Annotated in this window: 58 protein-coding genes and 1 pseudogene (2 of these 59 cut by a window edge); 20 read left to right on the top strand and 39 right to left on the bottom strand. The window is 64.0% G+C overall.

Annotated features, from left to right (window positions below; translation table 11 throughout):
* From HU230_RS10085 to HU230_RS10065, 5 genes are all read right to left on the bottom strand, one after another.
* A protein-coding gene (locus HU230_RS10085) for a hypothetical protein (protein WP_176531800.1) crosses the window boundary here: on the bottom strand, window positions 1-106 show its 5' end (the start). Its footprint begins 452 nt before the window's first position; only the first 106 of its 558 coding nucleotides appear in the window; its start codon is at window positions 104-106; its stop codon lies off the left edge, out of view.
* Between the two features lie 38 nt (window positions 107-144).
* Window positions 145-801, bottom strand: a complete 657-nt coding sequence (locus HU230_RS10080; RefSeq protein WP_176531801.1) for a tetratricopeptide repeat protein — start codon at window positions 799-801, stop codon at window positions 145-147.
* Window positions 802-958: 157 nt separating this feature from the next.
* Entirely contained in the window at window positions 959-2,554 is a 1,596-nt protein-coding gene (locus HU230_RS10075) for a class I adenylate-forming enzyme family protein (RefSeq protein WP_176531802.1), read from the bottom strand.
* Window positions 2,555-2,564: 10 nt separating this feature from the next.
* On the bottom strand, window positions 2,565-3,386 hold the full coding sequence (gene panB / locus HU230_RS10070) for a 3-methyl-2-oxobutanoate hydroxymethyltransferase (RefSeq protein ID WP_176531803.1): 822 nt from the start codon (window positions 3,384-3,386) through the stop codon (window positions 2,565-2,567).
* Window positions 3,387-3,388: 2 nt separating this feature from the next.
* Complete coding sequence (locus tag HU230_RS10065; RefSeq protein ID WP_176531804.1) at window positions 3,389-3,973, bottom strand: NnrU family protein; 585 nt, start codon at window positions 3,971-3,973, stop codon at window positions 3,389-3,391.
* Window positions 3,974-4,453: 480 nt separating this feature from the next.
* On the opposite strand from HU230_RS10065, the gene HU230_RS10060 reads away from it, so the two are divergent.
* Both HU230_RS10060 and HU230_RS10055 read left to right on the top strand, forming a co-directional pair.
* On the top strand, window positions 4,454-5,062 hold the full coding sequence (locus HU230_RS10060; protein ID WP_176531805.1) for a hypothetical protein: 609 nt from the start codon (window positions 4,454-4,456) through the stop codon (window positions 5,060-5,062).
* Between the two features lie 218 nt (window positions 5,063-5,280).
* Window positions 5,281-5,835, top strand: a complete 555-nt coding sequence (locus HU230_RS10055; RefSeq protein WP_176531806.1) for a hypothetical protein — start codon at window positions 5,281-5,283, stop codon at window positions 5,833-5,835.
* 167 nt (window positions 5,836-6,002) lie between these two features.
* On the opposite strand, the gene HU230_RS10050 is transcribed toward HU230_RS10055, so the two are convergent.
* From HU230_RS10050 to HU230_RS10040, 3 genes are all read right to left on the bottom strand, one after another.
* Window positions 6,003-6,488: a hypothetical protein gene (locus tag HU230_RS10050; RefSeq protein WP_176531807.1), complete on the bottom strand. Its 486-nt coding sequence runs from the start codon at window positions 6,486-6,488 to the stop codon at window positions 6,003-6,005.
* A gap of 594 nt (window positions 6,489-7,082) precedes the next feature.
* On the bottom strand, window positions 7,083-7,688 hold the full coding sequence (locus HU230_RS10045) for a hypothetical protein (protein WP_176531808.1): 606 nt from the start codon (window positions 7,686-7,688) through the stop codon (window positions 7,083-7,085).
* 233 nt (window positions 7,689-7,921) lie between these two features.
* Window positions 7,922-9,541, bottom strand: coding sequence for a peptide chain release factor 3 (locus HU230_RS10040; RefSeq protein ID WP_176531809.1), 1,620 nt, complete (start codon window positions 9,539-9,541; stop codon window positions 7,922-7,924).
* Window positions 9,542-9,696: 155 nt separating this feature from the next.
* Between HU230_RS10040 and sugE the strand changes: the two genes are divergently transcribed.
* Complete coding sequence (gene sugE, locus HU230_RS10035) at window positions 9,697-10,011, top strand: quaternary ammonium compound efflux SMR transporter SugE (protein ID WP_092113374.1); 315 nt, start codon at window positions 9,697-9,699, stop codon at window positions 10,009-10,011.
* Between the two features lie 58 nt (window positions 10,012-10,069).
* On the opposite strand, the gene HU230_RS10030 is transcribed toward sugE, so the two are convergent.
* From HU230_RS10030 to HU230_RS10000, 7 genes are all read right to left on the bottom strand, one after another.
* Window positions 10,070-11,074 (bottom strand): inorganic phosphate transporter, encoded by a 1,005-nt coding sequence (locus HU230_RS10030; RefSeq protein ID WP_176531810.1) that lies wholly within the window; start codon window positions 11,072-11,074, stop codon window positions 10,070-10,072.
* A 14-nt stretch (window positions 11,075-11,088) separates the two neighbouring features.
* Window positions 11,089-11,733, bottom strand: coding sequence for a DUF47 domain-containing protein (locus HU230_RS10025; RefSeq protein ID WP_176531811.1), 645 nt, complete (start codon window positions 11,731-11,733; stop codon window positions 11,089-11,091).
* Window positions 11,734-11,877: 144 nt separating this feature from the next.
* Window positions 11,878-12,846: a branched-chain amino acid ABC transporter permease gene (locus tag HU230_RS10020; protein ID WP_176531812.1), complete on the bottom strand. Its 969-nt coding sequence runs from the start codon at window positions 12,844-12,846 to the stop codon at window positions 11,878-11,880.
* Window position 12,847: 1 nt separating this feature from the next.
* On the bottom strand, window positions 12,848-13,711 hold the full coding sequence (locus HU230_RS10015; RefSeq protein WP_176531813.1) for a branched-chain amino acid ABC transporter permease: 864 nt from the start codon (window positions 13,709-13,711) through the stop codon (window positions 12,848-12,850).
* Window positions 13,712-13,775: 64 nt separating this feature from the next.
* Window positions 13,776-14,996, bottom strand: a complete 1,221-nt coding sequence (locus tag HU230_RS10010) for an ABC transporter substrate-binding protein (RefSeq protein WP_176531814.1) — start codon at window positions 14,994-14,996, stop codon at window positions 13,776-13,778.
* 42 nt (window positions 14,997-15,038) lie between these two features.
* Window positions 15,039-15,782: an ABC transporter ATP-binding protein gene (locus tag HU230_RS10005; protein WP_176531815.1), complete on the bottom strand. Its 744-nt coding sequence runs from the start codon at window positions 15,780-15,782 to the stop codon at window positions 15,039-15,041.
* The gene (locus HU230_RS10000) at window positions 15,775-16,530 is read right to left on the bottom strand and encodes an ABC transporter ATP-binding protein (RefSeq protein ID WP_173637121.1); all 756 of its coding nucleotides are present in this window, start codon (window positions 16,528-16,530) and stop codon (window positions 15,775-15,777) included. The genes HU230_RS10005 and HU230_RS10000 overlap by 8 nt, the downstream gene beginning before the upstream one ends.
* Before the next feature lie 339 nt (window positions 16,531-16,869).
* On the opposite strand from HU230_RS10000, the gene HU230_RS09995 reads away from it, so the two are divergent.
* Window positions 16,870-17,322, top strand: a complete 453-nt coding sequence (locus HU230_RS09995; RefSeq protein ID WP_176531816.1) for a PAS domain-containing protein — start codon at window positions 16,870-16,872, stop codon at window positions 17,320-17,322.
* Between the two features lie 126 nt (window positions 17,323-17,448).
* Entirely contained in the window at window positions 17,449-17,670 is a 222-nt protein-coding gene (locus tag HU230_RS09990; RefSeq protein WP_224943163.1) for a hypothetical protein, read from the top strand.
* A 130-nt stretch (window positions 17,671-17,800) separates the two neighbouring features.
* Here the strand turns inward: HU230_RS09990 and HU230_RS09985 are convergent, their stop codons facing one another.
* The 4 genes from HU230_RS09985 to HU230_RS09970 all read right to left on the bottom strand — a co-directional run bounded on the left by HU230_RS09985 (window position 17,801) and on the right by HU230_RS09970 (window position 20,699).
* Window positions 17,801-18,361 (bottom strand): hypothetical protein, encoded by a 561-nt coding sequence (locus HU230_RS09985; protein ID WP_176531817.1) that lies wholly within the window; start codon window positions 18,359-18,361, stop codon window positions 17,801-17,803.
* 136 nt (window positions 18,362-18,497) lie between these two features.
* The gene (locus HU230_RS09980) at window positions 18,498-18,866 is read right to left on the bottom strand and encodes an ArsC family reductase (protein ID WP_176531818.1); all 369 of its coding nucleotides are present in this window, start codon (window positions 18,864-18,866) and stop codon (window positions 18,498-18,500) included.
* A gap of 262 nt (window positions 18,867-19,128) precedes the next feature.
* Window positions 19,129-19,638, bottom strand: coding sequence for a cytochrome P460 family protein (locus tag HU230_RS09975; RefSeq protein WP_176531819.1), 510 nt, complete (start codon window positions 19,636-19,638; stop codon window positions 19,129-19,131).
* A gap of 20 nt (window positions 19,639-19,658) precedes the next feature.
* Entirely contained in the window at window positions 19,659-20,699 is a 1,041-nt protein-coding gene (locus HU230_RS09970) for an alpha/beta fold hydrolase (RefSeq protein ID WP_176531820.1), read from the bottom strand.
* Window positions 20,700-20,862: 163 nt separating this feature from the next.
* On the opposite strand from HU230_RS09970, the gene HU230_RS09965 reads away from it, so the two are divergent.
* Both HU230_RS09965 and HU230_RS09960 read left to right on the top strand, forming a co-directional pair.
* Window positions 20,863-22,395: a winged helix-turn-helix domain-containing tetratricopeptide repeat protein gene (locus HU230_RS09965; RefSeq protein ID WP_176531821.1), complete on the top strand. Its 1,533-nt coding sequence runs from the start codon at window positions 20,863-20,865 to the stop codon at window positions 22,393-22,395.
* Between the two features lie 298 nt (window positions 22,396-22,693).
* A complete protein-coding gene (locus tag HU230_RS09960; RefSeq protein ID WP_176531822.1) occupies window positions 22,694-23,299 on the top strand; it encodes a hypothetical protein in 606 nt (201 codons plus the stop codon).
* A 120-nt stretch (window positions 23,300-23,419) separates the two neighbouring features.
* On the opposite strand, the gene HU230_RS09955 is transcribed toward HU230_RS09960, so the two are convergent.
* A protein-coding gene (locus tag HU230_RS09955) for an IS5 family transposase (RefSeq protein ID WP_224943160.1) occupies window positions 23,420-24,233 on the bottom strand; the annotation gives its coding sequence in 2 pieces (ribosomal slippage) (window positions 23,420-23,476 and window positions 23,478-24,233; 813 coding nt in all).
* A 104-nt stretch (window positions 24,234-24,337) separates the two neighbouring features.
* On the opposite strand from HU230_RS09955, the gene HU230_RS09950 reads away from it, so the two are divergent.
* On the top strand, window positions 24,338-27,679 hold the full coding sequence (locus tag HU230_RS09950; protein WP_176531823.1) for an AAA family ATPase: 3,342 nt from the start codon (window positions 24,338-24,340) through the stop codon (window positions 27,677-27,679).
* Between the two features lie 185 nt (window positions 27,680-27,864).
* Here the strand turns inward: HU230_RS09950 and HU230_RS09945 are convergent, their stop codons facing one another.
* From HU230_RS09945 to HU230_RS09935, 3 genes are all read right to left on the bottom strand, one after another.
* Window positions 27,865-28,326 carry a cache domain-containing protein gene (locus tag HU230_RS09945; RefSeq protein ID WP_176531824.1) on the bottom strand — a complete coding sequence of 154 codons (462 nt, stop codon included), beginning with the start codon at window positions 28,324-28,326 and terminating at the stop codon, window positions 27,865-27,867.
* A gap of 293 nt (window positions 28,327-28,619) precedes the next feature.
* The gene (locus HU230_RS09940; protein ID WP_176531825.1) at window positions 28,620-29,261 is read right to left on the bottom strand and encodes a glutathione S-transferase family protein; all 642 of its coding nucleotides are present in this window, start codon (window positions 29,259-29,261) and stop codon (window positions 28,620-28,622) included.
* Window positions 29,262-29,537: 276 nt separating this feature from the next.
* Window positions 29,538-30,866 (bottom strand): dicarboxylate/amino acid:cation symporter, encoded by a 1,329-nt coding sequence (locus HU230_RS09935; protein ID WP_176531826.1) that lies wholly within the window; start codon window positions 30,864-30,866, stop codon window positions 29,538-29,540.
* A gap of 141 nt (window positions 30,867-31,007) precedes the next feature.
* Here HU230_RS09935 and HU230_RS09930 point away from each other — a divergent pair, with 141 nt between their 5' ends.
* Window positions 31,008-31,166 (top strand): DUF5993 family protein, encoded by a 159-nt coding sequence (locus tag HU230_RS09930; RefSeq protein ID WP_176531827.1) that lies wholly within the window; start codon window positions 31,008-31,010, stop codon window positions 31,164-31,166.
* A gap of 8 nt (window positions 31,167-31,174) precedes the next feature.
* A complete protein-coding gene (locus tag HU230_RS09925; protein ID WP_176531828.1) occupies window positions 31,175-31,729 on the top strand; it encodes a disulfide bond formation protein B in 555 nt (184 codons plus the stop codon).
* Here the strand turns inward: HU230_RS09925 and HU230_RS09920 are convergent.
* Complete coding sequence (locus HU230_RS09920) at window positions 31,726-32,430, bottom strand: glutathione S-transferase family protein (protein ID WP_176531829.1); 705 nt, start codon at window positions 32,428-32,430, stop codon at window positions 31,726-31,728. The genes HU230_RS09925 and HU230_RS09920 overlap by 4 nt on opposite strands.
* 78 nt (window positions 32,431-32,508) lie before the next feature.
* On the opposite strand from HU230_RS09920, the gene HU230_RS09915 reads away from it, so the two are divergent.
* A complete protein-coding gene (locus tag HU230_RS09915; RefSeq protein ID WP_176531830.1) occupies window positions 32,509-33,378 on the top strand; it encodes an SDR family oxidoreductase in 870 nt (289 codons plus the stop codon).
* 30 nt (window positions 33,379-33,408) lie between these two features.
* Here the strand turns inward: HU230_RS09915 and HU230_RS09910 are convergent, their stop codons facing one another.
* From HU230_RS09910 to HU230_RS09900, 3 genes are all read right to left on the bottom strand, one after another.
* Window positions 33,409-33,753: a Lin0512 family protein gene (locus tag HU230_RS09910; RefSeq protein ID WP_176531831.1), complete on the bottom strand. Its 345-nt coding sequence runs from the start codon at window positions 33,751-33,753 to the stop codon at window positions 33,409-33,411.
* 63 nt (window positions 33,754-33,816) lie between these two features.
* On the bottom strand, window positions 33,817-35,040 hold the full coding sequence (locus HU230_RS09905) for an MFS transporter (protein ID WP_176531832.1): 1,224 nt from the start codon (window positions 35,038-35,040) through the stop codon (window positions 33,817-33,819).
* Window positions 35,037-35,255 (bottom strand): hypothetical protein, encoded by a 219-nt coding sequence (locus HU230_RS09900; RefSeq protein WP_224943158.1) that lies wholly within the window; start codon window positions 35,253-35,255, stop codon window positions 35,037-35,039. The genes HU230_RS09905 and HU230_RS09900 overlap by 4 nt, the downstream gene beginning before the upstream one ends.
* On the opposite strand from HU230_RS09900, the gene HU230_RS09895 reads away from it, so the two are divergent.
* The 3 genes from HU230_RS09895 (at window position 35,164) to HU230_RS09885 (ending at window position 39,001) form a co-directional block, all read left to right on the top strand.
* On the top strand, window positions 35,164-36,078 hold the full coding sequence (locus tag HU230_RS09895) for a LysR family transcriptional regulator (RefSeq protein WP_224944136.1): 915 nt from the start codon (window positions 35,164-35,166) through the stop codon (window positions 36,076-36,078). The genes HU230_RS09900 and HU230_RS09895 overlap by 92 nt on opposite strands.
* 24 nt (window positions 36,079-36,102) lie before the next feature.
* A complete protein-coding gene (locus HU230_RS09890) occupies window positions 36,103-36,876 on the top strand; it encodes a vWA domain-containing protein (protein WP_224943155.1) in 774 nt (257 codons plus the stop codon).
* 211 nt (window positions 36,877-37,087) lie between these two features.
* Window positions 37,088-39,001, top strand: coding sequence for a right-handed parallel beta-helix repeat-containing protein (locus tag HU230_RS09885; protein WP_176531833.1), 1,914 nt, complete (start codon window positions 37,088-37,090; stop codon window positions 38,999-39,001).
* A 42-nt stretch (window positions 39,002-39,043) separates the two neighbouring features.
* On the opposite strand, the gene HU230_RS09880 is transcribed toward HU230_RS09885, so the two are convergent.
* From HU230_RS09880 to HU230_RS09865, 4 genes are all read right to left on the bottom strand, one after another.
* Window positions 39,044-39,739: a GNAT family N-acetyltransferase gene (locus HU230_RS09880; protein WP_176531834.1), complete on the bottom strand. Its 696-nt coding sequence runs from the start codon at window positions 39,737-39,739 to the stop codon at window positions 39,044-39,046.
* A gap of 121 nt (window positions 39,740-39,860) precedes the next feature.
* Complete coding sequence (locus tag HU230_RS09875; protein ID WP_234633864.1) at window positions 39,861-40,238, bottom strand: O-methyltransferase; 378 nt, start codon at window positions 40,236-40,238, stop codon at window positions 39,861-39,863.
* Window positions 40,211-40,510, bottom strand: a complete 300-nt coding sequence (locus HU230_RS09870) for a hypothetical protein (RefSeq protein ID WP_224943153.1) — start codon at window positions 40,508-40,510, stop codon at window positions 40,211-40,213. Before HU230_RS09870 ends, HU230_RS09875 begins: the two co-directional genes overlap by 28 nt.
* 23 nt (window positions 40,511-40,533) lie before the next feature.
* A complete protein-coding gene (locus HU230_RS09865) occupies window positions 40,534-41,166 on the bottom strand; it encodes a PadR family transcriptional regulator (protein WP_224943151.1) in 633 nt (210 codons plus the stop codon).
* A gap of 186 nt (window positions 41,167-41,352) precedes the next feature.
* Here HU230_RS09865 and HU230_RS09860 point away from each other — a divergent pair, with 186 nt between their 5' ends.
* Window positions 41,353-41,706, top strand: coding sequence for an MmcQ/YjbR family DNA-binding protein (locus tag HU230_RS09860; RefSeq protein WP_176531835.1), 354 nt, complete (start codon window positions 41,353-41,355; stop codon window positions 41,704-41,706).
* Between the two features lie 21 nt (window positions 41,707-41,727).
* On the opposite strand, the gene HU230_RS09855 is transcribed toward HU230_RS09860, so the two are convergent.
* Together HU230_RS09855 and HU230_RS09850 are read right to left on the bottom strand one after the other, a co-directional pair.
* Complete coding sequence (locus HU230_RS09855; protein ID WP_176531836.1) at window positions 41,728-42,294, bottom strand: histidine phosphatase family protein; 567 nt, start codon at window positions 42,292-42,294, stop codon at window positions 41,728-41,730.
* Window positions 42,295-42,377: 83 nt separating this feature from the next.
* Window positions 42,378-43,343 carry a GlxA family transcriptional regulator gene (locus tag HU230_RS09850; protein WP_176531837.1) on the bottom strand — a complete coding sequence of 322 codons (966 nt, stop codon included), beginning with the start codon at window positions 43,341-43,343 and terminating at the stop codon, window positions 42,378-42,380.
* 225 nt (window positions 43,344-43,568) lie between these two features.
* On the opposite strand from HU230_RS09850, the gene HU230_RS09845 reads away from it, so the two are divergent.
* A complete protein-coding gene (locus HU230_RS09845) occupies window positions 43,569-44,210 on the top strand; it encodes an HD domain-containing protein (protein ID WP_176531838.1) in 642 nt (213 codons plus the stop codon).
* 47 nt (window positions 44,211-44,257) lie between these two features.
* On the opposite strand, the gene HU230_RS09840 is transcribed toward HU230_RS09845, so the two are convergent.
* Together HU230_RS09840 and HU230_RS09835 are read right to left on the bottom strand one after the other, a co-directional pair.
* Complete coding sequence (locus HU230_RS09840) at window positions 44,258-47,599, bottom strand: DEAD/DEAH box helicase (protein ID WP_176531839.1); 3,342 nt, start codon at window positions 47,597-47,599, stop codon at window positions 44,258-44,260.
* Window positions 47,600-47,756: 157 nt separating this feature from the next.
* Window positions 47,757-48,215, bottom strand: a complete 459-nt coding sequence (locus HU230_RS09835) for an SRPBCC family protein (protein WP_176531840.1) — start codon at window positions 48,213-48,215, stop codon at window positions 47,757-47,759.
* A 77-nt stretch (window positions 48,216-48,292) separates the two neighbouring features.
* Here HU230_RS09835 and HU230_RS09830 point away from each other — a divergent pair.
* The 3 genes and pseudogenes from HU230_RS09830 to HU230_RS09820 all read left to right on the top strand — a co-directional run.
* A pseudogene (locus tag HU230_RS09830) lies at window positions 48,293-48,667 on the top strand (adenylate/guanylate cyclase domain-containing protein); the annotation flags it as partial.
* A 358-nt stretch (window positions 48,668-49,025) separates the two neighbouring features.
* Window positions 49,026-50,246 (top strand): helix-turn-helix domain-containing protein, encoded by a 1,221-nt coding sequence (locus HU230_RS09825; protein WP_176531841.1) that lies wholly within the window; start codon window positions 49,026-49,028, stop codon window positions 50,244-50,246.
* 88 nt (window positions 50,247-50,334) lie between these two features.
* Window positions 50,335-50,979: a Vgb family protein gene (locus HU230_RS09820; protein WP_176531842.1), complete on the top strand. Its 645-nt coding sequence runs from the start codon at window positions 50,335-50,337 to the stop codon at window positions 50,977-50,979.
* 28 nt (window positions 50,980-51,007) lie between these two features.
* Here HU230_RS09820 and HU230_RS09815 read toward each other — a convergent pair whose 3' ends face one another.
* The 3 genes from HU230_RS09815 to HU230_RS09805 form a co-directional block, all read right to left on the bottom strand.
* Window positions 51,008-52,225 carry an MFS transporter gene (locus tag HU230_RS09815; RefSeq protein ID WP_176531843.1) on the bottom strand — a complete coding sequence of 406 codons (1,218 nt, stop codon included), beginning with the start codon at window positions 52,223-52,225 and terminating at the stop codon, window positions 51,008-51,010.
* A 132-nt stretch (window positions 52,226-52,357) separates the two neighbouring features.
* Window positions 52,358-53,524 (bottom strand): substrate-binding protein, encoded by a 1,167-nt coding sequence (locus tag HU230_RS09810; protein ID WP_176531844.1) that lies wholly within the window; start codon window positions 53,522-53,524, stop codon window positions 52,358-52,360.
* 90 nt (window positions 53,525-53,614) lie between these two features.
* Window positions 53,615-54,247: an HNH endonuclease gene (locus HU230_RS09805; RefSeq protein ID WP_224943148.1), complete on the bottom strand. Its 633-nt coding sequence runs from the start codon at window positions 54,245-54,247 to the stop codon at window positions 53,615-53,617.
* 210 nt (window positions 54,248-54,457) lie between these two features.
* On the opposite strand from HU230_RS09805, the gene HU230_RS09800 reads away from it, so the two are divergent.
* The gene (locus HU230_RS09800; RefSeq protein ID WP_224943145.1) at window positions 54,458-55,009 is read left to right on the top strand and encodes an AAA family ATPase; all 552 of its coding nucleotides are present in this window, start codon (window positions 54,458-54,460) and stop codon (window positions 55,007-55,009) included.
* A 48-nt stretch (window positions 55,010-55,057) separates the two neighbouring features.
* Here HU230_RS09800 and bamA read toward each other — a convergent pair whose 3' ends face one another.
* On the bottom strand, window positions 55,058-55,804 hold the final stretch of the coding sequence (gene bamA, locus HU230_RS09795) for an outer membrane protein assembly factor BamA (protein WP_176531846.1). Its footprint extends 1,791 nt past the window's final position; 747 of the gene's 2,538 nt are visible here — the last part of the coding sequence; its start codon lies off the right edge, out of view; the stop codon is at window positions 55,058-55,060.

Below are 55,804 nucleotides of genomic sequence, written 5' to 3'. Positions count from 1 at the left end.
GGTCGCTCGGATCGAAATTGGACATGCCGCCACCGCCGCAGCCGGCCAGCACGCTGCAAAGCGCTGTCAGAACTGCGGCTGCGATCAGGCGTTGCGAGCGGCGCATGGTCGATCTCTCACTCAACTCGGGTTTCGCGCGCCAAGTCAGCTCTTCGCGACCGGCGGCAACAATGCCTGCAGCGCTTCGGCGCGCGAACGCAGGCTCGGCGGTGTCTCGCCGTCATTGGCTATCTGGTCGAGCCACTGCCGCGCGGCGGTGGCATCGTTGGCGCGCCAGGCCGACAGCGCCAGCAGCTCGCGCGCGGAGTGGCGGAACGTCGAGTCCTTCGACGTCGCCATCGCCTCGAGCCGTTGCACCATGTTCGGATAGGTCGTGGTGTCCATCACCATCTGCGCGGCACGGATCCGCGCCAGATCCCGATCGGGGCCACCGACGCTGCGGTCGGCCGCGATCTCGTCATAGAGTTTCGCAGCGGCCGGCTGATCGCGGGTCGCGAGCTCGGCGGCCATGCGCAGCCTCGCCAGATTGCGGTAGCCGGACGGCGCCTTGTTGATCAGGTCGGCAAACGCGACCTCGGCCTCGGCGTGCTTGTTCTGGTCCGACAGCTCAACGGCGCGGTCGAACGCCGCGCCGGCCTCGGCGGCCTTCTTACCCTCGAGATATTGGTAGCCACGCCAGCCACCGACGCCCGCGACCACCAGGATCGCCAGCGCGATGATGAAAAGCGAGTACTTGTCCCACAGCTTCTTGAGCTGATCGCGACGGACTTCCTCGTCGACTTCGTCAAATAATTCAGACACTTAAGGCTATCCCATCCCCTCGGGACCGCGAATCTGGGCGGAGCGCAGCCCCTACCCGATCCCCACATCGCGGCGGCGTTACCCTAACGGTGTGGCGGAGGCAAGGCAAAGCGAGGCGGATCAAAGCGTTAACCGGGGAAGTTTGTCCTACGCCGGCCTATGCCCCTGTCGAGATGCTTTCCCGCAGCTGGCGCTTGATCACCTTGCCGTTGGCGTTGCGCGGCAGCGGGTCCGATGTCAGCACCATCGTCTCCGGCACCTTGTAGTCGGAGAGACGCTCGGCGCACCAGGTGCGCAGGCTCTCGGCACTCACGTCGGTGCGGGTCACGATCACGGCGTGGACACGCTCGCCGAGCACCGGGCACGGCTTTGCGATGATCGCGCTCTCGACCACGGCCGGATGGCCTGAAAGCACGGACTCGACCTCTGCGGAATAGATCTTCAGGCCGCGGCGGTTGATCATGTCCTTCTGGCGATCGAACACGCGGACGAAGTTTTCGCCATCGACCGAGCCGAGATCGCCGGAATGCCAGAAGCCGGCCGTGAAGCTTTCGGCGGTCGCCTTCGGATTATTCCAGTAGCCCTTGATGACGGAAGCGCTGCGGATCCAGAGCTCGCCGATCGCGCCGCGCGGCACCTCGCGGCCATCGGCGCCCATTACGACGATCTCGGCGCCGGGACACGGCAGACCGACGCTGTCGATATGCGCCGCGGTCAGTTCACCCGGCATCAAGGTCGAGGGTGACGTGGTCTCGGTCGCGCCGTAGCAATTCGCGAGCTTGAGCCCGGGAATCTTGGCGTCGAGCTTTTCGATGGTCGCAACCGGCATCGGCGCGCCGCCGAAGCCGCCGATGCGCCAGCTCGACAGATCGTAGCTGTCGAAATCCGGCTGCATCAGGCAGAGATTGTACATCGCCGGCACCATCACCGTGTAGCTGACCCGCTCGCGCGCCGCGACCTTCAGATACTCCGACGCCTTGAACTCCGGCATGATGATCAGCGCGCCGGCAGAGCGCGCCATGGTGGTGACGTTGGCGACCGCGCCGGTGACATGCGCGAGCGGCACCGCGGCGATCGAGCGATCGGCCTTGGTCAGCTTCAGGCAGGACGCGAACACCATCGACGAGTGGATAATGTTGCAATGGGCGAGCATCGCGCCCTTCGGCCGGCCCGTGGTGCCTGAGGTGTAGAGGATCATCGCGGTGTCCTCTTCCCTCACCTCCGCCGGCGCCTGCGCCGGAGCATTGTCGCGCAGGCCGGCGAATTGCGACGCGCTGTCGTCGCTGACCGAGATGCGATGCTCGAGGCCGGGAATGTCGGCGGCGTCGGGGATGCGATCGGCAAGCGCGGCCTCATGGACCAGAACCTTCGCGCCGCAATCGTTCAACACATAGGCGATCTCGGGCTTCTGCTGGCGCGTCGAGAGCAGCACCGTGACGAGGCCAGCATGGGCGGCGGCGAACATCGTCAGCACGAACTCGATGCGGTTGCCGAGCAGGATCGCGACGCGGTCGCCGGGCGCGAGGCCAAGCTTTGCAAAGCCGGCTGCGACCTTCGCCGATTGCTCGGCAACCTCGCGCCAGGAGAGGCGCCGCTCGCCGCAGACCAGCGCCTCGCCGTCGCCATTCTGCGCGACGGCGTCTGCGATCATCGCCCAAAGGCTGGCCGGCCGCTCGGCAAACGCCGGCACGACGCGGTCGCCGAAGCGCGGCTCGAGCCGCATCAGCGGAAGTGCGTGTTGCGACCAGTCCATGCGCGCCTCGTCAGCTCTTCTTCATGCCGTAAACGTGCTCCGGCCCGGGAAAGGCGCGGCTCTTCACGTCGCGCGCATAGCCCGCGATCGCTTCCTCGATCATCGGCCCGAGATTGCCGTAGCGACGGACGAATTTCGGCGCGCGCGGCGACAGGCCGAGCATGTCCTCCAGCACCAGCACCTGCCCGTCGCAGGCAGCACTGGCGCCGATGCCGATGGTGGGAACAGTGATCGATTGCGTGATCTTGCGCGCCAGCGGCTCGGCGACCGCCTCGACCACGATCGAGAAGGCGCCCGCTTCCGCGATCGCCTTGGCGTCGTTCTCGATCGGCGCCCAGGTCTCCTCCTCGCGGCCCTGCGCGCGGAACGAGCCGAGCGTGTTGATCGATTGCGGCGTCAGGCCGATATGGCCCATCACGGGAATGCCGCGCTCGGACAGGAACGCCACCGTCTCCGCCATCCGCGCGCCGCCCTCGAGCTTGACCGCGCCGCACAGCGTCTCCTTCATGATCCGCACCGCGGATTGAAACGCCTGCTCCTTGGAGCCCTCATAGGAGCCGAACGGCATGTCGACCACGACCAGCGCAGCTTGCGAGCCGCGCATCACCGCGCGGCCCTGCAGGATCATCATGTCGAGGGTGACCGGCACCGTGGTCTCGAAGCCATGCATCACGTTGCCGAGGGAATCGCCGACCAGGATGGCGTCGCAGTGCCGGTCGACCAGCGCTGCGGTATGCGCGTGGTACGATGTCAGCATCACGATCGGCTCGCCATTCTTGCGGGCGCGCAGATCGGGCGCGGTCTTGCGCTTGATGGCGGATTGAACAGACATAGTCAGGCTCCCATGACAGGCACGCCGATCACGACCGGGTGGAACGCAAACGCCAGCGCCAGATAGACGATGACACCGACCGCGATCTCGATCAGGTCGTTGGTCGGGCCGCCTACCGGGATCGGCGGCCCGCCGGCATCCGCGCGGCGCTTCAGCGAGATGCGGTCATAGACCGCCCAGCCGAGAAACGAGCCGAACAGGATGATCGAGCCGAGATCGCCATTGGCGAGCAGATGCGCGAACGCCCACAGCTTCACGCCCGCCAGCATCGGATGCTTCAGCGTGGTGTAGATGCGGCCGCGGATATAGGCGGCCACCACCAGGATCACGGCCGGCAGCATCAGCGCCACCGTGATGTGCTTCAACGCGGTCGGCGGCGTCCAGACGTCGATCCAGCCGGTCGCGCGGTAGTGGCCGAAGCCCCAGATGATCAGCGCGAGGCCGGCGAACGACACCAGCGAATAGACGCCCTTGTAGGCCCCCTCGCCCATCGCATTGACGATGCCGGCGCGCAGCTCGCGCAGGCTGGTCAGCACATGGATGCCGAGGAACAGCACGAGACCCAGGATCATGACGAGCAGTCCCACGATGTTCCTCCCCTGATTGATTGCTGCCTTCGCGTAACATCTTCGCCGGGCGGGTGGCAATGCTGCCCTTCTTTTTTGGCAATAGGCTAGCTGTCGCCATCGTCAGGAGTTGTCGGGACGAGGGCCGCCACCTCCCGCTGTAGCTATCCTTTCAAGAGGATAGAAACGCTTTCGGGGAGCAAACACCAATGTCTGGGGACGGGCCTGGTCGTCCCAAATTTGCAATCGAACTTAAGTCCAAGAAGACGTCGTTCAAGATCACTTCTGATGATCTCGAAGCATGCGGATCAGGCGCTGGCGAGTCCTTGTGATCGGTGTGTGGCCCATCATGCCATTGACCATTTTGGCGCTGCGCCTCGAACCATCAACGTGGGCATCAACGTTGATTCTCTATCTTCATTCCTGGATGCAGCACCACATCTGCAAATTGTATCGGCCGAACTAAGCGTGTATGCCTATAGGCGGGGATAGGAGACGCCAATGGACTGGCTACAGTTTATTGCTGCCTTGGTGGGACATATCGCATGGCCGTCCGTCATCATCGTCTTGTTTATCATTTTGCGGAAGCACATGGGCGCGCTCGCCGACCGAATGCTGGAATTTAGCTTCGGTGGCGCGAAGATACTGTTCGACAAAGAACTAAAGAAGGGCGCCGAGATTATCGAGCACTCGCCGTTGCCAAGGCCCGAACAGAGGTTGGAGCCGCCACACGTCGACGACGATGACCAGTTTCACACCTCAAATTTGAATAGGAGCCTGCTTGCGGGTCGGGCTGGAACGTCAAAGTCCGCGGTCCAGATCCTCGCTGCGTTAGAGCAGATTGACGACCTGCTCTATAAGATCGGTGACGAAATGGGCATCGATGCTGCCCTGGCATCCTCCGTCATTTTTTCCCTTGCTGCGCAAAAGAAGGTCCCACAATCAGTGGTCAAACTGTATGGGGCGTTGCGCGATGCGCGGAACGTAATTGCTCACACGCAGGCGCTACCGGATAAAACCGAGGCACAAGAATTTCTGCGACAAGCGGGGTACGTAATGGCGTTTTTGACTGAGGTGTGGGAAAGCCTGAAAAAGAGACCCCGCGGCTAGGCGAGGTCCAAGATTGCTTCGTGTGTGCGTTCGATGTAGCGCGATATCTTCTTCTTGGCCGCTTGGGTTCTTGCTTTGCTCTTGCAGCTTCTGCAAGTCCGCAAGACTCTGCTCCATGAGAGTGGGATTGGGCATTGGCATGCTCCTAAAGAGCTACGCGCCGTATTGTACCGCGAAAAGAAAACCTGCCCGCTTGGGCGGTTGGGATGGAAAGACCGATGGTTAAGAAAGTCAAATATCCGGAGAAGCAAGTCGAACGTTTTAAGCAGATGGTGAGGGCACGGTCGCGCATCCAACCTGAGCTAATCTCGCTACTGGAATTTGTGCGTGAATACCGGACGCAACTTGAGCCGTCCCTCTTCCTTCGGGTGTGCGGACTTTTAGCTAGCGCCGGTTTTTCCCTTTGGCGCGCAGCGTTTCTATTTGAACAGGAAGACGGCAAACACGAGATATACCTAGACAACGTTGAGACTTTCGTCGCGAAAATCATATCGGACAACACGATCGGTTTCGTGGACGATAGAAACACGTGGTCCCTATGGCACTATGTAGGTGTTGCCCGCAGCAGCCTTCTTGAGGCTATGACCCTCCTGTTTAGCGGTGTCGTACAAGACGCAAAAAGCAGCAGCATACAAGCAAAGCTCTCAGATCCACCCCTGCTCGCCGCAAGCGCAGCAGATCAGTGGGACGAGCTTTTTGAAGTAATGCAGCATATACGTAGAACGCTAACATCTCGATTTGAGTTCGTCAGGACATCTCACAAACTCAAGTAACGGACTGCAGCGAGTTGAACGGCGATCGTTCCAGCAAAGTCACCAGACGTGATGCGCCGAGTTTCGCGGCTCGCTGAATCGAACTCGCGCTCCCGCGGTTGCTTCGAACGATTATTTGAAAGCAACGATGTGCCCGCCAATCCCTGTCGATAGTTTACCGCCGATTTTTAAGCTCCGGCATGTGATTTAGCCCACCATTCAATCGTTGCTTTTACGAGCGGGTTATCTACGACTTTCTTCAGAAGTGATTTTGCTTCTTCCTTTTCCTGCAGAGATCCGACTCCGCCATCGATGGCGTTTATGAGCTTGCTGATTTCCATCGTGACGGTCTGCGTGTTGCCTTGACCGATCTGGACGTTTTGGGAGGCGCGTACGCTTATGCTGTTGTCAAACGTGATTGAGATTGGCGGAACGGTGTTTCCTTCCACCACATCAATGCCCTCCGCTGATATCCGCGCACTTGATATTGTACCCGCATATACCGAAGTGTATTTCGCTAAGCCTTTTTCTGTAAGCTGAATGATGATATTTCGCAAAGTATCGCGATCCACAGCAGGCAAACCGGGAGTCGTGTCAAAGTTGGCATACGTATGCGTGTGTCTCACATCGTACAGGGCTTTCAAAACAAGCCCGCGCAATTCAGCATCTTTCATCGTTCGCCCTCCTCCTTCTCCCCAGCTAGCTCGACTACCATAAGGCGCAAGTCAGGAAGTCACTATCAGGACGCGATTTTAGAAAGGCACGTTGTCTGAGCCTTCCTTGGTCGGGTACTCAAAAGATTGGCGCAGAAGGAACTGACCCTCTTCTAACTATGAAACTCCCACAGTGCGCCAACGCGAAATGCAAGAAGCGTGTCAAACGTTGGCAGCGTACTTTTGCTCAACAGCTTGCTTCCGAAAGGCAAGCGATTACAGTTTGGGGCCAGCTTCACCGCAAGATAAAGATCGATAAGCTTCTCTCCATCACCGCGTCTCTCGCCCTAATCGGCGCACCAGAGCCATGGCTGCCACGAACGCCGACAATGTCGCCGCATCGATCGTGAGGTGAAGGTTATTGAGCAAGTTGATCGTCAGCATTCTTTTCTCCCCGTGATATCGGAGAGTAGAATGCTGCTGCTCGACTTAAAACTTTCTTCAGTATGTGCCCTGAGGGCAATCACGATTTCGTGATAGTGCAAGACATTTTTAACCGACGCTCCGGTAGCGCCGCCGACTCTTTCAAAAGAAATTTGATAAATTCTTGATACATCAGTGACTTAGATCTTGTACATCCCGATTGTCGACATAGCGGATCATGATCGGGCGGCCGGCCAGCGCGCCGCCGAGCCCGCCGGTGAATTTCAGCGGCAGGCAGGCGCCGAGCGAGGCGTTGATCGCGTTGAGGTAGGTCGTGCGGGTATCCGGCGGGATGCCCCGGGTCGCGAACGTCAGCCGCGGCGTACCGATCATCTCCCCGGTCCGCTTGAAGCTGAAGCGCACCGACATCTGCATGCCCTCGCGCGCATCATCCGCCGGCGGCGGCGCCCAGCAGGAACGTAGCGCGGCGAACAGATCGCCGATGGTATTGAGATCATGATCCGGTTTGCGGTATTTCGCGGCCTGGTCCTCGGGCGGCACCGTCAGGATCGTGAGCTGGAGATTTTCGCCGTACGGATAATCCATCTCGGGAAAGCACGGCCCGTGATTGAACACGCTGCAATAGGACGGGATGCAAGGCCCTTCGTCGAGCACACTGCAAGGCGTGTGTGCGAACGGCGCCGGATTGGTCTGCTGCCGCTGCTGCGCAGAGGCAGCGTTCGCGAGCACAACGGCCAGCACGGCAAAAGCGAGGCAGATGACGACGCGTCGGAGCATGCAGACGGACCCGGATTGCGCTCCGGGGAAAATGGTACCGCGGCCGGACCGCATCAAGCGGGGCCGCGTTCAATTCCTTGCGCGCGCCGTAACCACAATTGTCATCGCCCGGCGCGACCGGGCGATCCGGTATTCCAGAGACGGCAGTGATCGAACGGATAAGCCACGGCGTACTGGGTCCCCCGGTCGAGCCGGGGGACGACACTGAGTATGTGGCGCTATCGTATTCGGCGCTACGCCTTCTTCTTCACGTCCTTGACGTTGGAGAAGATGATGCCTTCGGCGCGCTCGCGGGTGTAGCCGAGATAGAACTCGTTCTTGGCCATGAACACGGGATCGCCATCGACGTCGTCGGCGATGCCGGAATTGTTGGCGGCGACGAAGGCCTCTAACTTCTTGCGGTCGTCGGACGAGATCCAGCGCGCCAGCGAGAATTCGCTGACCTCGAACTCGACCGGCAGAGAATATTCCGCATCGAGCCGCGCCTTCAGCACGTCGAGCTGCAGCGGACCGACCACGCCGACCAGCGCCGGCGCGCCGTCGCGCGGACGGAACACCTGCACGACGCCCTCCTCCGACATCTGCTGCAAGGCTTCCTTCAGCTTCTTCGCCTTCATCGCATCCGTCAGCCGAACGCGGCGGACGATTTCCGGCGCGAAGCTCGGCACGCCGACGAAGGTCAGATCCTCGCCCTCGGTCAGGGTGTCGCCGATCCGCAAGGTGCCGTGGTTCGGAATGCCGACGACGTCGCCGGCGAAGGCTTCATCCGCCACCGAGCGGTCCTGGGCGAAGAAGAATTGCGGGCTCGACAGGCTCATGTTCTTGCCGGTGCGCACCAGCTTGGCCTTCATGCCGCGGACGAGCTTGCCGGAGCACAGCCGCGCGAACGCGATGCGGTCGCGGTGGTTCGGATCCATGTTGGCCTGGATCTTGAACACGAACGCGCTCATGCGCGGCTCCGCCGCCTCGACCTTGCGCAGATCGGAATCCTGCGCGCGCGGCGCCGGCGCGAACTTGCCGAGCCCCTCCAGCAAATCGCCGACGCCGAAATTGCGCAGCGCGCTGCCGAAATAGACCGGCGTCAGATGCCCCTCGCGGAATGCCGCAAGCTCGAACGGCTTGCAGGCTTCCGAGGCCAGCGCCAGCTCATCCCTGACCTCGGCGACGTCGAGATTGGGATTGCGCTTGCCGAGATCGGCGATGTCGATCTGCTCGGTGGCGCCGGTCTTGGCGCCGCCACCCTCGAGCAGCCGCACGCCGCCATTGACGACGTCGTAGGTGCCGAGGAAATCGCGGCCACGGCCGACCGGCCAGGTCATCGGCGTGGTGTCGAGCGCCAGCGTCTTCTCGATCTCGTCCAGAAGCTCGAACGTGTCGCGGCTCTCGCGGTCCATCTTGTTGATGAAGGTGATGATCGGGATGTCGCGCAGGCGGCACACCTCGAACAGTTTTCGCGTGCGCGCCTCGATGCCTTTGGCGGCGTCGATCACCATCACCGCGGAGTCGACCGCGGTCAGCGTGCGATAGGTGTCTTCCGAAAAGTCCTCGTGGCCCGGCGTATCCAGCAGGTTGAACACGAGGTCGTTGAACTCGAAGGTCATCACCGAGGTGACCACCGAGATGCCGCGCTCGCGCTCGATCTTCATCCAGTCCGAGCGCGTGTTGCGGCGCTCGCCCTTGGCCTTGACCTGGCCCGCGAGGTTGATGGCGCCGCCGAACAGCAGCAGCTTTTCCGTCAGCGTGGTCTTGCCGGCGTCCGGGTGCGAGATGATCGCAAAGGTGCGCCGTCGCGCCACTTCCTCTGAAAGCGGCGAGCGGGACGGCGATTCGGTTGAAACAGCGGTATCAGACATGGCGGGCAGCGTTTGGCAGGGAAAACGGGCGCAATCAAGGGCGTTTTGTCGCAATGCGGGATGGCCGCACCACCCACATATAGGAACCGGAAGGACGACCTTCTCCTCACCATACCATCCGCGGGGACGACCCTGCCTTATCCGGAGGGTTCGTTATGGCTTGGGCCATTCTGTTCACCGCAGGCCTGCTCGAGATCGGCTGGGCGATCGGGCTGAAATATACCGAGGGCTTTTCGCGGCTGGTGCCATCGGTACTGACGCTCGCGGCGATGGCCGGCAGCGTGATCCTGCTCGGCATCGCGCTGAAGACGCTGCCGATTGGAACCGCCTATGCGGTCTGGACCGGGATCGGCGCGGTCGGCACCGCGGCGCTCGGCATCATCCTGCTCGGCGAACCCGCGACCGCGATGCGGCTTGCCAGCATCGGGCTGATCGTGTCCGGCATCGTCGGGCTGAAGCTGGTCGGTTGATTGCTTGTTTTGGACGCGTTTTCTTGACGCGAACCGGCTTCCACTTCGCTCGAAAACGCTACTTCAGAGCCTGCACCGCCCAATAGGTCGCGGCTGCAACCGCAGCCGAGGCCGGGATCGTGATCACCCAGGCGTAGACAATCGAGCTTGCCACGTTCCAGCGCACGGCGGACAGCCGGCGCGCGGCGCCGACGCCGACGATGGCGCCCGTGATGGTGTGGGTGGTCGATACGGGAACCCCGAGATAGGTCGCGATGAACAGGGTCGCGGCGCCGCCGGTCTCGGCGCAGAAGCCCTGCATCGGCGTCAGCTTGGTGATCCGCAGCCCCATGGTGCGCACGATGCGCCAGCCGCCCATCAGGGTGCCCAGCGCCATCGCGCTCTGGCAGGCCAGCACGACCCAGAACGGAATCTCGAACTTGTCGCCGAGATGGCCCTGCGAGTAGAGCAGCACGGCGATGATGCCCATGGTCTTCTGCGCGTCATTGCCGCCATGGCCGAGCGAATAGAGCGACGCCGAGGCGAACTGCAGGATGCGGAAGGCGCGATCGACCGCGAACGGCGTCGAGCGCACCGAGAGCCAGGACACGATCGCAACCAGCACCAGCGCCAGCAGGAAGCCGACCAGCGGCGACAGCACGATGGCGAGCAAGGTCTTGGTGAGCCCGCTCCACACCGCCGCCGAGATGCCTGCCTTGGCCATGCCGGCGCCGACCAGGCCGCCGATCAGCGCGTGCGAGCTCGACGAGGGAATGCCGAGCGCCCAGGTGATCACATTCCAGGCGATCGCGCCGACCAGCGCGGCGAAGATCACGGTCGCGTCCACCACCGAAGGATCGATGATCCCGGTGCCGATCGTGTTGGCGACGTGCAGGCCGAACACCGCGAAGGCGACAAAGTTGAAGAACGCCGCCCAGAACACCGCATATTGCGGCCGCAGCACGCGGGTCGAGACGATGGTCGCGATCGAGTTCGCGGCATCGTGCAGGCCGTTCAGGAAATCGAACAGCAGCGCGACCGCGATCAGGATGGTCAGGACCGGAAGACCCAGCGTGGCGTCCACGTGATGTCCCTGCCCTAAACCTGTTCAATCACGATCGAGTTGATCTCGTTGGCGACGTCGTCGAAGCGGTCGGCCACCTTCTCGAGGTGATCGTAGATTTCCGCGCCGACGATGAAGTCCATCGCGTTGGCGTTGCGGTGCTTCAAGAACAATTCCTTGAGCCCGATATCATGGAGATCGTCGACCCGGCCCTCGAGCTTGGTCAGCTCCTCGGTGATTTGGGTCAGCATCGAGACGTTCTGGCCGATCGCCTGCAACAGAGGCAGCGCGCGGACGACCAGATTGGCGGATTCGACGATCAGGGTGCCGATCTCGCGCATCGGCGGCTCGAACTCCCGCACCTCGAACAGCATCACCGCCTTTGCGGTCGACTGCATCTGGTCGACCGCGTCATCCATCGCGGTGATCAGGTTCTTGATGTCGCCGCGGTCGAACGGGGTGATGAAGGTACGGCGAACCGCGGTCAGGACCTCGCGAGTGACGCTATCGGCGTCGTTCTCGAACTGGTTGACGCGCTGGCAGAAGACCGGAGTCTCCTCGCCGCCCTTCAGCATGTCCTGCAGCGCCAGCGAGCACTGCACAGAGGTCTGGGCGTGGCGGGCGAACAGGTCGAAAAATCGCTCTTCCTTGGGCAGAAAGGCGCGAAACCAGCGCAGCATGTCTCAGTTCCATCGTTCCGGGACAGCCCTTTTAGCGACTGTCACAGAACTGTCATAGAGCATCTGGCGGGGAAAATACCCGGACCGACCGCCCGAACCGGCGGTCGTCCACCGCTAAGTCGGCAGCAAATCGCGTGCCCTGCCCTACAGCGATCGCCGCAGCAGGTGGGCCAGCTCGCCGACCAGGCCGCGCCGGAACAGCAGCACGCAGGCCACGAAGATCACGCCCTGGATCACCGTCACCCACTGGCCGAAACCGGCGAGATATTGCTGCATGGCGATGATCACGAACGCGCCGACCACCGGGCCGAAGATGGTACCTAGACCGCCGACCAGCGTCATCAGCACGATTTCGCCGGACATCGACCAGTGCACGTCGGTGAGCGAGGCGTTCTGCGCCACGAACACCTTCAGCGAGCCGGCAAAGCCCGCCAGCGTGCCCGACAGGATGTAGGCCAGCATCTTGTACTGGTCGGTCTTGTAACCGAGCGAGATCGCGCGCGGCTCGTTCTCGCGGATCGACTTCAGCACCTCCCCGAACGGCGAGTTGATGGTGCGGTAGATCAGCAGGAAGCCGGCAAGGAATCCGACCAGCACGACGTAGTAGAGCACCGTCGGCTTCGACAGGTCGAAGATCCCGAACAGGTGCCCCTGCGGGATGCCCTGGATGCCGTCTTCACCATGGGTGAACGGCGCCTGCAGATAGATGAAATAGAGCAGCTGAGACAGCGCCAGCGTGATCATCGAGAAGTAGATGCCCTGGCGGCGGATCGAGATGAAGCCGGTGACGAGGCCGAGCAAGGCCGCCGCGGCGGTACCGGCCACGATGCCGAGCTCCGGCGGCAGCCCCCACACCTTCAGCGCATGCGCCGAAACGTAGCCGGCGGTGCCGAGGAACATGGCGTGGCCGAACGACAGCAGGCCGCCATAGCCGATCAACAGGTTGAAGGCGCAGGCGAGCAGCGCAAAGCACAGCGCCTGCATCACGAAGAAGGGATAGATCCCCGTGAACGGCACCACTGCGAGCAGCGCCGCCATCACGGCGAACACGATCATCTCGTCGCGCATCGCGCGCGGCGTCATCGGAAGTGTATCGTCGGTCAATGCTGACATATCAGGCCGCCCGTCCCGTCAGTCCCGTTGGCTTCACCAGCAACACCACCACCATCAGGACAAACACCACGGTGTTGGAGGCCTCGGGATAAAAATACTTGGTCAGTCCCTCGATCACGCCGAGCGCGAAGCCGGTGATGATCGAGCCCATGATCGAACCCATGCCGCCGATCACGACCACCGCGAACACCACGATGATGAGATCGGCGCCCATCAGCGGGCGGACCTGGTTGATCGGCGCCGACAGCACGCCGGCGAGCGCGGCGAGACCGACGCCGAGCCCGTAGGTCAGCGTGATCATGCGCGGCACGTTGATGCCGAAAGCCCGCACCAGCGTCGGGTTCTCGGTGGCGGCGCGCAGATAGGCGCCGAGCTGCGTCTTCTCGATCAGGAACCAGGTGGCAAGACACACCACCAGCGAGAAGATCACGACCCAGCCGCGATAGACGGGCAGGAACATGAAGCCGAGATTGACGCCGCCCTTGAGCTGATCCGGGATCGAGTAAGGCAGGCCGGAGGAGCCGAAATAGTTCTGGAACACGCCCTGCACGATCAGCGCGATGCCGAACGTCAGCAGCAGTCCGTAGAGGTGATCGAGCCCGGCGAGCCATTGCAGCATGGTCCGCTCGAGGATCATGCCGAAGATGCCGACGATGACAGGGACGATGAGCAGCGCCCACCAGTAGTTGATGCCGCCCAGATTGAGCAGGAAATACGCCACGAAGGCGCCCATCATGTAGAGTGCGCCATGCGCGAAATTGATGATGTTGAGCATGCCGAAGATGACGGCGAGCCCCAGACTGAGCAGCGCGTAGAACGAGCCGTTGATCAGTCCCACCAGAAGCTGTGCGTAGAGAGCCTGCATCGAATGAGCTTTCGCTAGATAGATGAAGCCCGCCGGCCACGCCCATGGCCGGCGGGCATGATCGTCACTTCTTCAGAAGCGCACAGGTGCTCTTGTCGAGCGGCGTGAAGGCCTGGTTGCCCGGCACGGTGCCGACCAGCTTGTAGAAGTCCCACGGACCCTTGGACTCCGAGGGCTTCTTCACTTCGAATAGATAGGCGTCGTGGGTGACGCGGCCGTTGGCCTCGACCTCGCCCTTGCCGAACAGCGGATCGTCGGTCGGGATGGTCTTCATCTTCGCGACCACCTTGGCGCCGTCATGCGGATTGCCGCCGAGCGCTTCCAGCGCCTTGAAGTAATGCAGCAGGCCCGCATAGACGCCGGCCTGCACCATGGTCGGGGGAGCGCCGCTCTTCATCTTCTCCGAGAAGCGCTTCGAGAACGCACGGGTCTTGTCGTTGAGGTCCCAGTAGAACGTCTCGGTGAAGTTGAGGCCCTGCGCGGTCTCGAGCCCGATCGCCTTGACGTCGGTGAGGAACAGCAGCAGCGCGGCGAGCTTCTGGCCGCCCTTGACGATGCCGAACTCGGCAGCCTGCTTGATCGAGTTGGTGGTGTCGCCGCCGGCATTGGCGAGACCGATGATCTTGGCCTTGGAGGCCTGCGCCTGCAGCAGGAACGAGGAGAAGTCAGCGGTGTTGAGCGGGTGCTTGACGCCGCCGACCACCTTGCCGCCATTGGCGGTGATGACGGCGGTGGTGTCGCGCTCCAGCGCCGCACCGAACGCGTAGTCCGCGGTCAGGAAGAACCAGGTGTCCCCGCCCGCCTTCACCAGCGCCTGGCCGGTGGCATGCGCCAGCATGTAGGTGTCGTAGGTCCAGTGCACCGTGTTCGGCGTGCACTGCGCGTTGGAGAGGTCCGAAGTCGCAGCGCCCGAATTGATGTAGACGCCGTTCTTCTCCTTCACGACGTTGTTGACCGCGAGCGCGACGCCGGAATTCGGCACGTCGACGATGGTGTCGACCTTGTCGACGTCGAACCACTGGCGCGCGATGGTGGTACCGATATCGGGCTTGTTCTGGTGATCGCCGGAGATCAGGTCGATGGTCCAGCCCTTGGCCTTGAGGCCGGAGTCCTCGATCGCCATTTGCGCCGCCAGCGTCGAGCCGGGACCGGCGAGGTCGGCATAGAGGCCGGACTGATCCGACAACACGCCGATCTTGACTGTCTTGTCGTCAGCGGAGGCGACGCCCGCGACGGAGAGCACCATCGCCGTGCCGAGCAGAAGCGCTGAAATCGTATTCCTCATGGCGTATTCCCTCAGTTCTTAAATTTTCTGGCTCCGGCGACTTCAAACGCCGAGATAGGTATGCAGCTTGTCCATGTTGGCCGACAGCTCCGAATTGGCGAAGCCGTCGATCACCTTGCCGTGCTCGACGATGTAGTAGCGGTCGGCAACGGTCGAGGCGAAGCGGAAATTCTGTTCGACCAGCAGGATGGTGAATCCCTCCGACTTCAGGCGCGCAATGGTGTGCCCGATCTGCTGAATGATGACCGGCGCCAACCCTTCGGTCGGCTCGTCAAGCATCAGGAAGCGCGCGCCGGTGCGCAGGATGCGCGCAATCGCCAGCATCTGCTGCTCGCCGCCCGAGAGCTTGGTGCCCTGGCTGTTGAGCCGCTCCTTCAGGTTGGGAAACAGCGTGAAGATCTGGTCGAGCGGCAGGCCGCCCGGGCGCACCACCGGCGGCAGCAGCAAATTCTCGCGCACGTCGAGGCTGGCGAAAATGCCGCGCTCCTCGGGGCAGAATGCGATGCCGAGCCGCGCGATGCGGTCGGAGGTGGTGCGGATGATCTCCTTGTTGTCGAAACGGATCGAGCCGGTGCGCTTGCCGATGACGCCCATGATCGACTTCAGCGTCGTGGTCTTGCCGGCGCCGTTGCGGCCGAGCAGCGTCACCACCTCGCCGGCCTTCACGTTGAAATTGATCCCGTGAAGAATGTGGGATTCGCCGTACCAGGCCTGCAGATCGTTGACCGTCAGCACCTCGGCGCCGGCCGCAGCCACGGGCCTCTCCGCCAGTTTTGCCTCAGCCATGACCCGCTCCCAGATAGGCTTCCTTCACGCGCTCGTCCTTGGAGAGGTCGGCGTAGTTGCCCTCCGCCAGCACCTGCCCGCGCGTCAGCACGGTGATGATGTCGGAGAGGTTGGCCACCACCGACAGGTTATGTTCGACCATCAGGATGGTGTATTTGGCGGAGATCCGCTTGATCAGCGCCGCGATCTTGTCGATGTCCTCGTGGCCCATGCCGGCCATCGGTTCGTCGAGCAGCATCATCTCGGGGTCGAGCGCGAGCGTCGTTGCAATTTCAAGTGCGCGCTTGCGGCCGTACGGCATCTCGACCGCCGGGGTGTTGGCGAATTCGCTCAAGCCGACGTCGTTCAGCAGTTCATGGGCGCGCGGATTGAAGCGGTCGAGCACGGTCTTCGACCGCCAGAAATCGAATGACGACCCGTGCTGGCGCTGCAGCGCCACGCGGACGTTTTCGAGCGCCGTCATATGCGGAAATACCGCCGAGATCTGGAACGAACGGACCAGCCCGAGCCGCGCCACGTCGGCCGGCGGCATCGCGGTGATGTCCTGGCCCTTGTAGCGAATCTGCCCGCCCGTCGGCTTCAGGAATTTGGTGAGCAGATTGAAACAGGTCGTCTTGCCGGCGCCGTTCGGCCCGATCAACGCATGGATACTGCCGCGACGCACCTTCAGCGCAACGTCGCGAACGGCAAAGAAACCCGCGAATTCCTTGGTCAATCCGCTGGTTTCGAGAATGAACTCATCGGCCAAATAGATTCCCCCATACGCCATCGCCGCGAAGCCCGTCGCCCGCGTGGCCAGCTTTTTTCGTGTCCGACAGGTTGTCCGTACGCCTTGGAAACCGTCCGGGGGCCTGTCGCCTCCGGGCCGGAATATGCCGTCATCTGTGGCGGTTACGCAAGGTGGAAAGCTGTGCAGTGCAGTATTCGCACGACCAGTTCCGGTTGATCCTTAGTCGAATGGCCTCTGAGCGCGCTTTGCGCCTCGGAAAGCCGCCGTTAAGGGTGTTTTGCTCCGGTCTTTCCTTTTCATAGAATATTTCCGCCTCTCGCCGAAGCTCCCGCCATTGTGTTAAGGGCGGTCAGAGCCTTGCATTTCGAGAGCGCCAATTCCTCGGTCATCAAGTCGATCCGGCAACGTGATTTTCTGAACACGTGGCTGCGACTTTATGCCCGTGGCCAAACCATCCCGCGGATCGATGAATTCCGGCCGGAGCGGATCGAGGAAGATCTGCCGGACACCGTGTTCTTCACCGTCGACGCGGCAGTCGAGCCGCCGCAACTGACGATCGAGAGCGACGGCGCGCGGATGGCAACCGCCTACGGACACAGCGGCAAGGGACGCCTGCTCGACGACTATCTCGGACCGCGGCTCGCGCCGGTCGTGATGCCGGTCTACCACGAATGCATCGCGCGGCGGCTGCCGGCCTACACCATCACCGATATCGACGACATCTACGGTCACGTCGTGGCCTATGAGCGGCTGCTGCTGCCGTTCTCCGACGGCGGCGCCGTCACGCATCTTGTCGCCTCGCGTCGGTGACCTCGGCAACCGTGTAGGTCGGCCGCTTGCGCGCCAGGCAGGCGCGATAGGACAGGATGACGCCGGCATAGCGCTCCGGGCCGATCGCATCATCGAGATAGCGGTTGGTGCGCCGACGGCAAGGATGTGTCCTATGAAAGGCTGCTGCTGCCGTTCGGGCGCGGCGACACCGTCGAGCACATCATCGGCTCCTACAAAGCGATCAGCATCGAGGGCGGATTTCGGCTGCACAATCTGATGGGCGTCAAGGCGAAGGCGGTGCCTGTCGTCACGGTTCGCGCCGTGATCGACCGCAGGTTCGTGCCCGCAGATCGTCCGGCAAGCCAGGATTCAGTCGAACTGATCTAGCGCGTACTCATGAATCCGGTACGCACGTGCGCGGGATGCGATGTCCGAGTTGCCCTCAAAAGCAGACATCGACGATGCCCAAGTGTTATGTCAGCAAAGGGCCCATGTGCGGAAATTGGCTGTGAAGGTGCTAATCTCGATCAGTGCAAACCACACCTCGAAGGGCGAGTGTCCTGCAGAGCTTTTCCAGCGAACCGTTCGTCTCAAGGCGAGAGATAAAGTATTGGCCGTTCTTCAGCGCAACTAGGCCGCTTGGGAAGGCGCGTATCGGACCCCAATTCTGGGCTGATCCCTCAAGATAATAGTCAAACTGGTGCACGCCCGCCGGATGATGATCGTAGATTAAGGGGCATTTCTCAAACCATCGCAGAAAGGACCTACGCAGGCGCTCAAGTTCGGGAAATTGGCTTAAAGGCACAGAGCAGAAGCGGACTTCGCCGACGGTCCACAATACTCCTCGACGCACCTGCGGAATGTGCACTGTGACGACCGGTGAGCGCTCAGAGTCGATGCTGCCATCAGAGTTGTGATGCAATTGGCCGAAGCTCGAGAAATGGAGGGCCGCGCCCCAATCAAACAGGTGCTCATTGGGAGCTAAGTGCTGATCGCGAAACCACTGCAGCGGGCTGCAAAGTGCCTCCGGAGCTTCGACAAACATGGAATAGGCCGGGACCGTTTTCACCATGGTCATGGATACTGCAAAAAACGCTAAGTCCGCTAGGGGTCACAAGGCGACATCCCTGCGGTCGAGGCCGCGTGTCCGCTTACCCCTCGAAAGCGGACGATCCCGGATTTATGAGTCCGCGTCCTAGTTCGCGCGGAATGCGTCAGCCGTTCTTGCGTGCCTTTGCCGGCACTTCCTTGGCGTAAATGTCCGGCTTGAAACCGACGACGCGCTTCGGCCCGAGGTCGAGCACCGGACGCTTGATCATCGACGGCTGCTCGGCCATCAGCGCCAGCGCCTTACGCTCGTTCAACCCTTCCTTGTCGGCATCGGGTAGCTTCTTGAAGGTCGTGCCGGCGCGGTTGAGCAGCGTCTCCCAGCCGACCTCGTCGCTCCACTGCTTGAGCTTGTCCTTGGCGATCCCGGCGGTCTTGTAGTCGTGGAAGTCATAGGCGACGCCGTGATCGTCGAGCCAGGCGCGCGCCTTCTTCATGGTGTCGCAGTTCTTGATGCCGTAGATGGTGATGGTCAAAGCCGTTCCCCGCATGCGATTGCTGCGGGGAAACTAGCCTCACTGCAACGGCAGCGCCAGATCAGACCGCGCCGCGAGGGCGTGAAGAAGGCGTAGTGCCCATACTCGGTGTCGTCCCCCGGCTCGACCGGGGGACCCAGTACGCCGCGGCATCTCCGTGTCTCACAGCCGCCTCTGGAATACTGGATCGCCCGGTCAAGCCGGGCGATGACAGCCGGGGTATGACGAGAAGAAGCGGTCTCCACACCGATATTGGCGGCGCTCAATGCGCATCATGCGTGAAGACGAAATCGTGATCGCTGGCATGGGCCTCGTGGCAGGCGAAACACGTTTCGTGCTGGGCGGCATCGACCGGCTTGCCGTCGATGAAGCGGCCAAAACCCCAACCACCGGTCGAAGCATATCTGGCGGAGTCCTTGACCATGACCTGGACGGTGGTCGCCTGCCCCGTGATGAACGCACCGTTGAGGCCTGCAACCGGCTTGCGCTTCCAGGCGAGCTTCACCAGCACGGTGCCGTCGGGGAATCGCGCGGCACCGTCCTGATAGGCCTTCACGGCGGTCGCATTGCCAAGCACGCTGCGCAGTTCGTCGAGCCCGGTCTCCTCGCCGACTGCGACCAGCTTCCAGTCGCGATAGCCTGCGGGAATTTTCACGCCGAAGATCGGCGATGCCAATGCCGCATCATCGGCGTGCCCGACGGCAAACGGCAATGACGCGCTGATGCAGGCTGCCGCGATCGCGGCAGCTGCCCATTTCACAACCTGTCTCATGATCCGTTGTCCGCGCTCGCTCAGGCCTTGCTGATGTCGATGATGGCCTGGGTGAACGCCTGCGGCGCTTCTTGCGGCAGATTGTGGCCGATGCCGCCGGTCAGGGTCCGATGCTCGTAATGCCCGGAGAACTTCTTGGCATAGGCCGCGGGCTCCGGATGCGGCGCGCCGTTGGCATCGCCCTCCATCGTGATGGTCGGGATCGCGATGACCGGCGCCTGGGCCAGCGTCTTCTCGAACGCGTCGTACTTCGCCTCGCCTTCGGCGAGACCCAGCCGCCAGCGGTAATTATGGATCACGATATCGACATGATCAGGATTTTCGAACGCCGTGGCGCTGCGGTCGTAGGTGGCGTCGTCGAACTTCCACTGCGGCGAAGCGAGCTGCCAGATCAGCTTGGCAAAATCGTGCCGGTTCTTGGCATAGCCCTCGCGGCCGCGCTCGGTCGCGAAATAGAACTGGTACCACCATTGCAGCTCGGCCTTCGGCGGCAGCGGCGCCTTGCCGGCCGCCTGGCTGCCGATCAGATAGCCACTGACCGACACCATCGCCTTGCAGCGCTCGGGCCAGAGCACCGCCATGATGTTGGCGGTGCGCGCGCCCCAGTCATAGCCGCCGAGCACGGCCTTCTCGATCTTCAACGCGTCCATCAGCGCGATGATGTCGGCGGCGACCGCGACCGGCTGGCCGCTCCGCTTGGTGTCGCTGGCGAGGAAGCGCGTCGTGCCGTAGCCGCGCAGATGCGGCACGATCACGCGATAACCGGCCTCGGCCAGCGCCGGCGCGACGTCGGCGTAGCTGTGGATATCGTACGGCCAGCCGTGCAGCAGGATCACCGCGGGACCCGACGCCGGGCCCATTTCGACATACCCGGTATCGAGCATGCCGGCATTGATCTGCCTGACCGGACCGATCGTGGTGTGGCTACCGGCCTTGACCGCTGATAACGCCGGCTTCGACTGGGCCTCGGCCGATCCGATGAAGCCGAGCCTGGAAACGGCGAGGATCCCGCCGGCGATGCCAAGGAAGCGGCGGCGTTGCTCATTGATGGATTGGGACATGGCGATCTCCTGCGTCTGGTGTCGGCATTGAATATTGCAGAGACCGACCCCGCCTGCTTTCAGAGGACGTGGATTTGTCCTTCAGACCGTCGTGATTTTGGCCCCACGCCGCCTGTGCTAGGTTCCGCCCCGCATTCAGCCGCCGGCCGCCGGATCATCGAATTTGACCTACCATTTCAACGACTTGACCCTCGACTCCGAGCGCCGGGAGTTGCGCCGCGGCGATGCGTTGGTGGCCATCGAGCCGCAGGTCTTCGATCTGCTCGAGTTCCTGATCCGCGCCCGCGACCGCGTGGTCAGCCGCGACGAGGTGCTGGCCGCGGTCTGGCACGGGCGGATCGTCTCGGAAGCGACGCTGAGCAGCCGGGTCAATGCGGCGCGGACCGCGATCGGCGACAATGGCGAGGAGCAGCGGCTGATCCGCACCTTGCCCCGCAAAGGCCTGCGCTTCGTCGGCGATGTCAGGGAGCACAGCGCGCCCGATCATCCGGTCGCGGCCAACGGCACCCCGCCGCGGCCGAGCGAGGGTCCGTCGATCGCGGTGCTGCCCTTCACCAATATGAGCGGCGACCCCGAGCAGGATTACTTCGCCGACGGGATCGCGGAGGACATCACCACCGCGCTGGCGCGCTGCAGCCGCCTCACCGTGATCGCGCGCAACTCCGCCTTCACCTACAAGGGCAAGGCGGTCGATATCCGCCAGGTCGGGCGCGATCTCGGCGTCGGCTATGTGCTCGAAGGCAGCGTCCGCCGCGGCGGTGACCGCCTGCGCATCACCGGCCAGTTGATCGACGCGGTCTCCGGCGCGCATCTGTGGGCCGACCGCTTTGACGGCGCGGCGACCGACGTGTTCGACCTGCAGGACCGCATCACCGAGAACGTGGTCGGCGCGATCGAGCCGACCTTGCTGGTCGCGGAGGCCGAGCGGGTAAGGGCGGCGCCGCCCGGCAAGCTCGACGCCTACGACCTGCTGCTGCGCGCGTACAGTCTGAGGTATGAGTTCACGCCCGAGAGCATGGAAGCCGCGCTCGATTGCCTCGACCGGGCGCTGGCGCTCGATCCGGCTTACGCGCCGGCGCTGGCGGCGTCGGCCTATTGCCATGCGATGCGCCATGTCCAGGGTTGGTTGAAGCCTGATGACTCCTACCGGGAGCGCGCGGTCGAGCTCGCGCCCGGCGACCCGCAGGTGCTGTGGATGGCGGCGTTCGCGATCTGGAACATGGCCGACGAGATCGAGCCCGCGCGCGAATTGTTCGAGCGGTCGCTTGCGATCAACCCGAACTCGGCGATGGCGCTCGTCCTCTGCGGCTGGATCGAGGCAATGCGCGGCAACCAGCAGGCCGGCCGTGCCATGATCGAGCGCGCGCAGCGGCTGAACCCGCGCGACCCGCGCGGCTGGTTCGCCTCCGCGGCGCTGGCGATCTGCGCGGTGCTCGACCAGAATTTTGCCGAAGCGGTGATGTGGGCCGACAAGGCGCTGGCGCAGAACCGCCGCTTCGCGGTGGCACTCCGCGTCTTGATCGTCGCGCTGGTCAAGACCGGCGACAACGAGCGCGCGACCCAGATCGCGCGCGAATTGCTCAAGGTCGATCCAGAGTTCACGATATCCGGGTTCCTGGCGCGCATCCCCTTCCCGGTGCAAGCGATGTCCGCGACCTATCGTGAAACCCTCAGGGCGGCCGGCGTCCCGGACTGACGCCGCTCTGAGGACGCCACGACCATTCACCCGTGGTACGCCGCGCGGCTTGTTTGGCAGCATCGGCCTGAGGGCAGTCCTTTCCTCGTCTTAGGGTTCGTAGCGCATGATTCGGCCCGCTTCGGTCAAAGATTTGAATCATCGCTCGGCAGCCAGGCTCGATGAGCCCGTGCCGACGGGGGTGGTCGCGATGTGCCCGGAAGCGGACGCACTATGCTCACCTTGAGTTTTGTCGAGTTTGACCCGTTTCGGACGTTGGCTCCCACTGGTAGATTGCCGCGTAAGTTGGGTGGTGAAGATGCTAAAGACCGTTGATGAGGCGTGTGACTTCATTGCTGAGTGGTGCCAAGAAGCGGGCACCCACGCGGGCCAGCCACTGGCTTGTGATTTTGCCGTGCCCGACTGTGTCGTGCGTCTCAACGAACGGGTTGGTGATCTGTGGCGCAGCGCAGAGCGCCTGCCCGGCCCAATACTCGGGTATGCGACTCCGTTTCTCGGCTTGCTTGGCGGGCAAGATGAGATCCTGAACCCCAACGATTACGCCCGTGACGAGAATGGCGTAGTACCGGTTGTGTGGGAAAATCAGGGTGTGTGGGGCTATGGGTTCGATCCCGATGATGCGGATCAGCTCCTCGTCAAAGGCGATTGGTGCGATGGCCTTAGAGGAAATTTCGAGACCGTGTGGCGTCGCGTCGCGGCCAAACCCGAAGACGCGTTGGTATGCACTCTTCTCATCAACCTGTGCATGCAAAGTGTGGCCAACTGGGACGACAACGCGCCTAAACCAAAGGCTGCGCACATAGCCCTTTGGCAGCATCCGGCGTGGAGCGATTTCGATGGCTTTTGGATCAATGAGGAGCGGACGTTGATTTACTTCAGCGGTTGGCAAGTTACTCGCAGATAGCGGTATGTCTCGCCTTTGGCCCTCTTGAGACATGCCGAGCGGCCGGGACGATGTCCGCTTCTTAACAAAGACTGGAAGTGCCGACCCGCCGGTGCGAGGTCTCAGAGTCGGTTTCGAAAGTCACGAAGCATGAGCGATCCGACGCACGAGCAACATGACGGATGCGGCGTAGAGGAAAGGCGCGTGCGGAACCGATGGTGGCTTCGAAGTCCTTTGCCAGCCTTCGATTGCGCCCGATCCAGGCGAAGAACCGCTCGACGACCCAGCGCCGCGGGTTAACAGCGAAGCCAACCTGACCGGGGTTCTTGCGCACGATCTCGACCGCGATCAAGGTGGCCTTGGCAACCTTCTCGCCCGCATAACCGCTGTCGGCGAAGACCCGCTGGATGAACGGAAAGATGCGGCGCGAAGCCTGCAGAAGCGGTCCGCCGCCGTCGCGATCCTGGATACTGGCCGGATGGGGCTCGATGACGAGGCCGCGCCCGTCGGTGTCAACCAGCGCGTGGCGCTTGCGCCCGTTGACCTTCTTGCCCGCATCGTAACCGCGCGGGCCACCGGCCTCGGTGGTCTTGACGCTCTGGCTGTCAATAATCGCGGCCGACGGGCTGGCGTCGCGCCCGCCCCGTTCACGATCTGCTATCACGAGCGCGTGGTTCATCCGTTCAAAACGCCCGTCGTCGCGCCAGACGGCAAACCAGCGGTAAATCGTTTCCCATGGCGGTAAGTCGTTCGGTAGCAGGCGCCACGGGCAGCCCGCCCACAGGACATAGAAGATGCCGTTCAAGATCTCGCGCATCGGCCACTCGCGCGGCCGACCCGTCGCGCAGGGCATCGGCAAGTGCGGCGCGATCACGCGCCACTCCGCATCGGTCAGATCGGTCTGATATCGCTTGACTGGGCGGCTATGCTGCTGTCGAGTGGTCGGCGTCCACATGGCGAAATCCAAGGTTGTTTCAAGAAACCCCTTGGAATCACAGCGGGCGCCATGACTCAACCTTGTTCAAAAACTGCCGCTGACAGGAGCGCAGGAGATTGAACTTGGACATCGACGGTTGGCTTCGAAGGATCGGTCTGGAGCAGTACGCGCAGACGTTTCGCGACAATGCGATCGATGCCGACGTGCTTCGTGATCTTACCGATGATCACCTGCGTGAACTTGGCCTACCGCTTGGGGCGCGGCTCAAGCTATTGAGGGCCGTTGCTACGCTCGGTACCAGTGAACAACCGCCCGCTTCTCCGGAGATCACGCCTACAGCTCCACGGACCGACGCCGAGCGCCGCCAGCTCACGATCATGTTCTGCGACCTCGTTGGCTCGACCGCGCTTTCGGCTCGCCTCGACCCCGAGGACATGCGCGAGATCGTTGGCGCGTACCACCGTTGCTGCGCCGATCTCATCACCACGGCCGGCGGTTTCGTCGCCAAGTACATGGGCGACGGGGTGCTGGCCTATTTCGGCTATCCCCAAGCTCACGAGCATGACGCCGAGCGAGCCGTGCGGGCCGGGCTTGCGCTGGTCGAGGCGGTGCCGAAGCTCGCGACCGCCGCCGGCGTTCCCTTGCAGGTGCGCGTCGGCATCGCCACCGGGCTTGTCGTGGTCGGCGACCTCCTCGGCGCCGGAGCTGCGCAGGAGCATGCGGTGGTCGGCGAGACGCCGAACTTGGCCGCCCGGCTGCAAGCGCTGGCCGAGCCGGGCGCGGTGGTGATCTCATTGAGCACGCGCAGGCTGGCCGGCGGCCTGTTCGACTACCGCGATCTCGGGACAGTCGCGCTCAAAGGCTTCGCCGAGACCGTCCCGGCATGGCAGGTGCTGGGCGCGAGCGTCGCCGAGAGCCGATTCGAGGCGCTGCGCGCGAGCACGACGCCGCTCGTCGGGCGGGGCGAGGAGATCGATCTGCTCCTGCGCCGCTGGGACCAGGCGAAGGGCGGCGAGGGCTCGGTCGTCCTGCTCTCGGGCGAGCCAGGCATCGGCAAGTCACGGATCGCCGAGACCATCGTCGAGCGCCTGAGTGGCGAGCCGCACACGCGCCTGCGCCAGTTCTGCTCGCCCCACCACCAAGACACGGCGCTCTACCCGAGCATCACGCAACTCGAACGGGCAGCCGGGTTCCGGCGCGACGACACGGACGAGCAGCGGCTAACTAAACTGGAGGCGGTGCTCGCCTTGGCGGCCGATGACCTCAGGGAGGCCGTGCCCCTGCTGGCGGGTTTGCTGTCGGTCCCGACCGGCGACCGCTATCCCACGCTCGACTTCACCCCGCAGAGGCGCAAGGAGAAGACATTGCAGGCGCTGGTGGCGCAGGTCGAGGGGCTGGCGGCGCGTCAACCGGTTCTGCTGGTGGTCGAGGACGCGCATTGGGCCGATCCCACATCGCTCGAGCTGTTCGACCTGATTGTCGAGTGGGTGCCGAGCCTGCCGCTCCTGGCGATCGTCACTTTCCGGCCGGAATTCGCGCCACCCTGGGTCGGCCGTCCGCAGGTGACGCTGATCAGTCTCAATCGCCTGCCGCGCCGGCTCCGCGCCGAGATGATCGCGCACGTCACCGGCGGCAAGGTCTTGCCCCAGGAGATCGCCGATCAGATCACCGATCGGACCGATGGCGTGCCGCTGTTCATCGAGGAACTGACCAAGGCCGTGGTCGAGAGCGGCCTGCTCGTGGAAGCCGGCGATCGGTATGTGACGAAGGGTCCGGTTACTCCGCTGGCGATCCCGACATCGCTGCAGGCGTCGCTCCTGGCGCGGCTCGATCGCCTTGCGCCGACGCGCGACGTGGCGCAGATCGCCGCCGCTCTCGGACGACAATTCTCGCACGAACTGATCAGCGCCGTGGCGGCGATGCCGCGGCAGCAGCTGGATGACACATTGAAGCAGCTCGTGAACGCCGAATTGATCTTCCGGCGCGGGACGCCCCCCGATGCGCAATACACCTTCAAGCACGCGCTGGTGCAGGACGCCGCCTACGGCACGTTGCTGCGCAGCCGCCGGCAGCAGATACACGCCCACATTGCCGCAACGCTCGAAGACCAGTTCCCGGACATCGCGGTGGCCCAACCTGCGCTGCTTGCCCGGCACTGCACGGAAGCCGGGCTGGCGGAGAAGGCGGTCGTTTATTGGCACAAGGCCGGTCAGCAGGCGTTGGCGCGCTCGGCGATGACCGAAGCGGCCGCCCAGTTCCGGAAGGGGCTGGACGCGCTGGACGGCCTGCCGGACGGACCCGGGCGCCGGAAACAGGAGCTGAACCTGCAACTCGCGCTTGGATGGGCACTGAGTGTCAAGGAAGGCTTTTCGGCACCCGAGGTGGGCGAGACCTTCGCCCGAGCGCGTGCGCTGGCCGAGCAGATTGATCGACCCGAGTACCTCGCGCCGCTATTCTTAGGCCAATGGTTGTTTCATTTGTGCCGGGGCGAGTACAAGCTGGCGCTGTCACTGGCCGAGCAGCTGGAAAAAATCGGCGAGGCGCGGAACCATGTTGTGTCGCAATTGGGGGGGCGCCGCGCAAATGGGCTGACCCGCCTCGTCCTCGGGGACTTCGTTGCTGCCCGTGCGCTCCTGGAACGGTGTCATGGCCTCGCTGATCCGGCGCTTCGCAGCGGCGGCGGGATGCTGACGCCCGCATTCCTCTACGCTTTGATGCTCGCGGACCTCGCCGTGACCTTGGCGTATCTGGGCTACATCGATCAAGCACGGTCGCGGCTGAACGAGGCATTGTCGGTGGCGCGCCGGCTCAGGCATGCCGAAACGCTAGCTGAAGTGCTCTTTCGTGCGAGCTGGATCGCGGCGATCACCGGGTCACCAGAGATGCAACGGCACGCCGAGGAATTTCTGGCTCTCTCGACCGAGTACGGCTTTTCGTTTTTCTTTGGTTGGGCAACAGCATTCCACGGAGCGTCGTTGACCGCGGTCGGGCAAGCACACAAAGGCCTCACGCTGCTCACACAGGCGCTGGAAGGATTACGTGCTAACGGAACTGTTGCAAATACGTCGCTTGCGCTTATGTGGCTCGCCGAGGCCTACGCTATGGTCGGGCAGCCGGCCGATGGACTGAATTGCCTCGCCGAGGCTGCGCGGATAATCGAGACGACCGAAGAGCGGGACGGCGAGGCTGAGTTGCATCGGTTGCGCGGCGATTTGCTGAATGCCACAGGCGATTCATCCGCAGCCGAGCGGAGCTATCATCAGGCACTCGCGGTGGCCAGGCTGCAGAGCGCAAAGGTGTTCGAATTGCGGGCTTCGATCAGCTTGGCGCGCCTCTGGCGCAAACAGGACAGGCGCGGCGAAGCCCGTGATCTTCTCGCGCCGATCTACGGCTGGTTCACCGAAGGCTTCGACACGCTTGATTTGAAGGAGGCCAAGGTGCTGCTCGATGAGCTGCGCGCCTGACAGCCGATTTCGAAACGGCCTCTCAGTTTGACCCGAGGCGGATATCAAAACTGACCAGCCTCGATGGCAAACTGCGCATGCGGAGTGAAGGGCATCGGAACTGACCAGTCACGCGAGAAAATAGCATCGTGTGGGCGTCGGAGTTCGGCAGTTCGGCGCCCATATGACGATTGGTTTGGAACGGACTACTTGTAGTAACCGACGCCGCATCCCAGGCCGGCGACCGCGGTAACCAAGCTCACCTTCGGCACCCACGTCTTGTCAGGGCCGGCCTTGGGAGACATGTAGCTGACCTCATTGACCTGGCCCTCTTTTGCCGCGTCATAGAGCCTTGGGCCATACACGTCGCCTGTAGGGTCCTTAAATGTCCTCGCATCCTTGCCGAGCAACCCCTTAACGTTGGGATTGCCGACCGCGACGAGGAGTCCGTCGCTCAGATTGAAGCAGAACGGATAGATGTCGCCCTGGACGAAGCCATTTTCACCCTTGTTGATCTCGTCGAGCGTCTTGGTCTTATCGGCTTTGATGGCCGCAACCGTCTTTTCAATCATGGCCTTAGCGTCCGCCGCAGTACCTTGCGCGAATGCCGTAGTCGAGAACAAGACAGCCATGGCGCCTAGCGCGCCAATCATGATTCTACGAAACATGAATATTCCTCCCTGCCTCTTCGAGCAATTTGCAATTGTCATGCACCGTGTACGCAGGCCCGCAAGGATCATATCCCAGACATTGCGCCAATCACCAGTCTGCTCGCGCCCGCCGACGAGCTGATAAATAGAGACGAGGTGGCCATTTCCGGGTTTGGCCCTTCGGCGATCTCGGGAGATGTCCGCTTTTCGCCGCTGTTGCGCTCAAGCGGACATCGGGCGCCGGCCGCTCAATGAGTACACGGCTTACGCGGGACTGCTCCAGTCGCTTGGCCGCTCCGATGAAGCGAGCACTACAATCCCGGTGATCTCGCCGCCCAGGCCTTGGTGGCCTGGCAGCTTTCCATCGCTCGGACGTAGGCTGGGCGTGCCGTCGTGCGGGCGAGATAGTCTCGCTCGATAAGACCGGGGACGTAGTTGCCGGTTCGCAGGCCGAGCAGGAGGGCGTAGCTCACCGAGATATCGGCAGCAGTGAATCGATCGCCGGCGAGATAGGGGCAATCCGCGAGGCGGCGGATAACCAACCCCAGCCGGCTCTCGAAGGTCTCGCGTGCCCAGCAGGTCACCCTGGCATCTCGCTCGGCTGCGGGCGCCAGTTCGCGACCGACAATGACGGCGTTCATCGGCCCGGCGAGCCCGGCCTCGCCCAGGTGGAGAAATTGCAGATAGGAAGCGAAGGCGGGATCATCAGGGGCGACGGCAAGCGAACCTGAGCCGTGGCGGGCGAGCAGGTACTCAAGAATGGCGATCGATTCGACCATGATCGTCTCGCCGTCCTGCAGTGCGGGAATGAAGCCGGCGGGGTTGATCGCGAGGAAATCGCGATCATTCTCGACTGCGAGCAGATCGACCGGGCGCAGCCGATAAGCCAATCCTAATTCCTCAAGCAGCCAGACAACACGGAAGCCGCGACCTTCGCCATAGACGGTGAGCATAGTTGAGCGCTCCTGGATTGGGCTGGATGAGGCGCATTCCCTCTTCCCACCTGCGCTATGGAAGCATCAGTTGCAAAAGCCGCAACTGCCATAGGGCAAAAGCCTTGGGGCGAGCGGACGCTAGCGCAATTTCGGAATATTAGAAATATATTCCTGATTTGCCCGACGTGTCAAGTTGCCTGGCCAAGCGCCGGCCGCCGCCGGCTACTTTGCATGGGGTTGTTTTCGATATTTTGGCAGCGCCCCCCTGCGACGGCCCCATAACTTCATATTGCTCTAACCGGAGCCGCCCGGCTCGAGCGCTTCGCCGAGCTCGAGCGGATGCGCCATGGTCTCGTGCAGCGCGTCCTTGTCGAGCTCGCCCTCGGAGAGGCTGATCACGACGCAGGCGACGCCGTTGCCGATCAGATTGGTGAGCGCGCGGCACTCGCTCATGAACTTGTCGATGCCGACCAGGATGGCGATCGACTGGATCGGAATGTCGGGCACGATCGACAGCGTCGCGGCGAGCGTGATGAAGCCGGCGCCGGTGACGCCGGAGGCGCCCTTCGAGGTGATCATGGCGATGCCGAGGATGCCGAGCTCCTGCCAGATCGTCAGATGGGTGTTGGTGGCCTGCGCCAGGAACAGCGTCGCCAGCGTCATGTAGATGTTGGTGCCGTCGAGATTGAAGCTGTAGCCGGTCGGCACCACGAGGCCGACCACCGAGCGCGAGGCGCCGAGATGCTCCATCTTCTGGATCATCTGCGGCAGCACCGTCTCCGACGACGAGGTGCCGAGCACGATCAGGAGCTCGTCCTTGATGTAGGCGATGAAGCGGATGATCGAAAAGCCCGCCAGCCGCGCGATCGCGCCCAGCACGATCAGCACGAACAGCACACTAGTGAGATAGAACGTGCCGATCAGCGCCGCCAGATTCACCAGCGAGCCGAGGCCGTAGGCGCCGACGGTGAAGGCCATCGCGCCGAACGCGCCGAGCGGCGCGACGCGGACGATCATCCGGATGATGCCGAAGAACATCTTGGACGCCTTGTCGATTGCCTCGGCGATCGGTTCGCCGGGCTTGCCCATCAAGGCAATGGCAAACCCCGAGAGGATCGAGATCAGCAGCACCTGCAGCAGGTCGCCGCGCGCGAGCGCGCCGAAGAAGCTGTCGGGGATGATCGCCATCAAATGGGCAACGATGCCCTGCTCCTTTGCCTGCGTCACGTAGGTGGAAACCGATTTCGGATCGATCGTGGCGGGATCAATGTTGAAGCCGCGGCCGGGCTGCAACAGCTCCCCGATCAGAAGGCCGACAGCGAGCGCGACCGTCGACACCGCCTCGAAATAGATCAGCGCCTTCAGCCCGACCCGGCCGACGCGCTTGAGGTCGCCCATCGAGGAGATGCCGTGCACCACGGTGCAGAAGATCACCGGGGCAATCATCATCTTGATCAGCGCGATGAAGCCGTCGCCGAGCGGCTTCAACTGCTTGCCGAGGCCCGGATAGAAATGACCGATCAAGACGCCGGCGGCGATCGCGATCAACACCTGGATGTAGAGGATCTTGTACCAGGGCTGATGTTTGTGATGGACGGCGGGCTTGATCGCGTCTGTGGTCATGAGGTGCCCCGGGCTGGAATGAACTCAACTGGTGATGCCATCTTGGCGGAGCCGCGCGCAAGCGACAATGGCCATTCGCGCCCGCCGCGCGCGCACACGAATCTGTCATAGACTACGGCCGGCTCGCATCCGGAGGCTGAGATGGAATTCACCGCACTGTTTCTCGCCATCACCATCGCCATGCTGGTGGCCTGGCGTGGCCCGCGTCCGGTCGCGATTGGATTGTTCGCGGTGATCCTGGTCGCCTGCGTCGCGACCTTGCTGCACCACGCCACCGACCGCCTCACGCTGTCGTTCTGAGGCCAGCCATGACCGACACGCAGGCAGTGACGCTGAATGCCCTCGCGCTCTATGGCCTCGCGCTGTTACTGGCCGCAGCTTTTGCGGCCCAGCTGTTGCTGCACGAGCTGCCCTGCCCGCTGTGTTTGTTGCAGCGCATCCTTTTCGCCCTGCTGGCGATCGGACCGATCCTGAACGTCCGCTTCGGACCGCGGCCGAGCCATTATGCCCTGTCGCTGCTGACGGCTGTGCTCGGCGCATCGGTGTCGACCCGGCAGGTCCTGCTGCACATCCTCCCCGGCGAGGCCGGCTATGGGTCGGCGCTGCTCGGCTACCATTATTATACATGGGCGCTGATCGCCTTCATCGCCGCGATCGTCCTGCTCGCCGCCATGCTGCTGTTCGACCGCCAGTTCGACCACCGCACGGCGCCGGGTGCGGCGGCTCGCAAATTCGCACAAGGTGCGGTCTGGCTGGTGGTCGGGCTGACGGCGTTGAACGTGCTGTCCACCCTGCTCGAATGCGGCTTTGCCGCCTGCGCCGACAATCCGACAGTTTATGAGTTGCTGAAGCAGGCTGCTTAGGGCCGCTTCGGAATGTTCAACCCACGTTCCACGGCCGGCCGCTTGAGACCGCGCTCCAGCCAGGCCGCGACGTCCTTGAACCGGTCGAACTCGACCAGCTCGCGCGCGCCGTAGAAGCCGATCAGATTGCGCACCCAGCCGAGCATCGAGATGTCGGCGATGCTGTATTCATCGTCCATGAACCATTGCCGCCCGGCGAGATGCGTTTCCATCACGCCGAGCAGGCGAGCGGATTCGGCGACATAGCGCTGCAGCGGCCGCTTGTCCTCATAATCCTTGCCGGCGAATTTGTGGAAGAACCCGACCTGCCCGAACATCGGCCCTATGCCTCCCATCTGGAAATGCACCCACTGGATCGCCTGGTAGCGGCGCGCGGCATCCGCCGGCAACAGCTTGCCGGTCTTCTCGGCGAGATATTGCAGGATCGCCCCGGACTCGAACAACGGCAGCGGCTTGCCGCCGGGACCGTCGGGATCGAGGATCGCCGGGATCTTGCCGTTGGGGTTCAGCGACAGGAACTCCGCGGTCTTCTGATCATCCTTGTTGAAGTCGACGAGATGGACCTCGTAGGGCAACCCGATCTCCTCGAGCATGATCGAGACCTTCACGCCGTTCGGCGTCGGCAGCGAATAGAGCTGCAGGCGGTCCGGATGCCGGGCGGGCCAGCGTCTTGTGATGGGAAAGGCTGACAGGTCGGTCATGTCGACATTCTTTGCACGGTTGTTGTTGGGTGGCTAATGTACGGAGCTCATTGAAAGCCGCAAGGTCTGCAACCGGCCATGAACGATCAACAGACAGAGGCAACGCTCGGCCTTTCCGACGACGAACTCGCGGCACATCCGACCGTGTTTGCGGCAGACGCGTTGGCCGGTCAGGTGGTTGTCGTATCCGGCGGCGCCGGCGGCATCGGCCGCGCCATCACGTGGCTGTTCGCCCGGCTCGGCGCGCATGTCGTGATCGTGGGACGCAATGCCGACAAGCTCGATGCGCTGGTCGATCATCTCGGCCATAGCGGCCTGAGGGCGTCGGCGCACGTTGCCGATATCAGGGATCCCGACGCGGTCAACGCGATGTTCGACGCGCTGTGGACCGAGCATGGCCATATCGACCACCTCGTCAACAGCGCCGGCGGCCAATTCCCGCAAGCGGCGATCGATTTCTCGATCAAGGGCTGGAACGCGGTCATCAACACCAATCTCAACGGCACCTGGTATATGATGCAGGCCGCGGCGCAGCGCTGGCGCGACCGCAAACATCCCGGCAGCATCGTCAATATCGTCGTGGTCACGACGCACGGCCTCTACGGCATCGCGCACACGATCGCGGCGCGCTCCGGCGTGATCGGCCTGTCGCGCGCGCTCGCGGTCGAATGGGCGCCGCTGAACATCCGCATCAATTGCATCGCGCCCGGTGCGATCGAGACCGAGGGCTGGAACGTCTACAGCGAGGCGGCGCGCGCCGCCTATCCGCGCTCCAACCCGATGATGCGTCCGGGCACGCCCTGGGACATCGCGGAGGCTGCGGTCTATCTCGCTGCGCCCTCCGGCAAGTTCATCACCGGCGAGACGCTGACCGTCGACGGCGGCGGCCAGCATTGGGGCGAGACCTGGACCACCGGCAAGCCCGACTACTTCAAGGGCGACGAATAACGCACGCATACGCCGCCCGCCGTTCCTCGATTATTTGCCGTCGTCGAAGCTGACGATGACGGCGGCGTTCGCGATCAGGATCGGGTCGTTGCCCACATCGGACGGAATCTCGAGCCCGCCCGCGATCGCCTTCACCGTCTTGGTGCCATAGGGCAGTTCCCTGGCAACGGCGTCGGTATCGACCGCTTCGGGATTCGGCACGGCGATCGTGACGTCGACGAACATGTCGTTGGCGGTCTTGCCGAACATGCGGAAGAAGCCGAGGCTGGAATGGCGGATCGCATCCGAGACCGCACGCTTGGCGGCCTTGGTCGCGTCACGGCCGTGGACGTCGACGCCCATGCCCATTTCGGTGATGCAGCGCACGCGTGTCATGAAACTTTCCTGTTGTCGTTGGCGTGAGAGACCTTCACTCCTTCGCCCCCTGCGCTCGCTGCGTCAAGCCAGGCCCCTCGCCTCGCTGACGCCGTTGTGATCGCCGCGCGCCAGCATCCATGCCGCAAGGCCGGCAAGGATCGCCGCCGCAACCACCATGACGCAGGCCGCGCTCCAGCCCCATGCCGAGACGACCGCGCCGACCGCGATCGGTCCAGTCACCTGGCCGAAATTGCTGCCCGTCATCAGGAGGCCCATCATGACCGGCACCATCGCCGCCGAACGCGTCGCCGCGGGTGCGGTCGCGAGCAACGTCGCCGGGATCAGGCCGCCGGTCGCGGAGAACAGCAGGCACAGAATGAATGCGCCCCAGCCGCCCAGCACCGGCAGGAAGATGCCGAGCGCGGACGCGCCCATCACGACGGCCGCAACTGCAATCAACCCAGTCCGGCTCACCCCGCGCGCGAGCAGATTGCCGGCGGCGAGATTGCCGACGACATTGGCGGCCGCCGCCAACGCACTGAGCCCGCCGGCGCTCTCGCTGGAGACGCCGAGCCGCTCGGTCAAAAGGATCGGCAGGAAGCTGAACACCGCAAAGAACATCAGGCTGTAGAGCCCGAACAGCACCATCAGAAGCGCCGGGGTGCGGCGCCGCGCCAGCGCGGTTGCCTCCTGCATCAAGCCGGTACGCGCCGGGCCGGTCCGCGATGCCACTTCAGGCACACTGACGCTGGCAAGGACGAACAGCAGGGCGGCAAAGGCGGCACTGGCCCACCAGATCGCGCGCCAGCCATCGAACATCGGACCCGCGACCAGCGCCAGCGCGATCCCGAACGGGATCACGCAACTCCACACCGCCATGGTGATGTCACGCGCACCGACATCGACCACGCGATTGAGCAATGCAGGAGCAGAAACCATCACCAGCAGGAAGCCAAGCCCTTCCAGCAGGCGCGATCCCAGCAGCACCGCAAGCTGCGGCGCGAGCGCGCCCGACGCCGCGCCGAGCGTGATGGCCGCAAGCCCGCACAGCAACACCCTGCGCGCGCCGACCGCGGCGATCACCACGCCCGCTGGAACGCTGCCGACAAGCCCCAGCACCGCAAAGATGCCGGCGATTGCTCCGACCGCAGCGAGGTCGATGCCGAGGCTTTGTTGCAGCATCGTTGCGGCAATCGGCACCTTCCCGACCTGGAGCGCGGCGCCGATCCCGCAACCGGTCACGACGGCAACCGTCGCCCATCGCCTTGCCTCGCTCTGCTGCACCACGGCCGTCTCGATCGTCATGCGTCCACCCGTCCAGTTCGAGCCACTACAGATAGCGTTTCCAGATCATCGACAGGAGTGATATGTTTTACATCCAATTGATCGATTTCATAGATCACGCTCGATAACCTCACGCTCGACCAGATCCGGGTCTTTGTCACCATCGCCGAGAGCGGCAGCTTTCGCGCCGCCGCGACCAAGCTCGCGCGGGTGCAGTCCGCGGTCAGCCATGCCATCGCCAACCTCGAGTCCGAGCTTGGTCTCATGCTGTTCGACCGCTCCGGCCATCGCCCGGCGCTGACGGCGGAAGGCAAGGCACTGCTCGGCAACGCCCGCGATCTGCTGCTCCGCGTCGACGCGATGCGGGCGCGCGCGCACGGCCTTGGTGACGGGGTGGAGCCGGAACTCTCGCTGGTGGTCGACACGCTGTTTCCGATCGCCGCGGTCGGCGCAGCGCTGACGGAAATGCGCTCAGCCTATCCGTCGGTGAGCGTGCGGCTCGCAGTCGAACCGATGGGCGGGCCGATCGCCGCCCTGACCGAACGACGCAGTGCGCTCGCCGTCACGGTCGGCGAGGATTTTCGCGATCCCCGCCTCGCGCTCGACGCGATCTGCGCCGTGCAAATCGTCGCCGTCGCCTCCGCAAGCCATCCGCTCGCGCGCCGCGGCCGCAAGAGCGTCGCCGACCTCGCCGATCATCTGCAGATCGTGCTCTCGGATCCGACGCCGCTGTCGGAAGGCCGCAGCTTCGGCGTGCTCTCGCCGCAGATTTGCCGGGTGAGCAATCAGGACACCAAGCACGCCCTGATCCTGGCCGGGCTCGGCTGGGGCCGCCTGCCGCTCTGGCAGGTCGCGCGCGACCTCCGGGATCACCGCCTGGTGCGGGTCGAAACCGGCGCACTCGGCCGCAACGCTGCGCTTGCGATGGAGGCCTATCTCGCCCACCGGTTCGACGAACCGCTCGGCCCCGCCGCACGTGCATTCGCGGATGCGCTGACGCGGATCGTCGCACGCAGCAGCGCGCCGGCGAGCAAGACGAAGTCACGCAAGCAGCGCTAGCCGAAGGACGCTACGCAGGAAAAGGTGTGGAAGCAGCTCGTCGACGGCGAGCTGGCCTCGCCCGACACCTGGGAGGTCTCGCTCTCGTCCGGCAAGGACAAGCGTGAGACCTTCGAGCGGTTGATCGCCGAGAAGCGGCTCGGCGGGCTGGCGCTGCTCCGCAACCTGCGCCTGATGCAGAAGGCGGAGGTGCCGCGCCGGACCATTGCGGAGGCGATCGACGCGATGCGAACCGACCGCATCCTTCCCTACCGCTTCATCACGGCCGCGCATTATGCGCCGGACTTCGAGCCGGAGCTGGAGGCCGCGATGTTGAAGTCGGTCAAGGAATACGCACGGCTTGACGGCCGCACGCGGCTCCTGATCGACGTGTCGGGATCGATGTTCACTCCGCTCTCGGCCCAGTCTGAAATGACGCGGGCGGAAGCGGCCTGCGGACTTGCGATCCTCGCCCGCGAGGTCTGCGACGAGGTGGAGATCTTCACGTTCAGCAATGAGGTCGTGAAGCTGCCGCCGCGCCGCGGCTTCGCGCTCCGCGATGCGATCATCGGCTCGCAGCCGCATGGCGGGACGTATCTCGGCAAGGCGGTGACGGAGATCGACCGCAAGGGCGATCGCCTGGTCGTCTTCACCGACAAGCAGAGCCACGACCAGGTGCCCGCACCCCAGGGACGCGGATACATGGTCAACGTGGCGTCCTACCGGCACGGGGTCGGACACGGCCCGTGGACGCGGGTTGACGGCTTCTCCGAGGCCGTGATCGCCTGGATCGCAGCGTCGGAACAGACGATGCACTGACCTGCGTCGCACAACAACGGACCCGGACGCGCGGACCACAGCGCGCCCGGGTCTTTTCACGAGCGGCAACCAATATTTGTGATCGCCCAGCGGCGATCTTCATCACGAGGTCGAGAGCCCTCACGCCAACTCCCCGTCATTTCGCTGCGGTTCATCTCGGCCGGCAGACAATGAGCGCAGTCAACCGCGGTCCAGAGGGAGCCGTGTGCCCATGCCGATCAGCCGCCGGCGAGCGCTCAAGCTTGCCTCGTTTGCCGTAGCGACCCCGCTGCTCGGCAGCGAAAGCCGTGCCGAACCGACGACCGTTGCGGGCGCGGCCACGTTTGACATGGCCACCTTCACAGCCACCTCCGGCGGCGACGCCGACGCGGCCTTTGCCAAGGCGCTGGCCGCCATCGCCAAGGCAGCGGCTGATGCGAGCAAGGCAGGGCCGGTTCACATCGTCCTCAATCTGGAAAAGAACGCCAGCTACCGGATCAAGCGGCCGCTGGCGTTCCGGCAATTGCACGGCTTCGAACTCAACGGCAATGGCGCGCAGCTGATCAACACCGCACGCAGCGGGACCTTCGCGATCTCCGGCTGCAACCGCCTCACCATCCGCGATCTCACCATCGACTACGATCCGCTGCCCTTCACCCAGGGAACGATCACCGCGTTCGACAAGCAAGCGGTCGACATCACGGTGAAGGTCGATCCCGGCTATCCCGATGATGCCGCACTGCTGGCCGCCTTCACGGATGGCTTCTTCAAGGTGATGGACCGCCGCAACCGGACGCTGAAGACCGGCGCCAGGGATTTCCTCTCACCGGTCCATGCCACGCGCCTCGGCGACGGCCAGATCAAGGTGCATCTGCGGTGGGGCGCAAACGATCGTTTCCCGAGCCAGCTGCCGATCGCGGTGGGTGACGTCGTCACCATCGCAAATAGCGGCGCGCATGCCATCGCGGTGGACTCCAGCGTCGCCACCAGCCTGATCGACCTGAAGCTGCTGGCCTCGCCGGGCATGGGCATCATCGAGAACGGCGGCGAAGGCTCGATGATGCTGCAGAAAGTCTCGGTCATTCCGGGACCCAGGCCGAAGGGCGCGACGACCGACCGTCTGATCTCGACCAATTCCGACGGCTCGCACTTCACCGCGGTCGCGCGCGGTCCGACCATGGAGGACTGCAGTTTCGCGAACACCTCCGACGATGCTGTCAACGTGCACGGCTTCTACTACTACGTCGTGGCGAAGACCGCGCCGCGGAGGCTTCTGCTCAGCCCGAAATGGGACGTCGGCCTCGCGGCCGGCGACGATATCGAGAGCTGCGACCATGCGACGTTTCGCTCCCTCGGACGCGGCAAGGTCGAGCAATTGGCCAAGCGCCACGCGCCCGAGCTGAAGGCCAAGATCGCCCAGCTCTGGAAGAACAGGAGCCCGACCACCCAGCCGGACCTGATCTACGACGTGGTCCTGCAGCAGGACCTGCCGCTCAAGACCGGCGATGCTATCACCTCGCTGACGCACATCGGATCCGGCGCCACCGTGCTGCGTTGCAGTTTCCACGCCTGCGGCCGCGTGCTGATGAAGGCGCCGAACGCGATCGTCGAGAACTGCCAGTTCACGTTCTCGACCGGCGTCGCGTTGCAGGCGGGCAGCGACATCGGCTTCTGGTCGGAGTCCGGATTTGCCGACAACCTCGTGTTCCGCAACAACCGCTTCAGCCATTGCGTCAACGGCGCCAATGAGCTGACCAGCGGCAGCGGCACGCTCGGCACCATCTATGTCGGAATGGTGCCGCCGGAAGGCGCCAAGGGATTTCAGGACAATTTCCAGAACCGGCGCGTCATCATCGAAGGCAATCACATCGACGATTCCTACATCTACGCGATCTTCGTCAGCAATGCCGACGGCGTCAGGATCGCCGGCAACGTGATCGGCCAGACATTTCTGCGCGGCGGCTCGTTCGGGGCCGGCGACTTCTTCCATATCAAGCCCGACAGCGCGATCTTCGTCGGCCGCGCCAGAAACGTCGAGATCAGCAACAACGTCGCCGCACACGGCCCGATCGCGACGAATGCCGTCGCGATCGATCCCAGCTGCGACAAGCGCACGGTCCATCTTGCCGGCAACAGGCTGGCGTGAGCGAGCGTGACGCCGCTCAGGGTATCATTCCCGGACTTTACCCTACCCCTGCTTCTGCAGCACCGTGATGTGCAGGCGGCGGCGGATCTCCATGCCCTGACGGCGGTAGAGCGCGATTGCCGAGACGTTGCTGGTGAAGACGTGCAGGAACGGGATCTCGCCGCGCGCCACGATCTGGCGGCCGACCGCCGACAGCAACGCCTGCGCATAGCCGCGGCCGCGCTGGTCCGGATGCACGCAGACCGCGGTCATCTCGGTGTAGTTCCCCGGCTTCATCCGTTCCCCGGTCATTGCGACTAGCTCGCCGCCAACGCGAATGCCGAGAAAGGTGCCGAGCTCATGCGTCCGCGCGCTGAACGGTCCGGGTTTTGTCATTTCCGTCAACGCCATCATCGCGGGAACGTCGGCGGCGCCGAGCGTGACGATCTCGACGCCGGGCAGAGAAAACTCCGCCGGTGTGCCGATCATCTGCTCGCCGGTCTCGGCCAGCAGCACCTTGAACTCCGGCGGCACAGGAACAGGATCGGGTGTGAACAGCACCGCGATATCAGGTCCCGACAACAGCGCACCGAGCGCAGTAAAACTCTTGGGCGACATGTCGACCATGTCGGCAAAGGGTGCGATCGCGACCGGAAAGCGCCTTGCATCGGCGCCGCCTTCCGCAAGGTCGCGTTGCCTCGTGGTCAGCGCGCTCCAGATTGGGCGATCAAGCGGATGGATCGGCGGGACTTCGGACATGCGGCACTTCGCTCCTGATTTTCTTCGAACAGAGCAAGAAGCGCCGACAAAATCCAGCGTGGCGTGATGTCGTTGCGGCTCACAATCACGCCAGCAGGATTTCGCCGTGCCGAACCGATCCTTAGGCGACCTTCAGGCAGAGCTCGGTACCGCCCTTGAGCGGCAGCGTGATCGACACAAAGCCATTTTTGGGATCGCGCACGAACTCCAGAAAATCCGCCTCGGCATTGTCGTTCATGACATAGCCGCCGACGCGAAGCTGCGGAGCAACGATCTCGATCACCTGGCGGGCGAGTGTCGGTCCCTTCTCGCCCGGCCAGCCGTCGATCAGGATGAAGTCGACGGGACCACCGAGATCGCGCAGCGTCTGGCGCGCATCACCCTCGCGGATCTCGGCGTAGTCGGCCAGGCCGGCCTCGGCAAGATTGCGCTTCGCGGTTGCGACCTTGGCCGGCACGATCTCCGAGCCGATCACGGTGCCGCCGCCATTGTCGCGCATCGCGGCGGCGAAATACAGCTCGACATTCCGACTGAGGTCGCAAACTCAGCGACGCGTTTGGCGCGCAGGCCGCGGCACAACAGATAGATCAGTTCGCCCTGCTCGGGATGGATTGAGAAGCCCTGCTCGGCATAGTCGAGCGGATCGCGGCTCATCGTCGGATTGCCGCGCGGACCGCCGGTGGCCGGCCTGAGGCGCGTGGCCTGCAGGCGCGCGATGACGGCAGCGACGCGGGCGTCGGTAATCGCGCTGTGCGGTTCAGCGTTGTACATGAAGGGTCTCCCTTGCGGCTGCGTCATTGCTGCAGGATTTCGGCGGCAGCACGATCGAGGATTTTCGCGATGCGGCGCGCCTCGGCGGCGTCGCAGCCGCGCTTCTGGCGCAGCGCGCTCTTCAGGGCGTGGCGGGCGCGGTGCACGTCGTCGGAGGATTCGCCATCGAGATCGCTCACGCCGGCGAAGGCTTCGCGCACCTCCTCCATGCGGCCGCCGATCCGCGACAGCGCCTGGAGAATGGTGTCAGCGGTGGCGCGGTTCTCGGCAAGATGCGCCTTGCCCTGCTCGGTGATGCTGTAGAGCTTGCGCGCCGCATCCTGGGCGACGCTGGCATGGCCGATCTCCTCGAGGAAGGTCAGCGCCGGATAGATCACGCCCGGGCTCGGGCTGTAGAAGCCATCCGACCGCTCCTCGATTTTCTTGATCAGCTCGTAGCCGTGCGCCGGCTGCTCGCCGAGCAGCGCCAGGATGACGAGCTGCAGGTCCTGCGACGAGAGCCGCCGCGATCCCGGAAAGTCGCCGCCGCCACCCCGCCCGAAGAAGCCATGGCCGCCGCGGCCAAAGCGATGGCCGCCCCGGCCGTGCCGGCCCATGGCGAAGAACCCAAACCGGAATCCGTCATCGCCCCGGCCGCCAAACATAGATCGTCTCATTGGTCATTCCTTACTAAAAACATATCTTACGATATATCTACAGATGGAACAGCGGCAACCCACGTTTTCGTGAGGCCCGGCGGACAAGCAGCGACCGGTACTGGCCGGGATTGGCGATTTACGCCGGGCTTGCCCGTCTTCGCGCGGCTGGCCTATGGCTTTGATGCCCCGCCAGCCCTCCGACTCATGCGCCCAAAAACCTTCGAAGCTCATTGCCTGCGCCTGCCCGCCGCCACCAAGGTGGTGCAATGGGAAGGCACGTCGGTGTTCAAGGTCGGCGGCAAGATGTTCGCGCTGGCCGGCGGCTTCATCGCGAGCACCGGCGGCTTCATGTTCAAGACCTCGAACATGGCCTATCAGCTTTTGATCGAGCAGGAGCTCGCGCGGCCGGCACCGTATCTGGCGCGTGCCAAATGGGTGCAACTGGTCGGCAACGACGCCCTGCCCGACGCCGAGCTCAAGGCCTATCTCGACCAGGCGCATGGGCTGATCGCCGCGAAGCTGACGCGCAAATCGCGCAAGGCGCTCGGGCTCGACTGACGGGCCGAGCCGCAGCGCGGTTCAGCCACCCAGCGGCTCGTCGGAATCGCCCGACAGCAATTTTGCAAACAGCTCCTTGAAGGCGAACTTGTCGTCGCCCTTGGCGCGATGGAAGCGCAGTACGACGTCGAACCGGCTGGCGTCCCATTTGGTGGGCGGCTTGCCCCTGCTGACTGGTATCAACGGAAGGACGTCGGCGATGATCGCCTTGTGCTCCCAGCACAGCAGCACGACGCCGTGCAGCGCCAGCAGCACCTTGACCAGCGCCGGCTCATCACCTTTGCCAAAACCTTCGTTGGGCGTCGCACCAAGACGCGCCGCCAGCGCCGAGATCGTCTCAGCGGGACGGCTGCTCGGCCCCCGGTTGGGCGTGGTGCCGGGCGTCGCGGCATAGATCGCGTCAGGCTTGACATAGTCGCCCTTGGCGAGGTCGGTGCCAAACAACGCGGTCCATGCGCCGGCGCGTTGCCAGCCGCGCAGGACAAGCGACTCGGTATCGGGCACACCGTCCGCGGTGAAGCCGGGCCCCGGCCAGCCATCATCAGGCTTTTCGGCGTGACGGATGATGAAGAGCGTGAGCGCATCCATGACGTCCTCCCCGGGGAAGATGTGTTGCTCGCAAGGGCAATTTCGATCCTATGCTGGCGGCATGCTCCGCTCCATGAACGGCGTCACAATTTGCGAAAACTCGCCCGGTACTGCGCCGGCGACACGCCGAGCCGCTCGCTGAACACGATGCGCATCCGGTCGGCCGAGCCGAACCCGCAGTCGAACGCAACCGCCTTCAGCGGCCGGTCCGAGCCCTCGAGCAGCCGGCGCGCGGCGTCGACCCGCGCGCGTTCGACGAATTCATGCGGCGTGAGGCCGGTCTCTTGCGCGAAGGCGCGGCCGAAATTGCGCACGCTCATGCCGACGGCCTCGGCCAGCGTTTGCAGGGTGTGGCGCTCGCCGACACGCTGCATGACGTGCGCCTGCGCGCGAGCGATCGGCGAATCCTCGTCGACCGGCGCGGTGAGATAGGGGCTGAACTGCGACTGCCCACCCTGGCGTTGCGCCACCACGACCAGCCGCTTGGCCACCGCGACCGCCACCTGCGGCCCATGACGCTCGGCGACCAGCGCGAGACCGAGATCGATGCCCGCGGTCACGCCGGCAGAAGTCATCAGTCTGCCGTCACGAATATAGATCCGGTCGAAGATCACCTCGGCGGCCGGGAAGCACGTCGCCAGAAGCTGCGCGTTCTGCCAATGCGTCGTCACCTTGTGCCCGTCGAGCAGCCCGGCATGGCCGAGCGCGAAGGCACCGGTGCAGATCGAACCGTAGAGCTCGGCGCGCGCGGGCGCCCCGCGCAGCCACTGCGTCAGCGCCGGATCCGGCTCGGTATCGGGCAACGCCGGTCCGCCGGCAACCAGCAGGATGTCGAATTTCTCGTCTGCCTCATCGAAACTGAGGTCGGCTGATATCTTCATGCCGTTCGATGCGCGCAGCGGTTCGCGGCTGGCGCCGACCAGCACCGTCTCATAGCCGTCGCCATCAGCGACAAAACCGTTGGTCTCCGCGAACACGTCGACGGGGCCCGCGATATCGAGTGCCTGAACCCCTTCGTGAATCGCGATCGCTACCTTCTGAACCGCCATGCCTTCTCCCTGCCCCAGCCTTTCCTTGCCTGTGGCGCGAAACGATGTCTCGTTGGCCAGATCCGGCGGCGCACGATCGTTGCGGGATCAGGCCAAGACGGGCGACAAGCACACCACGGATCACGCCACGAGGCGATCCGAACACACCGTAGAGACGAGCGCTGGCGCGCCCCGCGTGTTTCGCACGCCACGGTATCGTCTTGCCATATCGAGGAGCGTCTTGAAATGACCGAGATCATCGCTGGCATCCGTGTACCCGACAGCGCCATGGCCCGCGCCGCGACCCAGCTGGTCCGCGATACCGAGGACGACCTGCTCTATAATCACAGCCGCCGCGTGTTCTTCTGGGGCGCGCTCACCGGCAATCGCCGCAAGCTGAAGTTCGATCCCGAGCTGCTCTATATCGGCGCCATGTTCCACGACATGGGCCTCACCGCCGAACATGCGAGCCCCGATCTGCGCTTCGAGGTCGACGGCGCCAACGCCGCACGCGACTTCCTCAAGGGCTACGGCGTCGCCGAACGCGACATCGAGGACGTCTGGGCCTCGATCGCGCTACACACCACGCCCGGAATCCCCGAGCATATGCGTCCGACCATCGCGCTGGTCACCGCCGGCGTCGAGATGGACGTGCTCGGCATCGCCTACGACGATTTCTCGCACGAGCATCGCGACCATGTCTGCGCGCATCATCCGCGCGAGGCGAACTTCAAGGAGAACATCATCGATCATTTCGCGGCCGGCACCATCAAGAAGCCGCTGACCACCTTCGGTAACGTCAAGGCCGACGTGCTTGCGCTGAAGGACATGAACTACACACGGGTGAACTTCTGCTCGATCATCCTCGGCTCGAAATGGCCGACGTGAAATCGGCCAGCCCGCCCCGGCCCTCATCAGCCGGGACGAAGCCATGCTCAATCCGCGAACAATGCCTGGACGTCCTCTTCCGTGAGCGCGGCGCCGATGCGTCCTTGCGAATCGAAAATGCTGTCGGCCAGCGCGCGCTTGCGGGCCTTGAGTTCGTCCATCTTCTCTTCGATCGTACCGGTAGCCACCAGCCGATAGACAAAAACGGCCTTGTCCTGCCCGATGCGATGAGCACGGTCGATCGCCTGCTCCTCGACCGCGGGATTCCACCAGGGATCGAAGATGATCACGGTATCCGCGGCGGTCAGATTGAGTCCGACACCACCGGCCTTCAGGCTGATCAGGAACAGGTCGGTGACGCCGTCCTGAAACTCCTCGATCACGCGCCTGCGGTCCTTCGTTTCACCGGTCAGCACACTGTACCTGATGGCGAGCGCGTCGCAGCGCTTGCGGATCAATGCCAGCATGGAGGTGAACTGCGAGAATACGATGATCTTGCGCTTCTCGCTCAGGAGTTCTTCGATCATCTCCATCAGCCGATCGAGCTTTGCAGACGGACGCTTGACGCCGTCGTCGAGGTTGAGCAGCGCGGGATCGCAGCAGGCCTGGCGCATCCTGAGAAGGGCTTCGAGCACAACGATATGGCTCTTGGCCAGGCCGCGTTCCCGGATCGCCTTGCGGACCTTCTCTGACATCGACAGACGGATGGCATCGTAGAGTTCCCGCTGGTTGCCTTCGAGAACGACCCTTTCGGTGAACTCGCTCTTCGGCGGCAACTCGGCGGCCACCTCCTGCTTGGTCCGCCGCAGCAAAAACGGGCGGATGCGCTGCGTCAGCGCCCGTGCGCGTCCGACGTCGGCACGCTTCTCGATCGGCGTCCGCCAGTTGCGCGCGAACGCCGCCCGATCGCCGAGATATCCCGGGATGGCAAAGCTCATGATCGACCAGAGTTCGCCGAGATGATTTTCCATCGGCGTGCCGGTCAGGCAGAAGCGATGCCGCGCACGGATGTCTTGGAGCCGCCGCGTCGTGACCGCGTTGGAATTCTTGACGGTCTGAGCCTCGTCCAGCACCGCGATGTGCCATTCACGCGCCAGCAGCACCTCGTGATCGCGCGCGATCAATGGATAGGTCGTCAGAACAAGATCGTGATCGCCGATCGCTTCGAAACTTTGCCTGCGGTCGGGACCATGCAGGACGAGAACCCTCAAGCCTGGGGTGAACTTGCGCGCCTCGTTGAACCAGTTGGTCATCAGGCTTGTGGGAGCGACGACGATCGCAGGATCCGTCAGATGACCGCGCGCCTTCTCCAGCGCCAGCAACGCCAGGATCTGGACGGTCTTGCCCAATCCCATGTCGTCCGCCAGCACGCCGCCCAAGCCGCTTTCCCTGAGCAGGTCGAGCCAAGCCACGCCCTGCGTCTGGTAATGCCTCAAGGCCGCATTGAAATCGGATGGCAGGACCGGATCAGGCAATCCGCGGGCGCCGAGCAACCCTGCCATGCGGCGAAGACTATCTGCTCCTCTAAAGACGAAGTGATCGGCTTCGAGACCGAGCAGCGGCACGATCTGTGCGCGCGACAGCCGGAACTTTCCCGAGGTAGCGACGAAGGTTCCGCTCAGAGTAAGGCTATGGAGCGCCAGTACGAGCGGGAGGAAGCGATCGGCCGCCAGCGCCAGATAGCGGCCGTCAGCCAACGGCAGGTAGACGCTATCGCCATCCTCCGCGAGTTGCTTGACCGTCTCGGGCGCAAATCCCGGTTGCGATACCAGCGCCGCCACGAGCGGGGCGAGATCGCGGCGCTCGCCGTCGATTTCGATCCCGAGCGCAAGCTCGAACCAGTCGATGCCGCTGCTCTCGAAGTCGGCATCAAACACCCCGGATGAGGTCGCGAGCCGGTACGGGAAATCGTCGTCGATGCGGATTTCGAGACCGGCCGCCTGCAAATTGGCCGCATCAACATTGAGGAAGTCGAGCCAATCGGTCGACTGCGCGAAAGTCAGATCATACGCATGCGCGACATCAAGCTGCAGGAAGGCCGATCTCACTTCGACCAGGCCGAGACTGGTTAGTCGTGCAGTCATCTCCTTCTCTTTGGCCTTGCGTCGCGCGACGACGTAGAGAATTCCGTCCCGGAACTGCTCCACGCGGTGGGCGCTTTCCGACCGTTCGATTTCGACCGGGCCGTAGCGGAAGCTGAGGCGGGCCACCGGCACGCGGTCGGGCGTACCGTCGCCATAGTAGTAGTAGGCATGAGCCGCCTTGCGCCCCGACATCAAACGAAGCAGCGGCTTTGGGTCCATGTCGATCTTGGTGGCGGCGGCCGGCGGCGCGGGCAACCAGCCGTGATCCAGGCTCGGCAACTTCTGGCCAAGGCGTTGCACGACTTGCGCGACATGGGCATGCGGGATGGCTGGAGCCAACAGAAGCCGGCAGCTCAGCCGCTCCGGAAGATTCAACGTGATCGGCCCGATCAATCCGGCGGCGGCGTCGATGTAGACCGGCGGCTCGGCATTCAGCGCCGTTGCGCCCTCGACGATCAGCAGCGGAGCAATGCCGTCCCTGGTGACCTGACGCCACGCGATGCGACCGTCCCGCGGCTCGCCCCATTGCAGCGGCGCACCGCTGTGATCGCGCCAGAACGCCCGCCCCGTCGCGACGACCTGTTTCAGGACATCAGCCGAATAGGTGCGTCGGCCGGACGTATAGCCGGACCGAAACTCGCTGGACAACCTGACAAGGATGTCGATGTCGGAACCAAGGTAATATTTCGGTGCACGGTCGACCGAAAATTCGTTCAAGGATGGCTGCGACACCTTGCTGCCGAACTCGCCGGTCTTCAGGATCTTAACGGATACCAGCGACACATCCATGCAGGGGGTACCACCCCCTACCCCCTCGGGCTGCAGGTAGTAGAGCAACCGCTGTGTGACATCGTGCGGATATTCCGTGTTCCGCATCGACCGGCCGACCGTCTCGATCCATTCCGCGATTTGGTAGGGCAGCACCGCGTCAGGTCGCGACTGCCCGTTGCCCGCGGCGCTTCGCGGCTGCTGCGGTGCCACGCCGGTCGCCCGTACAGGCGAATGCAAGGCTTCAAACAGCGTCGCGGCAACGTGCTTGCAGTTCACGGCCATTGGACAGGTGCAATCGCCATCGACGTCGACCAGTCGATTGCCGTCGAACTCCAGCTCGATATCGACCTGATAGGGCTTGCGTTCGGTTCCGCTTACCTGCGCCTGCACGCGGGTGAGATCCGGACTGACCACCAACGCCGAGACGCGGCCCTGAGCACGGTAGGCAAAGGCCTTGTCCACAGCCGACCGGCTGAAGAAGCCGAGGATGTCCTTCTGTTTCAGTCGCTCGGAAAGGTTCGGAACGTCGGGCATCAAGGATTGCGGTTTCCAGGAGCGTGGCGGAGCCGGGACAATCCACCATTAGCAGGCGGAATATGTCGGCCAAACGGCATCGACGAGTGCCTGCCCTGCTTCCACACCTTCCTTTGTCGCCGGCCGCGGCACATTGCGGTCGGCGGACGCCCGCAGTCTAACTGCCCTGCGCCGGACCGCGGTCCGGCCCAGGATCGCGACCGGCGGCAACGAGCGCGAGCCTGGCAAGGTAGTGCGTCCAACCCTTGCTATGGCTCGCGCACTGCTCGGCGTTCGGCAGGCCGCTATGGGTCATCCGCAACAGCGTGCCGCTGTCCTTGTTGATCAGGTCGATTTCGATCAGGCTCGATCCCGGCGGCACCTCGGCGCCGCCCTCCCAGCCGAAACTGTAGGCGAGACGATGCACTGGCACGACCTCGCGAAATGCGCCGCGTGCCGCCCGCGACAGATCGCCGGAGACGCCCTTGAGCAGATAGAGCCCGCCGGGATGCAGCTCAGTCTCGGCCTCGAGCCCCATCCAGCTCACGATCTTCTGTGGATCGGTCAGGAAGGCGAACACGGTTGCGGGCGGCGCCGCGATCTGGATCTCGCGTTGAACGATGAAGGCTTCAGTCATCGATCCTTCCTCCATTGACGGTGGGTCTTCAGGGATAATTCGTGACAAGGGTGGCGCATCAACCCCATGATGGGGTGATGCAATTGTCCTCGACGTTGAGCTGGCTGGTCGACGCCGCCGCCGAGACCGCGGGCGCCAACCGGTTGCTGGCGGATCTGGGTAGCCATCTTATCACGGATGGCCTGCCGCTTGCCGGCGGCGCGCTGACGCTCGAAGTTCCGCACCCGTTGATCGCCCGGCGCACCTGGCTGTGGCGCGCCGGCAATGGCGAGGTGATCGAGGCGCTCGGGTTCGCGCCGGAACAACCCTTTGCAATGCCCGCTATGATCGGATCCGGGGATGCCGGCCGGCGTTGGCTCAACAGCCTCGCGCCCGGCCCCATCCACGAGGACACGATCGGAACGCGGCCGAATGGACCGACCCTCGGCTGGATCGGGACCCGCGCCTTCACACCGGCCGCGCGGCATCGCACAGCCCTGCGCGGTCTTCACCCTGCCGGAGGGAATGCGCTCATCAGCGCGTACATCGGGACCATCCCCTGCAACGAGAGCGGTCCCTGCATGGCGCCGCAGATCGTGTCGGCCGGCGCCAGCGCGGCCACCAGCGCCATCACGGCGAAGGTCGGCGCCGCCGCCAGCGACAGCCAGCGCGCGACCATGGCACCGCGGCCGCCGAACCGGCCTTTCAACCAATCCTCGTGTGTCTCGATTCCGGTCATCATTCGATCTCTCTGGGGATGATCCATGTCGTCATGTGCTAGGTTAGGACCGGGCCTCGGAGGACGAGAGTGACAAGTGTGTCGGGATTCGAATGGACTCGCTGATTACGGCTGCGGCGCGCGCGCTCGCGGCGGGTGATCCCCTCGGCGCACTGAAACGGGTAGCGCTGCGCGACGATGCGCCGGCGCTGGCGCTGCGCGGCATCGCGATGGCCCGGCTTGGCGATTTCACCCGCGCCAAGGAGCTGTTGCGGCGCGCGCGCCGCGCCTTCGGTCCGCGTGAAGCCATCGCGCGGGCCCGCTGCGTGGTGGCCGAAGCGGAGATCGCGCTGGTGTCGCGCGACCTTTCCTTTCCGAGAAAAAGCCTCGCGGCAGCGCGCGCAACGCTCGCGGCGCGTGGCGATGCGCTCAACGCTGCCCATGCCGGCTATCTCGAAATCCGCCGCCTGCTCTTGATTGGGAGCCTCGATGCGGCCGAGCGCATGCTTGATGACCTCGACCCGGCGCCCTTCCCGCCGGCGCTGCGGGTCGGACATGAACTGGTCGTCGCCGGGATCGCGATGCGGCGGCTGCGGACCAAGCCGGCGCGCGAGGCCCTTGCACGGGCAAAGGATGCCGCGCGCCGCGCCGGCATCGCCGAGCTTGCGGCCGAGGTCGAAAGCACCGCGCGCCTGCTCGCGACGCCGGCGGCGCGCCTGATCGCGCGCGGCCATGAGCGGCCGCTGCTGCTCGAGGAGGTCGAGGTCCTGATGGCATCGAAGGCGCTCGTCGTCGATGCCTGCCGCTACGTCGTGCGTGATTCCCGGACCACGGTCTCGCTGACGCGGCGGCCGGTGCTGTTCGCGCTCGCCCGTGCGCTCGGCGAAGCGTGGCCGCAGGACGTCTCGCGCGGCACGCTGATCGTACGCGCGTTTCGCGGCAAGCATGCCGATGAATCGCACCGTGCGCGGCTGCGGGTCGAGATCGGACGCCTGCGCCGGGCCTTGCTGCCGCTCGCCGATCTCAGCGCGACACCCGACGGCTTTGTGCTCGAGCCGCATGGCCGCCGCGAGGTCACCGTGCTGGCGCTGCCGGTCGAGGAGGAACACGCGGCGGTGCTGGCCTTCCTCGCCGACGGCGAGGCCTGGTCGAGCTCGGCGCTGTCGGTGGCGCTGGGCGCGAGCCAGCGCACCGTGCAGCGCGCGCTCGACGCGCTGGCCGCCACCGGCAAGGTGGAGTCGGTCGGCCGCGCCCGCGCAAGGCGCTGGATGACGCCCCCGGTGCCGGGATTCACGACGACGTTGTTACTCCCTGCCCCGCTGCCGAACGGCTAGCATCAGGGAGCAATCAGCGCGTTTTCGAGCGAAGTGGATACCCCTTCGCATCAAGGAAACGCGTCAAGACAACAACCAGGAGCGCCGCATGAAGAAGTCCGAAGCCGAAATCATCCGGGAATATGCCTTCGAAGGCGTCGAGAGCGTCGGCGGCGTCAGCTTCGACGGCGAGCAGGTCTGGTTCGCGGCCGGCGGCCGATTGGTCGCCTTCGATCCCGACAGCGGCAATACCACCCGCACCCTCGACATCGCGGCCCATGCCGGCACCGCCTTCGACGGCAAGCACCTCTATCAGATCGCCGAGGACCGCATCCTGAAGATCGAGCCGAACAGCGGACGCGTGGTGTCAACGATCCCCTCGCCCGGCGGCGGCCGCGACTCCGGTCTCGCCTGGGCGGAAGGTTCGCTGTGGGTCGGCCAGTATCGCGACCGCATGATCGTTCAAGTCGATCCGGAAACCGGCAAGGTTTTGCGCACCATCGAAAGCAACCGGTTCGTCACCGGCGTCTCCTGGGTCGACGGCGAACTCTGGCACGGCACCTGGGAAGAGGACCAGAGCGACATCAGGCGCATCGATCCGCAGAACGGCGAGGTGATGGAACGGCTCGAGATGCCGCAGGGCGTGTTCGTCTCCGGGCTCGAGTCTGACGGCAAGGACCGGTTCTTCTGCGGCAGCGGCTCGACCAACAACAAGGTGCGCGCCATCCGACGGCCAAAGCGCAGCCGCGCGTGAAGCAAATGACTTCACGCGCGCACCGGACTTACGCAGGCGCGGGCACCGCCGTTGGCCGCGCCGCCGGTATCGGCCGGAACGTCATCATGATCAGGAACGCGCCGAGGCCGACGGCCCAGGAGCCGACATAGAGCCACGTATAGCTCGCAAAGGTGTCGTAGATCAGGCCGCCGGCCAAGGGACCGGTCGCCATGCCGAGGCTGCCGGCCATCGCGGTACCGCCGATCACGGTGCCCATCATGCGCAGCGGGAAATTCTCGCGGATCAGCACGGAATACAGCGGCATGGTGCCGGCATAGATGAAGCCGAAGATCGCCGCGACCGCGTAGAATGCGGCCAGCTCGCGCACGAGGACATAACCGAGCGCGCCGAATGCCTGCGCCAGCAGCCCCAGCACCAGCACGCGCTTGGCGCCGAAACGGTCGCCGAGCAGGCCGAAGGCGATGCGGCCGCCCATGCCGGCGAGCCCTTCCACGCTGTAGATCGTCACTGCCGCGACCATCGGAATGCCGCAGGTGACCGCGTAGCTCACCGTGTGGATGATCGGCCCGGAATGGGTGGCGCAGCAGAAGAAATTGGTCGCGATCAGGATGATGAATTGCGGCGAGCGCAGCGCCTGCGCCAGCGACATCGACGGCTCACCATTCGTGCTCGCCGCTTCAGCGTGGCCGCCTTGCAGCGCCGGCGGGCGGCGCACCAGGAACGAGACCGGGATCATGATTGCGCCGACCACGCCTGAGACGATCAGCATCGACGTCCGCCAGTCGTGGTGGGAGATCAGCCAGGCCGCGAGCGGTGACATCGTCATCGGCGCCATGCCCATGCCGGCCGACACCAGCGAGACGGCAAGACTGCGATGGGTGTCGAACCAGCCGGTGACGCAGGCCATCATCGGGGCAAAGATCGCGGCCGTTGCCGCGCCGACCAGCGCGCCGAAGAGAAATTGAAATGCCAGCAGCGACGGTGCCTGGCTTGCCAGCGCAAGGCTCGCCGCCAGCACGACCGATCCGGTCAGCACCACCGGAAGCGGCCCGAAGCGGTCCGACAGCGTGCCCCAGATCATGCTGGTGAAGGCCATTGCGAGGAAGCCGATCGTCATCGCACTGGAGATGCCGGTCACCGACCAGCCGGTCTCCCGCGCCATCGGCTGCAGGAACACCGGCAGCGAAAACATGCCGCCGATCGCGACGCAGCCAAGCAGGCCGCCGGCCGCGACGATCACCCAGCGATAGGCTGAATTGGTCATTCCGGAACTCCCATGCAGTGCGTTCTGGCTGAAAGACGAACGAACCGGGGTGGAACCGACAGCGGACGACCGCCCTGGCTCACTTTTTTTTGCGAGCGTGGCGGCCTTCAAAGGCTCATGCCCGGCCGAGCGTCAGCGACCAGCCAAACTGCATCCGGGCTGCGGCGCGATCACGCCGAGTGGCCGAACCTGCACGAGCTCGGTACCTTGCGTCTTGGCGATGAACATGTTCATCGCTACGTGATGATGCCGGCCGAGCGTCACCGGCCCGGTCGGCGACGCAATGGTGAGGCCAGCCATCGCGTCGATGATGGCCTCCTTGTCGAGCTTGCCGGCCTTCTCCGCCGCCGCCTTGAGTGCGATCAGGGTGTTGTAGTGCGTCATCACATAGTTCGACACTGCGACGCCTGGGTTCGCGGCGGCGCGCGCCTTTGCGACGAACGCCTTCACGGCCGGATCCTCGCTCGCTGCGACCGCCGGCACCACCGTCACCATGTTCTGGCCCTTGCCCCGGAAGATACCGAGATCGACCTCGGACAATCCGAGGAAAGCGACGGTGATCTCCTTCAGCAATCCGGCCTCGTCGGCCTGCCGGATGAAGTCCATCCCGTCGCCCTTCAGCGCGAACAGCAACACCTTGGCCTTGCTCGCCGCGACCTCCTTGATCAGCGGAGAAAAGTCCGTCTCGGTCCCCAGCGTGTACCTCGTCCCGACCACCCTGCCACCGAGCTTCTCGATCAAGGGCTGCGCGATGCCGAACATCTGATGCGGCCAGACCCGGTCGGCGCCGAGCAGGAAATACGTGTTGCCGAAGGTCTGCGTCATGTAGGGCAGCAGCTGGCCGAGCTCCTGGTTCGGCACCGCGCCGAACGAAAACAGATAGCGGCTGCATTTGCCGCCCTCGTAATTGGTGGCGTAGAGCAGCGGCGTCTTCGAGCTCTCCGCAAGCGGCACCAGCGCATTCAAATTCTGCGAGGTGATCGGGCCGACCACGGCCAATACGCCGTCCTTCTCGACCAGGGAGCGCATCGCTTCCGCAGCAGCCTGCGGCCGCGTCTTGTCATCGGCATAGATCACCTCGACCGGCCTGCCGAGAATGCCGCCCGCCGCGTTGATGTCCCTAGCGGCGAGATCGAGCCCGAGCCTGGCCTGCTCGCCGTAGAGCTCGACGCCGCCGGAAAACGGCAGCACGGCGCCGACCCGGATCGGTCCGCCGGTTTCCGCCGCACTTGACGGCTGAAGCGCGGCGCCGCAGAGCAGCAGCGCGAGCGTGATGCAGGTGATCGAGCGGGGAGCCATGTGTCCTCGATTCATACCGCTAGCAGGCGGAATCTCAGCCAAATTTAGCTGCGTGGCTCGAAAAGATTGGTTAAGAGCTCAACCACTCGATCACTTGCGGCTACTGCTTCGTTGCGGATTCGCCACGCGGCCTCCGAGATTTGCCGCCCATTCGCGATGATAAAGGACTGCTAACCCCACATACGTCGCCGGCGTGAGCCGCGAAGAGATGGGCGCGTAGTTCGATTGTGGACGATGCAAACCGAACTTGCCCGCGATCCAGCGTCTGAACCCGGACGACCGGATCACCCGTTCGAGATGTCTCAAACGGGACCCGTCCACGCCGAAGGCTCTCATCGCATCTCTAATCTTGGCGTCTTCACGAAACTCCCAGTTCTGTGCACGAACCCATCTGAAAAACACCTCGGGAATACTCGTATTTGGCATCAGATCGTGGCACTCGCGGCACAGCAAGAACAGATTTGACACTTTGTCGCTCCCCTCGAGCGACTTGGGGATTATGTGACAGCGCTGAAGAGGAATTCGGTTCCAACGTCGCAGTATCTCGTCCCAACCTACCTCGGGCCGCTTGATGTCGTACCTTGCGCTGTAGTGAAATCCGCAAGCCCAGCAGCGAGGCTTGCTCGGTTCTACGTGCAAGTACAACTTGGAAAGCCGATGCTTCCAATAATCATAGATTTGCGCTTTGGACGGAAGATCCTCAGCAGCCTGCCACGCAGCCATAGCATGTCCTCCAAATGCTGAACGCGAATCGTGAAATCACTCGCAGACTTCACCGTGAGCGCGTTGCCTATCTCAAGTGTCGCGATCTATCGTCGCGCTGCTCGTAGAGATACCTCCGGGCCGTCACCCATAGGTCGATTTGGATGAGGTGCCCATTCTCGTAGCTGGCGCGCGATCACGCCCGCTTCATGCCTACTGAAAGGATACGCTTTGGAAAATCGCTTCGTCCTGATCTCCGGCTGCTCCGGCGGCGGAAAATCGACCCTGCTGGCGGAACTGCGCGCACGCGGCTATCCCGTCGTCGAAGAGGCCGGCCGCCGCATCATCGCAGAGCAGCTTGTGTCGGGCGGCAACGCCCTGCCCTGGGTCGATACCGCGGCCTTCCTGCGCCGCGCCATTGACGTCGCGCTGAAGGATATGGCGATCGCCAAGGCTCAATCCGGATGGGTGTTCTTCGATCGCGGCCTCGTCGACGCGGCGTCGGCGCTGGAGGCGCTGACGGGTGAACCGGAGCTGCACCCGGTCTGCTCCGACCATCGCTACCACGCGCGCGTGTTCATGACGCCGCCATGGCCCGAGATCTACGTTACCGACGCGGAGCGACGGCACGACTTCGAGGCGGCGACGGCGGAGTATCAGCGGCTGACGGAGACGCTTCCCATGCTCGGCTACGACGTCATCAGCCTGCCGAAGACGTCTCCGTCGGAGCGCGCAGATTTCGTGCTGGCGACGCTCGGCGGCAGCGCGGCATCGATAGACTGATCAGACCGTCACTCCGCGGCCTCGTCGGCAGGTGGCAGGCTTGCCCGATCAGAACGACGTCCCGCCGCCGAACCTGAACTCCTGCACAATGTCGTACTTGCCTTTCGTGATCGGCACGGCGTAGTCGAAGCGCAGCGGACCGAAGGGCGACGCCCAGATCAGGCCGACACCCACCGAGGTTCGCACCACGTTGTTGTCGTCGTATTGCAAGCCGCAGGTCGGGCACGCCGGCGTGTTGACCTCGCCGGTCGCGGTCCACGACGTCGGTCCTTCGTAGCCCCAGAGCGAGCCGGCATCGGCGTAGACCGCCCCCTTCAGCCCAACCTCCGAGGGTAGGAACCAGAACGGCATCTGCAGCTCGAACGAGGCGCCCCAGTACTTGGTGCCGCCGAGCGCATCGCCGACCGCCCCGAAACTCGCATAAGTGATGTCACGCGGCCCGATGCCGTTGGTGGCAAAGCCGCGCACGAGGTTCGGCCCCATCTGGAAATGATCCAGCATGCGCAGATCGTTGTCGCCGACCTTGGTGAGCACGCCGCCCTGCAGATGGATCAGGCCGATGAGGTCGGACACCAGCGGCGTGTAGTATTTCGCATCGACCGCACTCTTGAGATACGTCACGTCGCCGCCGACGCCGGCAAAATCCTGCTTGAAGTCGATCAGCAGGCCGTCGGTCGGGTTCTTGTTGTTGTCGAGCGTGTTGTAGGTCAGCGTATAGCCGATCTGCGAGGTCCAGGTCGCGCCCGCAGCCAGCTCCTTGCGCACGGGCAAGGTGGATTCGCCGTCGCCGTAGCA

The organism is Bradyrhizobium quebecense (genome assembly GCF_013373795.3).
Classification (GTDB): domain Bacteria; phylum Pseudomonadota; class Alphaproteobacteria; order Rhizobiales; family Xanthobacteraceae; genus Bradyrhizobium; species Bradyrhizobium quebecense.
This window is presented reverse-complemented; position numbering and strand designations above follow the sequence as displayed.

Excerpts from the sequence above, each read along its gene's own strand:
- HU230_RS10075 (WP_176531802.1), bottom strand. The coding sequence starts at position 2,554 with ATGGACTGGTCGCAACACGCACTTCCGCTGATGCGGCTCGAGCCGCGC.
- panB (WP_176531803.1), bottom strand. The coding sequence starts at position 3,386 with ATGTCTGTTCAATCCGCCATCAAGCGCAAGACCGCGCCCGATCTGCGC.
- HU230_RS10060 (WP_176531805.1), top strand. The coding sequence starts at position 4,454 with ATGGACTGGCTACAGTTTATTGCTGCCTTGGTGGGACATATCGCATGG.
- HU230_RS10055 (WP_176531806.1), top strand. The coding sequence starts at position 5,281 with ATGGTTAAGAAAGTCAAATATCCGGAGAAGCAAGTCGAACGTTTTAAG.
- HU230_RS10050 (WP_176531807.1), bottom strand. The coding sequence starts at position 6,488 with ATGAAAGATGCTGAATTGCGCGGGCTTGTTTTGAAAGCCCTGTACGAT.
- HU230_RS10045 (WP_176531808.1), bottom strand. The coding sequence starts at position 7,688 with ATGCTCCGACGCGTCGTCATCTGCCTCGCTTTTGCCGTGCTGGCCGTT.
- HU230_RS10040 (WP_176531809.1), bottom strand. The coding sequence starts at position 9,541 with ATGTCTGATACCGCTGTTTCAACCGAATCGCCGTCCCGCTCGCCGCTT.
- sugE (WP_092113374.1), top strand. The coding sequence starts at position 9,697 with ATGGCTTGGGCCATTCTGTTCACCGCAGGCCTGCTCGAGATCGGCTGG.
- HU230_RS10025 (WP_176531811.1), bottom strand. The coding sequence starts at position 11,733 with ATGCTGCGCTGGTTTCGCGCCTTTCTGCCCAAGGAAGAGCGATTTTTC.
- HU230_RS10020 (WP_176531812.1), bottom strand. The coding sequence starts at position 12,846 with ATGTCAGCATTGACCGACGATACACTTCCGATGACGCCGCGCGCGATG.
- HU230_RS10015 (WP_176531813.1), bottom strand. The coding sequence starts at position 13,711 with ATGCAGGCTCTCTACGCACAGCTTCTGGTGGGACTGATCAACGGCTCG.
- HU230_RS10010 (WP_176531814.1), bottom strand. The coding sequence starts at position 14,996 with ATGAGGAATACGATTTCAGCGCTTCTGCTCGGCACGGCGATGGTGCTC.
- HU230_RS10005 (WP_176531815.1), bottom strand. The coding sequence starts at position 15,782 with ATGGCTGAGGCAAAACTGGCGGAGAGGCCCGTGGCTGCGGCCGGCGCC.
- HU230_RS09985 (WP_176531817.1), bottom strand. The coding sequence starts at position 18,361 with ATGACCATGGTGAAAACGGTCCCGGCCTATTCCATGTTTGTCGAAGCT.
- HU230_RS09975 (WP_176531819.1), bottom strand. The coding sequence starts at position 19,638 with ATGAGACAGGTTGTGAAATGGGCAGCTGCCGCGATCGCGGCAGCCTGC.
- HU230_RS09970 (WP_176531820.1), bottom strand. The coding sequence starts at position 20,699 with ATGTCCCAATCCATCAATGAGCAACGCCGCCGCTTCCTTGGCATCGCC.
- HU230_RS09960 (WP_176531822.1), top strand. The coding sequence starts at position 22,694 with ATGCTAAAGACCGTTGATGAGGCGTGTGACTTCATTGCTGAGTGGTGC.
- HU230_RS09945 (WP_176531824.1), bottom strand. The coding sequence starts at position 28,326 with ATGTTTCGTAGAATCATGATTGGCGCGCTAGGCGCCATGGCTGTCTTG.
- HU230_RS09940 (WP_176531825.1), bottom strand. The coding sequence starts at position 29,261 with ATGCTCACCGTCTATGGCGAAGGTCGCGGCTTCCGTGTTGTCTGGCTG.
- HU230_RS09935 (WP_176531826.1), bottom strand. The coding sequence starts at position 30,866 with ATGACCACAGACGCGATCAAGCCCGCCGTCCATCACAAACATCAGCCC.
- HU230_RS09930 (WP_176531827.1), top strand. The coding sequence starts at position 31,008 with ATGGAATTCACCGCACTGTTTCTCGCCATCACCATCGCCATGCTGGTG.
- HU230_RS09925 (WP_176531828.1), top strand. The coding sequence starts at position 31,175 with ATGACCGACACGCAGGCAGTGACGCTGAATGCCCTCGCGCTCTATGGC.
- HU230_RS09920 (WP_176531829.1), bottom strand. The coding sequence starts at position 32,430 with ATGACCGACCTGTCAGCCTTTCCCATCACAAGACGCTGGCCCGCCCGG.
- HU230_RS09915 (WP_176531830.1), top strand. The coding sequence starts at position 32,509 with ATGAACGATCAACAGACAGAGGCAACGCTCGGCCTTTCCGACGACGAA.
- HU230_RS09910 (WP_176531831.1), bottom strand. The coding sequence starts at position 33,753 with ATGACACGCGTGCGCTGCATCACCGAAATGGGCATGGGCGTCGACGTC.
- HU230_RS09905 (WP_176531832.1), bottom strand. The coding sequence starts at position 35,040 with ATGACGATCGAGACGGCCGTGGTGCAGCAGAGCGAGGCAAGGCGATGG.
- HU230_RS09900 (WP_224943158.1), bottom strand. The coding sequence starts at position 35,255 with ATGGCATGGCTGACCGCGGACTGCACCCGCGCGAGCTTGGTCGCGGCG.
- HU230_RS09885 (WP_176531833.1), top strand. The coding sequence starts at position 37,088 with ATGCCGATCAGCCGCCGGCGAGCGCTCAAGCTTGCCTCGTTTGCCGTA.
- HU230_RS09880 (WP_176531834.1), bottom strand. The coding sequence starts at position 39,739 with ATGTCCGAAGTCCCGCCGATCCATCCGCTTGATCGCCCAATCTGGAGC.
- HU230_RS09875 (WP_234633864.1), bottom strand. The coding sequence starts at position 40,238 with ATGCGCGACAATGGCGGCGGCACCGTGATCGGCTCGGAGATCGTGCCG.
- HU230_RS09870 (WP_224943153.1), bottom strand. The coding sequence starts at position 40,510 with ATGTACAACGCTGAACCGCACAGCGCGATTACCGACGCCCGCGTCGCT.
- HU230_RS09865 (WP_224943151.1), bottom strand. The coding sequence starts at position 41,166 with ATGAGACGATCTATGTTTGGCGGCCGGGGCGATGACGGATTCCGGTTT.
- HU230_RS09860 (WP_176531835.1), top strand. The coding sequence starts at position 41,353 with ATGCGCCCAAAAACCTTCGAAGCTCATTGCCTGCGCCTGCCCGCCGCC.
- HU230_RS09855 (WP_176531836.1), bottom strand. The coding sequence starts at position 42,294 with ATGGATGCGCTCACGCTCTTCATCATCCGTCACGCCGAAAAGCCTGAT.
- HU230_RS09850 (WP_176531837.1), bottom strand. The coding sequence starts at position 43,343 with ATGGCGGTTCAGAAGGTAGCGATCGCGATTCACGAAGGGGTTCAGGCA.
- HU230_RS09845 (WP_176531838.1), top strand. The coding sequence starts at position 43,569 with ATGACCGAGATCATCGCTGGCATCCGTGTACCCGACAGCGCCATGGCC.
- HU230_RS09840 (WP_176531839.1), bottom strand. The coding sequence starts at position 47,599 with ATGCCCGACGTTCCGAACCTTTCCGAGCGACTGAAACAGAAGGACATC.
- HU230_RS09835 (WP_176531840.1), bottom strand. The coding sequence starts at position 48,215 with ATGACTGAAGCCTTCATCGTTCAACGCGAGATCCAGATCGCGGCGCCG.
- HU230_RS09825 (WP_176531841.1), top strand. The coding sequence starts at position 49,026 with ATGGACTCGCTGATTACGGCTGCGGCGCGCGCGCTCGCGGCGGGTGAT.
- HU230_RS09820 (WP_176531842.1), top strand. The coding sequence starts at position 50,335 with ATGAAGAAGTCCGAAGCCGAAATCATCCGGGAATATGCCTTCGAAGGC.
- HU230_RS09815 (WP_176531843.1), bottom strand. The coding sequence starts at position 52,225 with ATGACCAATTCAGCCTATCGCTGGGTGATCGTCGCGGCCGGCGGCCTG.
- HU230_RS09810 (WP_176531844.1), bottom strand. The coding sequence starts at position 53,524 with ATGGCTCCCCGCTCGATCACCTGCATCACGCTCGCGCTGCTGCTCTGC.
- HU230_RS09805 (WP_224943148.1), bottom strand. The coding sequence starts at position 54,247 with ATGGCTGCGTGGCAGGCTGCTGAGGATCTTCCGTCCAAAGCGCAAATC.